This is a genomic window from Microbacterium sp. SORGH_AS_0862, assembly GCF_030818795.1.
Taxonomy (GTDB): domain Bacteria; phylum Actinomycetota; class Actinomycetes; order Actinomycetales; family Microbacteriaceae; genus Microbacterium.
Genome location: NZ_JAUTAY010000001.1, coordinates 3113832 through 3169684, shown reverse-complemented (window position 1 = coordinate 3169684; position 55853 = coordinate 3113832). Strand labels below are relative to the sequence as shown.

Sequence of the window (55853 nt, the reverse complement as noted above, 5' to 3'; positions counted from 1 at the left end):
CGGTACGGCACCCACGATCCTCCGACGGAGGGTCAGCGCAGCTGTTGGCAGTGCGGGCAGTAGTGGCTCGACCGGTTCGCGAAGGCGACGCGCACGATCGCGTGGGCGCAGCGGGCGCAGGACTCACCGGTACGCCCGTACGCGTTGAGCGAGTGCGCGAAGTACCCGGCCTGTCCGTTCACGTTGACGTACTGTGCGTCGAAGCTCGTGCCGCCCTCCGCGAGAGCCTTCTGCAGCACCGCGCGCACTTCCGCGAGCAGCCGATTCACCGCCCGCGTGCTCAATGTCGCCGCAACGGTCTCGGGATGGATGCGGGCGGCCCACAGCGCCTCGTCGGCATAGATGTTGCCGATGCCGCTCACGACGCCCTGATCGAGCAGGACCCGCTTGACTCCCGAGCGCTTCCGCGCGACGAGCCTGCGGAAGTCCGCGTCGTCGAACGCCGGATCGAGCGGGTCGCGCGCGATGTGCGCCACCTGCGTCGGAACGCTCGCACGATCGGTCCCATAGCCTCCCGCCGCGCCGTCACGGGTCGGCACGAGGCGGTCGACGGCGAGGGAGCCGAACGTCCGTTGATCGGCGAAGACCACGGCGAGCTCGCCGTGCTGCGGATGCCGGATGTCGAACCGCACGCGCTCGTGGCGCTCACGGGGCGCCCCCGGCTCGCGCAACAGCATCTGACCGCTCATGCCGAGGTGAGCGACGACGGCCTGCTCCCCCGCATCCGCCAACGGGATCCAGAGGAACTTGCCCCGGCGCGCAGGCGCGCCGAGCGTCCGGCCCGTGAGCTCGGCTTCGAAGTGCGATCCATCGCCGGGATGACGGGTGAGCGCGCGCTCGTCGAGCACCTCGACGCCGTTCACGAACGCGCCGTCGACGGCGGGCGCGAGACCTGCGCGCACGACTTCGACCTCGGGGAGCTCGGGCACCTCAGTCGCGCCCGCTGAGGGTGCGCCACGCCGTCAGGGCAGCCGCCATCTCGGCCTGCTTCTTGCTCGTCCCCGAGCCCGTGGTGCTCAGATCACCTACGGTCACGGTGCCTTCGAAGACACGCGCGTGGTCGGGTCCGGTCGAGTCCACGCGGTAGACGGGCGCGGGCAGTCCCATGCGTGCCGCAAGCTCCTGCAGCGCGGTCTTCGGATCGACCGCCGCGTCGTAGCGTTCCGGGTCTGCGAGCAGCGGCTCGATGAGGCGCAGCACGAGGGCCGTCGCCGCCTCCGCACCCGCGGACAGGTAGGTCGCGCCGATGATCGCCTCGGTCGTATCTGCGAGGATCGAGTCCTTGTCGTCGCCCCGGGTCAGCTGCTCACCGCGGCCGAGGCGGATGTACGCGCCCAGGCCGATCGAGCGGGCGACCTCTGCGAGGGCGACGGTGGACACGACGCTCGCCCGCCGCTTGGCCAACGAACCCTCGTCGAGTTCGGGATGCGAGCGGTAGAGCTTGACCGTCACGGCCTGACCGAGCACCGAGTCGCCGAGGAACTCGAGACGCTCGTTGTGCGGGATCTGACCGTGCTCGTACGCGTACGAGCGATGTGTCAGCGCCAGCGCAAGAAGCTCGGGGTCGATATCGACCCCGAGCTTCTCGGAAAGTGCGGAGAGATCCGCAGCTGCGTCCGTCACGGAACGCGGCTCAGATGTCAGCGACCTTGCGGCCCTTGTACTCGAGGAACAGCTCGGTACCCTGCGAGTCGGTGACGACCTTCGCCTGGTGCGGGCGGCTGTAGACGACCTTGCCGTTCTCGATGGTCTTGACGAGGGCGGGAGCCTCGGCCTTCCACTGCGCGCGGCGCGAACGGGTGTTGGAGCGCGAAACCTTGCGCTTCGGGGGGTTACCTGCCATGGTCTTCTCTTTCTACGAGGTCTGTGTGCTTTGTCCTGCGTCGCCGGGCTCCGTGGCCGGTTCCGCTACCAGGTCCGCAAGCGCTGCCCAGCGAGGATCGAGGGCTTCGCGCGGTGCCTGCGCGGGGTGGTCTGCCAGACGCTCACCGGTCTCGGGGTCGAGACCTGGGCAATCGGGCCGGCACACCGGCTGGAACGGAAGCGACAGGACGACGCCATCCCTGACCAGATTTTCAAGATCCACGTGGTCGTCTTGAACTTCGAAGTCGGACGCTTCCGATCCAGGATACGCGAAAAGCTCCTGGAACTCGACTTCGACAGGCGCGGCGATGTCGATGAGGCATCGTCCGCACACGCCCGTGTACTCCGCCTCGACGTCGCCGGTGACGAGGATGCCCTCGTGAACGGACTCCAGGCGAGCCTCGATGTGCACCTCTTCGCCCTGTGCGACAGAGACGAGCCCCTCACCCCACTTTTCGGGCGCGGGCACGTCGAAGGACACCTCGCGCATCTCGCCGGGGCGATTGACGATGTCGCGCACACCGATGCTGAAGGGGCCGGGTCGACGATTTCTCACCCGGAGAGTCTAGCCCGACGACACGAGGCGAGGCCGGTTCAGATGCCGCGGCCGCCTGTGTCGAGGAAGCGCGAAACGACCGGAGGAACGTACGGCGACACGTCGCCGCCGAGAGAGGCGACCTGCCGCACGAGCGAGCTCGACACGAGCGCGTGCGAGGGGTCGGGCAGCAGGAACACGGTCTCGACCCCCGCGAGATGGCGGTTCACGATCGCCATCGGCGTCTCATAGGCGACGTCCACCTGCGAGCGGATGCCCTTCACAAGCACGCCGGCACCGACCTCGGTCGCGTAGTCCACCAGCAGGCCCACGCTCCACGACGCCACCGTGATGTGCTCGGCCGGGAAGCCGTCCTCGCGGATCGACTGCTCCAGCAGGGAGACACGCTGCGCGATGGGGAGCATCGCCTCCTTGCCGGGGTTGTGCACGACGAGCACGTGGACCTCGTCATACAGGCCCGCGGCCCGACGGATGACGTCGAGATGACCGAGGGTGGGCGGGTCGAAGGAGCCGGGGACGACGGCGATCCGGTTGCTCACCCTCTCACCCTAGCGGGGTGACTTCGGCGGAGGCGGAACGCACCACGAAGCCGTCAGTTCTTTCCCAGCGCCGCGCGTTCGTCCGCATCCAGCCGGCGCTCGATCGCACCCGCGAGTCCGGGATGCCGCAACAGCGCCGGGTCGTCGGCCAGGATCGCCTCGCCATCGCTGCGCGCACGCGCGATGAGATCGGCGTCCGTCACGACCCGCAGCATCCGCAGCGAGGAGCGCGCGCCGGACTGCGCTGCTCCGAGGACGTTGCCTTCACCACGCAGCTGGAGATCCACCTCGGCGAGCTCGAAGCCGTCGAGCGTCGCCGCCACCGCTTCGACACGCGTGCGAGCGGACGTGCGGGGCGGCGCGTCGGTGACGAGCAGGCAGAGCCCCGGCACCGAACCGCGCCCGACGCGTCCGCGGAGCTGGTGCAGCTGAGACACGCCGAAGCGGTCGGCGTCGAGGATGATCATCGTCGACGCATTGGGCACGTCGACACCGACCTCGACGACGGTGGTCGCCACGAGCACGTCGATGTCTCCCGCAGCGAAGGCGCGCATGACCGCATCCTTCTCGTCCGAGGGGAGCTTGCCATGCAGCAGCGCGATCCGCTTCTCGGCGAACCGGGGATGCTCGGCGAGGAGCCCGACGACCTGAACGACGCCCCACCGCGGACGTGAGGCGCCGACGTCGTCGGGGAGGTCGTCGATCGTGGTCGACGGCTCCTGGCCGGCCTCGGCGATCGCGGTCTCGGGCTCGACGTCGATCGCGGGACAGACCACGAAGACCTGGTAGCCCTTCTCGACCTCCTCCGCGGCCCTCATCCAGACCCGCTCGAACCACGCGGGCTTCTCCCCCACGGGCGCGACGAACGACTCGATGCCGGCGCGCCCGGCAGGCATCGTGCGTATCGTGGAGACGTCGAGGTCGCCGAAGACCGTCATCGCCACGGTGCGCGGAATCGGCGTGGCCGTCAGCACGAGCGCGTGCGGACTCGTGCCCTTGGCACGCAGCGTCTCGCGCTGCTCGACACCGAAGCGGTGCTGCTCGTCCACGACGACGAGCGCGAGGTCGGCGAACGTCGTCTTGTCGCTGAGCAGCGCGTGAGTGCCGACGACGATGAGCGCCTGTCCGGCGGCGACCCGCAGTGCCGCCTTGCGTCGTTCGGCGGCACCCATCTGACCGGTGAGCAGCGTCGGCATGAGCTCGGGAGCGAGGGCCGGACCGAGCATCTTCGTCAGTGAGCGCAGATGCTGAGCGGCGAGCACCTCCGTCGGCGCGATCAGCGCGGACTGCCCGCCGCTCTGGGCCACCTGGAGCATGGCGCGCAGCGCCACGAGCGTCTTGCCCGAGCCGACCTCGCCCTGCACGAGGCGGTTCATGGGCCAGGGGCCGACAAGATCGGCGGCGATCGCGTCGCCGACCGACACCTGGTCGGGCGTGCGGTCGAACGGCAGCGCGGCGTCGAAGCGCTCCAGGAGAGAGCCCGCCGGGCGAGGCTCCGCCGACAGCGCACGGACGAGCTGGCGCTGCTGCAGCAGAGCGGTCTGCAGGACGAGCGCCTCCTGCCAGCGCAGAGTGTGCACCGCCTGGTCGACGGCATCGTCGAAGTCCGGCCGATGCACGCGCTCCAGCGCCTCGCGGAAGCTCAACAGCCCCTCGCGGGCGCGGATGTCGTCCGGGATCGGATCGTCGAGAGGGGCGAGCAGATCGAGCGTGTGGGAGATCAGCTCACCGATCTTCCAGCTGGACAGCGACGCGGTCGCGGGGTAGATAGGGATGGGCTGCGAGGCGTACGCCTGCGCGTTCATCAGCGCCACGCTCTCGTCCTCGAAGAGCTGGTAGTCCGGATGCGCGAGCTGCATCTGACGGCGGTACTCGCCGACTTTGCCCGAGAAGGTGCCGCGCCGGCCGACCTTGAGCTGCTCCTGCCGCCACGACTGATTGAAGAAGGTGAGCACGAGGTCGCCGCGGCCGTCCGTGATGACGACCTCGAGGATCGAGCCGCGCCGGTTTTTCATCCTCCGATCGGTCACGCTCTTGACCTGCGCGACGATCGTGACCTGCTCGTCGACCGTCAACGAGTCGATGGGAGTGAGTTCACCGTGCTTGGCATAGCGACGTGGGTAGTGCGTGAGCAGATCGCCCACCGTCCGCATCCCGAACGCCCGCTGGAGCGTCGTCGCGGCCTTGCCCCCGATCACGCCGTCGAGACGGGAATCGAGGGTGACGGACATGAGCCGATTCTACGGCGGGCCTCCCCCCACGCCCGTCGGTAGGGTGAGGGGGTGACGCGCATCATCGCCGGAGCGGCCGGCGGACTCCGACTCGACGTGCCTGCCAGCGGCACCCGGCCGACCAGCGACCGCGTCCGCGAGTCGCTCTTCGCCGCGCTCGAGTCCCAGGACCTCCTCGCCGGCGCCCGCGTCCTGGACCTGTACGCGGGCTCGGGCGCGCTCGGCCTCGAGGCGCTCAGCCGCGGCGCCGTGCACGTCGACCTCGTCGAGCACAATCCGAAGGCCGCCGCCGTGGTGCGGCGCAACGCCGAGGTGATCGCCCGCGCCGCCGGCGCGACGGCCCGGGCCCACCGCAGCACGGTGAACGCCTTCCTTCGTCAGGGGGGCGCCGAGTACGACCTCGTGTTCCTCGACCCGCCCTACGACATCGCCGACGAGGATCTGGCGGAAGCGCTCGCGCTGCTGCGCCCTCTGCTCTCCGCCGACGCTCTGGTGGTCGTCGAGCGGGCCAAGCGTTCCACCGAGCCCGACTGGGATCTCGCGGACCTGGAGCAGGTGCGCGAGCGCCGTCACGGCGACACCGCGCTGTGGTGGGCTCAGCCGCGCCCGGCATCCCAGTCGGCGTAGGGATCCCATCCACCGCGATCGGCGGGACTCGCGCCGTCCACCGTGACCGGATGCTCGCCGCGCGCACGCACGGTGCCGATCCGACGGAAGCCGTCGGGAAGATCCAGGTACGCGGGGAAGGCCGCCAAGAGCGCGTGATCCTCTCCGCCGCTGAGCGCGATCTCCGCATCCGGACCGAGCGCTGCGGTGTCGAGCGCAATCGTGACGCCCGAGGCGTCTGCCAGGCGCGTCGCGTCCAGCACGAGACCGTCGGACACGTCCATCATGGCGCGCGCGCCCGCCGCCGCCGCCCGTGACCCGAGGGCGATCGGCGGATGCGGGCGCAACTGCGCCGCGATGTCCTCGCGCTCCGCATCCGTGAGCGCCTGCGGATCGACCGGCACGGGGCGCGCGTCGGCGTCGCGGAAGCGGGTGAACAGGAGTCGCAATCCGCGCGCCGCGCCGCCCAGATCCCCCGCGACCGCGACGGTGTCGCCCTCCCGCGCGCCGGATCGAAGCACCGCGGGACCGTCGAGCTCCCCCAACGCGGTGACGGCGACGGTGAGCGTGTCGGAGACCGTCAGGTCACCGCCCTCCACGGCGCACCCGGGGGCGAGCTCGTCGCACGCCGCCCGCAGGCCGTCCGCCACGGCCTCGACGAAACCGATCGTCGTGTCCTCCGGCATCGCGAGCGCGACGAGCAATGCGGTGGGACGCGCACCCATGGCGGCCACATCCGCGAGGTTCACGGCGGCGGCCTTCCAGCCGAGGTCGAAACCTCCGGTCCACGCGAGCCGGAAGTCCGGGCCGTGTACCAGGGTGTCCACGGTCGCGACGATCTGCCCTGCAGGCGCCAGCACCGCCGCGTCGTCGCCGGGTCCGACGACGGCGGAGCCCGTCCCGACACGTGCCAGGATGCGGCGCAGGATCTCCCGCTCGCTGAGCTCTGCCACAGTCGTCTCGGTGCGCTCGTCCACCCCGCCACGCTACCTTCCGCGTCGCTCACCCGAGACGGATGCGGCCGCGCCCGGGGTTAGCCTGGGAGGGTGATCCGCCCCCGACTCGGCCGCCTGGCAGCCGTCGCCCTCGTGCTGCTCGCCCTCACCGGCTGCAGCAGCACGGTCGCGCTCGAACCCGCGCCGGCCGCGAACGACCCGCGCTGCGCGGATGTGACGGCCTACCTGCCCCAGAATGTGGCGGGCCAGGACCGTCGGTGGACGGACGCGCAGGCGACAGGGGCGTGGGGCGACCCGGCCGCCGTGATCCTGACCTGCGGCGTGACACCGCCGGGACCCTCGACCCTCGTCTGTCAGACGGTGTCGGGCGTGGACTGGCTCGTCGACGACAGCGACGCGCCCAGGTATCGCCTCACGAGCTTCGGGCGCACGCCCGCCGTGGAAATCTACCTCGACAACGACGTGGTCTCCAGCGTCGACGTGCTCGACAGTCTCTCCTCGCTGGTCGCGAAGCTGCCCAAGGACGGGGAGTGCACCGCACGCCCCGGCACCTCGTAGGCGTCAGCGCCGCGCAAGCGCCGTCTCGATGAGTTCCGAGAGCAGCTCCGAGTAGCTGAGGCCGGACGCGATCCAGCACTTCGGGAACATCGAGATCGGCGTGAAGCCGGGCATCGTGTTCAACTCGTTGACGATCGGACCGTCGGCGGTCAGGAAGAAGTCGACGCGTGCGAGCCCGCGGCCGTCGACGGCCGCGAAGGCGCGCAACGCCATGGCGCGAACCGCTTCGATCTCGGTATCGGTCATGTCCGCGGGGCACACCACATCCACCCCGTCGCCGCCGAGGTACTTGCCCTCGAAGTCGTAGAACTCGCGGGAGCTCAAGACGATCTCGCCCGGAAGAGAGGCGCGCACGACGCCGTCGCGGCCCTCGAGGACACCCACCTCGACCTCGCGTCCGACGATGCCCTGCTCGACGAGCACCTTGTCGTCTTCTCCGAAGGCGATCCGCAGGGCCGCGTCGAGCTCGTCGACGGAATGCACCTTCGAAACACCCACGCTGGAGCCCGCGCGAGCCGGCTTGACGAACCAGGGAAGCTCGAGGTGCGCGAGGCGCGGACGTACCGCATCCGTGTCATCGTTCCAATCGGCACGGCGCACCGTCACCCCGGGTGAGACCGGGATGCCGTCCGCTTGCAGCGCGACCTTCATGAAGTGCTTGTCCATGCACAGGGCGGAGTCGATCACTCCGCCGCCGGCGTAGGCCAGCTCGAGCGTGTCGAAGAAGCCCTGGATGGTGCCGTCCTCACCGTGCGAGCCGTGCAGGATCGGCAGCACCGCGTCCACCGCACCCAACTCGCGCACGGCGCCGTCCGCGTCGCGGACACGCAGCTGCCTGTCGCCCACGGCCTCGGGCCAGATGATGCGCGTGCCGTTGTCGACCACGGCGGGCAGGCGACCGGCGATGAGCGCGAACTTGTCAGGATCGTCGTCTTCGAGCACGAACGCGCCCTCGCGGGTGAGGCCGACCGGGATCACCCGGTAGCGCTCGCGGTCAAGCGAGCCCAGAACCCCGCCCGCCGTGGCGGAACTGATCGAATGCTCGCTGGAGCGACCGCCAAAGAGCACCACCACTACCGGCTTGTCCATGCTGGGTCCTCTCCCCCTGCGGGGTGTCGTCGTCGGTGGTCAGGTGGGGGGCGATCTCACGCGGGTTCATCGTGCCGTCCAGCACGCGCTTGACCTGCTCGACGATCGGCATCTGCACGCCGCTCGCCTTGGCCAGCTGGAGGATCGGAGCGACGGATGCGAGTCCCTCCGCGGTCTGCTGCATCTGCGCCACGACGTCCTGGAACTTGTACCCCTGCCCCAGAAGCCTGCCGGCGGTGTTGTTCCGGCTGAGGGGCGATTGGCACGTGGCGATCAGGTCGCCGAGCCCGGCAAGCCCCTGCAACGTCTCGGGCTGGGCGCCCTGGGCGACGGCGAAATCCGTCATCTCGACCAGACCGCGGGTGATGATCGACGCCTTCGTGTTCTCGCCGTAGCCGACCCCGTCGACGATCCCGATCGCGACCGCGATCAGGTTCTTCAGCACGCCGCCGAACTCTGTGCCGATCACGTCCGTGTTGACGAACGACCGGAAGTAGCGGTTACGCGCCGCGCGGGCCACGATCTCCGCGGTCTCGGGGCTGATCGAGGAGATGACCGCGGCGGTGGGCTGCTCCTGGGCGATCTCGAGCGCGAGGTTCGGGCCGGACGCCACCGCGATGCGCGCCGGATCGCACCCGAGTGCCTGCTCGATGACCTGGCTCATCCGGAGCCCGGTGCGCTTCTCGACGCCCTTCATGAGGGAGACGACGGGCACGGAGCTTCCCTCGAGCAGGGGCCGGACCCCCGCGAGGTTCTCTCGGAGCGCCTGACTCGGCATCGACAGGTAGACCTGATCGGCGCCCTCGAGCGCCTCCGCGAGGTGCGAGGTCGCGGTCATCGTGCGCGGCAGATTGATTCCGGGAAGGTACTTGGTGTTGCGCTTGCCGGTGTGGATCTCGTTCGCGAGCTCGGGGCGGCGCGCCCACATGACCACATTCGCACCACCGTCCGCAAGGATCTTGCCGAAGGTGGTGCCCCAACTGCCCGCGCCGAGGACGGCGACGCGCGTCACGGGGGTCGAGGTGCGCCTACTCAAGACGGCCCGTCTCGCTCTGTCCGTGAGCTCCGGGCTCCCAGCGCGCCGCCGGAGCGGGTTCGCCGCGGAGCTCAGACAGCAGCCCGGCGATCTCGTCCATGACGCGCGTCGTGAGCTCCGCCTGTGCCGCGGGGTGGGCGGCACGGTCGCGGTACTCCTCCAGGGCGATCGACGGACCGACCAGCACACGCACCCGCTTGCGCAGCGGCCACAACCGGAACTTGCCGTAGCGCGGCATGATCTGCTGCGCACCCCACTGGGCCATCGGGATGAGGGGGATGTCGCCGGCCAGCGCCAAGCGCGCCGCCCCGGTCTTTCCGCGCATGGGCCACAGATCGGGATCGCGCGTGAGGGTGCCTTCGGGATAGACGATGACGCCGGCGCGACGCTCCGCCAGGTGACGCGCCGTATCGAGCGACTGCTTCGCAGCGGCGGCGCTGGAGGCGCGAGCCACCGGGATCATTCCGGTCGCGCGCAGCGCCCAGCCGAGCACGGGAACCCGGAACAGGCTCTCCTTCGCCATGAACCGCGGGGCGCGACCCATCCGCCAGACGGCGACGGCCACGAGAAGCGGGTCGATCTCGCTGTGGTGGTTGGGGGCCAGCACGAACGGGCCCTCTTCGGGCAGGTTCTCCTCGCCCTCGATCTCGATCTTGGCGATCAGGCCGACGAACGGCACGACGATCCCACCGAGCAGCCAGAAGACGCTCGGCCGTGTCTTCTCCGTCGACGCGCGCCGCCGACGGTGCGTCTCCGGCGCCATCAGCCGATGACGTCGAAGTCGGCGCCGAGCGCGGTCAGCTTCGCGAGGAAGTCCGCGTAACCGCGGCGGATGATCCCGATGTTGCGCACCGTCGAGGTGCCTTCCGCGGCCAGCGCCGCGATGACGTGGCTGTATCCGCCGCGCAGGTCCGGAACCGTGATGTCGGCGCCGTGCAGCGGGGTCGGTCCGGTGATGACCGCGGCCTGCTCGAGCGAGCGGCGCGGCACGCGACGCGGTCCCTCCTGCAGACCGTGCGGGTACACCGTGATGTCGGCGCCCATCTTGACCAGGGCCTGGGTGAAGCCGAAGCGATTCTCATACACCGTCTCGTGCACGACCGAGCGTCCGGTCGCCTGCGTCAGGGCGACGATGAGCGGCTGCTGCCAGTCCGTCATGAAGCCGGGGTGCACGTCGGTCTCGACCGTGACGGGCTGCAGCGCGTCGCCGCGGGCGAACAGGATGCCGTCCTCCCGCACCTCGAAGTGCGCACCGATCTTGCGGAGCACGTTGAGGAAGGTCAGCATCTCCTGCTGCCGCGCGCCGGCGACGAAGATCTCGCCGTCCGTCGCGATGGCCGCGCTGGCCCAGCTGGCGGCCTCGTTGCGATCGAAGATGGCACGGTGGTCGTAGCCGTTGAGCTTCGGGACGCCCTCGATGAGGATGACCCGGTTGGGCTCGTAGGAGATGATCGCGCCCATCTTCTGCAGCAGCGCGATCAGATCCATGATCTCGGGCTCGATCGCGGCGTTGCGCAGTTCCGTGACGCCCTGCGCACGCACGGCGGTCAGCAGCACCTGCTCCGTGGCCCCGACGCTCGGGTAGGGCAGGTGGATGTTGGCGCCGTGCAGACCCCGCGGGGCGGACAGGCGGATGCCGCTCGGGAGCTTTTCCACGATCGCGCCGAACTTGCGGAGCGCATCGAGGTGGAAGTCGATCGGACGGTCGCCGATGCGGCATCCGCCGAGGTCGGGGATGAACGCCTGCCCGAGCCGGTGCAGCAGAGGCCCGCAGAAGAGGATCGGGATGCGGGACGCACCCGCGTGCGCGTCGATCTCCTCCATGTGGGCGCTCTCGACGTCGCGCGGGTCGAGCACGAGCGAGTCGGGCTCGTCGCCCTCGGCCACGCGCACGCCGTGCACCTCGAGCAACGAACGCACCACGGCGACGTCGCTGATCATGGGCACATCGCGCAGCAGGCTCGGGCTCTCACCCAGCAGGGCAGCGACCATCGCCTTGGTCACGAGGTTCTTCGCACCCTTGACCTCAACGGTGCCCCGAAGAGGTCGTCCGCCGCGGATCTCGAGGATCTCCGCCTCCTCCGCGAGAGGGCTGGAGGACTCGGTGGTCTGCCCGAGAAGTGTCATATGCGGTGCCTCACTGTGCGGGAAGGGGCGGGAGTGTCCGCGGCTTCCAGGATTCGCGTCGCGCTTCGTAGGCGGCGATCTTGTCTTCGTTGCGGAGCGTGAGCCCGATGTCGTCGAGACCCTCCAGCAACCGCCATCTAGTGTAATCGTCGATCTCGAACGGGACTCGGAGTTCGCCCGCGACGACCTCGCGTGCCGTCAGATCAACCGTCATCTCCATGCCGGGCTGCGCGTCGATCGCCGCCCAGAGAGCTTCGATGTCGGCCTCGGTCACGACACCCGTCACGAGTCCCTGCTTGCCCGCGTTGCCGCGGAAGATGTCGGCGAACTTGGGGCTCAGCACGACCTTGAATCCGTAGTCGCGCAGGGCCCAGACCGCGTGCTCACGGCTCGAGCCGGTGCCGAAGTCGGGCCCGGCGACGAGGATCGAGCTCTGAGCGAAGATCGGCTGGTTCAGCACGAAGTCGGGATCCTGGCGCCAGTTGGCGAACAGCGCATCCTCGAAGCCCGTCTTGGTCACCCGCTTCAGGTAGACCGCGGGGATGATCTGGTCCGTGTCGACGGCGGAACGCTTGAGGGCGGCGGCGACACCGGTGTGAACGCTGAACTTCTCCATGTCAGACCCCCGCCCCGACGATCGCCGGCTCTTCGACGGGATCGAGATCCCCCGGACTGGACAGCGTTCCGCGCACCGCGGTCGCCGCAGCGACGAGCGGCGACACCAGGTGCGTACGCCCGCCCTTGCCCTGCCGACCCTCGAAGTTGCGGTTCGACGTGGATGCGCACCGCTCGCCCGGAGCGAGCTGATCGGGGTTCATGCCCAGGCACATCGAGCATCCGGCGAAACGCCACTCCGCCCCGAACTCCTCGAAGATGCGGTGCAGTCCCTCGGCTTCCGCTTCCAGCCGGACGCGGGCGGAGCCGGGCACGACCATGACCCGCACGCCTTCGGCCTTCTTGCGGCCCTTGACGATAGACGCGAATGCGCGCAGGTCCTCGATGCGACTGTTGGTGCACGAGCCCATGAAGACCGCATCCACGGGGACGTCCTTCAGCTTCGTGCCGGGGACGAGATCCATGTACTGCAGCGCGCGTTCGGCGGCCACGCGCTCGTTCGGGTCCGCGATCTCGGACGGCGTCGGTACGACGTCGTTCAGCGACACCCCTTGACCGGGGTTCGTGCCCCAGGTCACGAAGGGCTCGAGCTCGTCCGCGTCGAGGAAGACCTCCGCGTCGTAGACGGCGCCCTCGTCGCTCGGGAGCGTGCGCCAGTAAGCGACCGCATCCTCCCAGTCCTGCCCCTTCGGGGCGTGCGGACGGCCCTTCAGATACGCGAACGTGGTCTCGTCCGGGGCGACCATGCCGGCGCGCGCGCCCGCCTCGATCGACATGTTGCACATCGTCATACGCCCCTCCATCGAGAGGGCGCGGATGGCGCTGCCGCGGAACTCGAGCACGTAGCCCTGCCCGCCATTGGTTCCGATCTTCGCGATGACGGCGAGGATGATGTCCTTCGCGGTGACGCCCGGGCGCAGCGTTCCCTCGACCGTGATGGCCATGGTCTTGAACGGCTTCAGCGGCAGGGTCTGTGTAGCCATGACGTGCTCGACCTCGCTCGTGCCGATGCCGAAGGCCATCGCCCCGAAGGCGCCGTGGGTGGAGGTGTGCGAGTCGCCGCACACGACCGTGATGCCCGGCATGGTCAGCCCCAGCTGTGGACCGACGACGTGCACGATGCCCTGCTCGGCGTCGCCCAGCGAGTGGATGCGCACACCGAACTCGGCGGCGTTGCGGCGCAGCGTCTCGATCTGCAGGCGGCTGGTCGGGTCTGCGATCGGCTTGTCGATCGCGAGCGTCGGGGTGTTGTGATCCTCGGTCGCGATCGTCAGGTCGAGGCGCCGCAGACCCCGCCCTTCGGCGCGGAGACCGTCGAAGGCCTGCGGACTCGTGACCTCGTGCACGAGGTGCAGGTCGATGTAGATGAGGTCGGGCTGGCCGTCCTCGCCCTTGACCACCAGGTGGTTGTCCCAGACCTTCTCGGCCAGGGTGCGCGGCGCGGACGCCGCGGAGTGATCGGGATTGCTCATGCTGTCGTTCTCCTGAGATGACGGTGGATCAAGCCCGCAACGAACTCCGCGACGAGGGAGGCCTGGGTCTAGGACTCGTCGCGGCTGCGAAGGAGAAGGCGAGCGATCCGCACCCGCACAGGCTACCACCGAGCTCCGGGGCCGCGGCCCACCCGCACGGGCGCCCAGGTGACGTTGTGTGTCGGCGCACTCGCCCGCGAGCGGTCTGCGCTCTTAGGCTGCTGCGACCCGAGACGGCAGGACCCTCATGACCGAACCCACCCACGGATTCGCCACGCGACAGGTGCACAGCGGCACCGATTGGACGGATGCGGCATCGCGCACCGTCCCGGTCTACATGACCGCCGGCTTCCGCTTCGACGACTTCGACCACGCGGCCGCGCACTTCGCGACGGGCGACGGCTACGGCTACACGCGCACCGGCAACCCGACCGTCGACGCCCTCGAGCGCCGCCTCGCCGAACTGGAGGGCGGCGCCGGCGCGGTGTTCGTCGGCAGCGGCCAGGCGGCCGTCTCCGTCGCGCTGCTGTCGCTGCTCTCGGCCGGTGATCACCTGGTCAGTTCCACCCACATCTACGAGGGAACGCGCGGGCTGGTGAACGACCTGCTCTCCCGGTTCGGGGTGACGGTCACCTATGTCGACGACATCGCGGACCCGCGCGCGTGGCAGGACGCGATCCGGCCCGAGACCCGTGCCCTGTTCGCGGAGTCCATCGGCAATGCGCGCAACGATCTGCTGGACGTGCCCGCCATCGCCGCCGTGGCGGACGGCCTCGGCATCCCGCTCGTCGTCGACAACACGTTCGCGACCCCCTACCTCGTGCGACCGATCGAGCTGGGCGCGGCGGTCGTCGTCCATTCGGCGAGCAAGTTCCTCGCCGGCCACGGTGCGGCCCTCGGCGGCGTGATCGTCGACGACGGCCGCTTCGACGCCGCCCGCTCGGGGGCGCTCTTCCCCCAGCTGGTGAACGCGCGCCACGACGGCGCGCCGAGCGTGTGGGAACGCCACGGCGCCCGCGCGCGTCTGGCCTATGTGCGAGAGTCCGTCGCCCCGCGGCTGGGCCCCACGCCCTCGCCGCTGAACGCCTTCCTCGTCTCGCAGGGCATCGAGACGCTGCATCTTCGGGTGCGAGAGCAGTCGGCGAATGCAGCACGGATCGCGGCGTGGCTCGAGAGCCGCGACGAGGTGGCGTCGGTCGACTACGTGGGACTCGCGAGCCATCCGCATCACGCCCTCGCCGAGCGCCTTCTCCCCCGCGGCGCCGGGTCGGTGTTCACCTTCACGCTGCACGGCGGCGAGACGGCGGCACGCGCCTTCGTCGAGGCGGTACAGGTCGTGACCCACATGACCCATCTCGGCGACGTCCGCTCACTCGTGCTGCATCCGGCCACGACGAGTCACGCGCAGCACACCGACGATGCGCGCGCCGCGCTCGGCGTGTATCCGGGAACGCTGCGGCTGTCGATCGGTATCGAGGACGCCGACGACCTCATCGCCGATCTCGAGCGGGCGCTCAAGGCCGCCGCCCTCGCGGCATCCGCACGCACGATCGAGGTCATCGGGTGAGCCGTCCGCAGCACTTCGGCTGGTTCCTGGCCCGCGGGTTCGGTCCGCACGGCTGGGGACTGCCCAGCCTGGACTGGGACTACGACTGGACGGCTCCGCACCTCTACCAGGAGTCCGCGCGCACCTTGGAGCAGGCAGGGTTCGATCTGCTGATCATCGAGGATGCGCCCTCGCTCGGATCCGCGGAGACGATCGATCTGCGGGTGCGGCACGCCTTCGGCGGCCCCAAACACGATCCCTTCGTGCTGGCCCCGTATCTGTTCGCGGCGACCCGGCACCTGGGAGTCGTCCCCACCGTGAATCCCGCGGCGTACCTGCCCTACACGGCCGCCCGGCAGTTCGCGTCGCTGCAGCACCTGAGCGGCCACCGGCTGGGACTGAACGTGGTGACCGACACCGGCAGTGCCCGTCACTTCGGGACCGACGCGCCGCTCGGGCACGATGCCGCCTACGACCGCGCCGAGGAGTGGCTGGACGGCATCCGCTCGCTGTGGCGGAGCTGGGACGAGGGCGCACTGATCCTCGACCGCGACGACGACCGCTATGCGGACGGGACGCGGATGCGGGCCGTCCGCCATCGCGGCGAGCATTTCGGATTCGACGGCCCACTGAACGCACTGCCGTTCAGCGACGGTGAACCCGCGATCGTGTCACCGGGCGGGTCGGAACGGGGCCTTGCGTTCGCCGGAGCGCACTCCGACGTGCAACTCGCGCTCGCCCCTCTGGACGAGGCGAGCGTGCGCGCCTACCGGGAGCGCATCCATCGGGCCGCGCGCGAGCGCGGCCGCAACCCGTCGGACGTGAAGGTGCTGTTCGCGATCCAGCCCGTGCTCGTCTCTTCCGCCGAGGAGGCGGACCGGCTCGTGGCCGCGTCCCGCACGCCCGACGAATCCGCGCTGCGCGCGATCGCCCGGCGCCAGTCCTCGGATCTGGAGACCGACCTCACCGCGCTCGATCTCGACCGACCGCTGCCCGACGGGCTGTTCGCCGGACACGTGTCGCACGGCAGCATCCGCCGGCTCGTCGGCGACCATGACGCGCGCGAGACGCCGCTGCGGGAGATCCTCGCCGCGCACGCGCGCCTCGGCCGCATCTCGGACGGCACCGGGTGGGTGGGGACGGCGGGCGAGCTCGCGGATCGCATCGAGCAGTTGGGCGACTGGGGCAACGACGGCGTTCTGCTGTGGGGCGATGTGCATCCGGTCACCGTGCACCGCATGCTGGACGAGCTGGTGCCGCTCCTCCGCCGCCGCGGCATCCTGCGCCGCGAGTACGGCGACGCCGGCCTCGGCGCGAATCTGCGCTCGTTCTGATCGGGCGGCTCAGCCCTCGTCGACGGATGCGGCCTCGCGGCGCGCGGCCACGAGACTCGCGATGGTTGCGGTCGCCATCGCGACCACGATCACGATGAGCGAGACCCACGCGGAGATGTCGGGCGCCCATTCGACGCCGTGACCGCCGTTGATGAAGGGCAGCTCGTTCTCGTGCAGCGCGTGGAGGAAGAGCTTCACGCCGATGAAGGCGAGGATGAACGCGATCCCGTAGTGGAGGTAACGCAGACGGTCGAGCAGTCCACCGAGCAGGAAGTAGAGCTGGCGCAGCCCCATGAGGGCGAAGATGTTCGCGGTGAAGACGATGAAGGCGCTCTGCGTGATGCCGAAGATCGCGGGGATCGAGTCGATCGCGAAGACGAGGTCGGTGAAGCCGATCGCCACGAACACGAGCAGCATCGGGGTGAAGACCTTCTTGCCGCCGACAACCGTGCGCAGCTTCGACCCCTCGTACTGGTCGCTGATCTGGACGAAGCGCCGCAGCATCCGCACGACGGCGTTCTCGCGCTGCTCGCCGTGCTCGTCGTCGCCGGGGAAAGCCTGACGCCAGGCCGTCCAGACCAGGAAGAGCCCGAAGACGTAGAAGATCCACGAGAGGTTGTCGATCAGAACGGCACCGAACGCGATGAAGATGCCTCGCAGCACGAGGGCGATGATGATCCCCACCATCAGCACCTCCTGCTGGTACTTGCGCGGGACGGCGAACTGCCCCATGAGCAGGACGAAGACGAACAGGTTGTCGACCGAGAGGCTGTACTCCGTCAACCACCCGGCCACGAATTGCCCCGCCGCATCCGCACTGCCGGAGACCCACAACAGGATGAGGGCGAAGACGAGCGCGAGCGACACGTAGAACACGACCCACAGCGTCGCCTCACGGGCGGAGGGGAGGTGGGGTCGACGGAGGATGAGGAGAAGGTCGGCGGCCAGGATCAGAACGAGCGCGATCAGCGCGACGATCTGGAACCACACCGGGATCTCGAAGCCCATGAGAGCCTTTCGGAATCGGCGGACGCCACAGTTTATGCGGATCTGAGACGATCGGGCGGCCGAGGACACCTGAGGGTGAGAGAAGACGTCGGCGCGTCCGGCGCTGAGGGATTGGGGCACGATGACCAGCGATGGGGAGCTGATCGCGCGCGCGTCGCACGGAGACCAGGAGGCCTTCCGCGCGCTGTATCGCGGCAACATCGACGCGGTCTACCGCATCGCGGCGATCCTGCTGCCGACGACCGCGGACGCCGAGGACGCGGCACAGGAGACATTCGTGACCGCCTGGCGGAAGCTTCGCGGCTTCCGGCTGGAGGGAGCCTCGGCTCTCCCCTGGTTCGCGACGATCTGTCGTCTGGTGTGCGCGAACCGCCTGCGGGCGCTGCGCCGCGAACGCGACCACGTGGGCGCGACGCTCGACGAGCGCATGCCGTCCCCGATCGACGTGGAACAGGCGGTCATCGACTCCGAGCTGGCCGATCGCGTCGCTCGAGAGGTGGCAAGACTCGACGATCTCGATCGCGAGCTCTTCGTCCTGTGCACCGCGCACGGGTACGCCTACGAGGCCGCGGCCACCGAGCTGGGCCTCACCCACGGCGCCGTCCGTAACCGTCTCTCCCGCATCCGCAGCCGCCTGCGCGGCACCGTCCAGGAGGGGAACGCATCATGACGATCGACGACCGGGACCGGGGGCAGGAACGCTCCTTGCCGGAGGGACCTACCGCAGAGCAGATCGACCGGATCGAGCGCGGCATCGATCGCGATCTCGAATTCGACCGGATGCGCCGACGGGCGCGACGGCGCGGCGGGTGGGCCGTCGCCGCCGCAGGTGTCGCGGTCGTCGCGCTGGCGGCACTCGTCTCCCCCGTCGTCCTCGGTGGACGCGGATCGGAGGTGTCGAGCGCGGTGTCGCTCTCCGACTCGCCACCTCTCGGGGTCCAGACCCAGGAGGGTGCCATCGCGGCGCAGGACATCGCCGGCGCTGATGGCGGCCGGTCCGCAGCGACGGATGCGGGTCGCGAGGTGTCCGCCACGGGGTGGCTGCAGATGACGGTCGACGACCCGAAGGACACCCAACAGCAGATCACCGCGATCGTGACGGGCCTGCAGGGCTATGTCTCGTCATCGAACATGGCGGACTCGCCGGCCGCAACGGATATCGCGTACCCCGTGCCCGCGCAGAGTTCCATCACGGTGCGGGTTCCCGCGGAGCGCCTGCAAGACGTGATCGACCAGGTCAGCGCCTTGGGAACCGTGTCGGCGTCATCCGTGGACCGCATCGACGTCACCGATCAGGCTGTCGACCTGCGCGCACGGATCGCAGCGCAGGAGACCTCCGTGGCGCGCCTCACCGAACTGCTCGCGCAGTCGGGCTCCGTCTCGGACCTCATTGCCGCCGAGTCCGCGCTCGCCGATCGTCAGGCCGCGTTGGAGGCGGACCGACAGCAGCTGAAGATGCTGGAGGATGAGGTCGCGATGTCGACGTTGACCGTCAGCCTCGCTCCGAGGGACGCTGCGCCGCACGCAGATCCTGCCGGCCTCGGCGACGGAATCGCCGCCGGGTGGGCGGGACTTGTCGCGACCGTGAACGGGATCGTCATCGGTTTCGGTTTTCTTCTGCCGTGGCTCGCCGTGCTCGCCGTCGCCGGCGTCGTCGTGTGGGCCGTGCGGCGTGTGGTTCGTCGCCGGCGCACGCGCCGAGCCCAGCCCGTCGCGTCGGTCCCACTGCAACCGACGGACCCGCCTGAGGCAGGCTGAGCAGCTCTATCACGCAGCGCTCTTCACCGCGCGCCCCCGGGGTCATGGTGCCCGATGAGGCATGCTGGTGACTGTGGTGATCGACGGCGTCGAGGTTCCCGAGGACGGCTCGGGGGGAATCGATCATGTGGCGATGCTGCTGACCGCGATCGCCGGGGGCGATCAGAACGCCTTCGCGCAGCTGTACGACATGTTGTCGCCGCGCGCGTTCGGCCTCATCCGTCGCGTCCTCGTCGACCCTTCGCAGAGCGAGGAGGTGCTGCAGGAGGTCTTTCTCGAGATCTGGCAATCCGCTTCGCGCTTCGCTCCGAACAGAGGACAAGGAAGGTCGTGGGTTCTCACCATCGCGCACCGCCGAGCCGTCGACCGCGTGCGGGCGTCGCAGGCCAGCGCTGATCGTGATACACGCGTCGGCCTTCGCGATCTCGACGTCGCATATGACGGCGTCGCCGAGACGGTGGAACTGAAGATCGAGGGCGGGCGCGTCTCCGAGGCGCTCGCCGGGCTACCCGAAGCGCAGCGCGAGACGATCGTCCTCGCCTACTACGGCGGTTACTCTCAGACCGAGATCGCCGCGCTCGTCGGGGCGCCACTGGGAACCGTGAAGACACGCATGCGTGATGGACTGAGCAGATTGCGAACCAGGATGGGGGTGCAGTGATGGACGAAGAAGAAGAGTTCCGCGACCTCGCGGCCGGCCATGCACTGAACGCTCTTGCCGCCGAAGACGAGATGCGCTTCCAGGAGCTGCTCGCAGCCCATCCTGCCTGGGACACGATCGTAGCCACCGAACTCGACACCGCAGCGGCTCTTGCCGAGGGCGTGGGCGACGTGGTACCCCGTCCGCAGGTGCGCGACGCATTGCTGTCGCGGATCGCCGCGCTTCCGCAGGACCCGCCTCGATCGACCGCTCCCGCCGCGCCACGTCCCGCTCCGGCGCCGCGCCGTCCCCGCTCACGGATGTGGTTCGCGCTCGCGGCCTCTCTCGCTTTCATCCTCGCGCTCGGCATCGGCGGCCTCTCGCTCGGGCGACTGCTGACCCCCGAGGACGGCGCTCAGGTCGCCCTGGAGCAGATCCAGGACGCCCCCGACGCGCAGTCGGCGAGCGTCACGCTCGACGATGGCGCGTCCGCAACCGCGCATTGGTCCGCATCCACGGGACGGGCGGTGCTCGTCACGGACGGGATGCCGACGCTCGATGAGGACAAGACGTTCGAGATGTGGTTCATCCGCGACGGCGCCCCGCTTCCGGCCGGCACCTTCTCGGCTGACGACGCCGTCTCGGAGCTCGACGGCGCGTTCCAGCCCGGCGACGTGATCGCCGTCACCGTGGAGGCCGCGGGTGGGTCGCCGAGCGGTCTGCCCACCACGGATGCGATGTTCGCCATCACGACCTGACGCAGGTCGAGTTCGGAGCGTCGTTCCTTCTGGAGCGGCGCCCCATCTCTGTGAGCAGCCTGAAAGTGCTCCCATCCGTTCTCGCCCCCGTCACGAACAAGTGATGGATGCGGCACACGGTCGCGTCCTCCCTAGACCGGAGGTCATCATGAGCTCTTCCCCGAACCGCATCGTCGCGACCGTCTTCGGCGCGATCTATCTCCTCGTCGGCCTCCTCGGCTTCGCCGTCACCGGTGGCGTCGGGTTCCTCGCCACCGAGGGCGGGCTTCTCCTCGGAATCTTCGCCGTGAACCCGCTGCACAACGTCGCCCACCTCCTCATCGGTGGGGCACTGCTCGTCGCGGGTCTCGCGAACGTCCGGGCGGCCAAGACGGTGAACACCGTCGTCGGCGCGGCCTACCTGCTCCTCGGCGTGGCCGGGTTCTTCCTCGTGGGCACCGCCGCCAACATCTTGGCGCTCAACGTCCCCGACCACTTCCTGCACCTCGGCAGCGCCGTCGTGCTGCTGGCCATCGGCGTCGGTGCCGACCGCGGCGCCCGCGTCGCCACGGCATGAGCGTTCAGCACACGAGCGAGGCTCCGGGCCGGCGGGCAGCACTGCTCGCCGGCCCGTGGCCGGCCGCGCTCGCGTGGGGCGCAGCGCTCGTGCTCGCAGCCCTCGGTGCAGGCGCCGTCGTCCTCCCGGACGCCACGTCGGCGAATCGAGTCCTCGGCGTCGGTGCGGCTGCGCTCGGGCTCGGCGGACTCGGATGGGGCATCGCGACACTCCGAGCCGGCCGTCTCCTCGCTCCTCGTTGGATCACGGCGGGGACCCTCCTCGCGGTGCTCGTCGCCACGTCGCTGCTGGCGAGCGAGCCCGCACACACGAGCATCGTGGGGGTCGCGGTGTGCGTCGCGCTCAGCGTGGCGCTCGGAGCCTGTGCGGCAGCAGCCACGCGTCGCAACGTCCCCGCGCAGCATCTGCGGGTCGGCCAGCTGCTCGCCGCCGCCGCGCTCATCGCGGTGCTGGTGACCCCGGCCCTCGGTGCCGTGCAGGACGGGATCCTGCTGCGCGATGACGGGACCGTCCCCGTCGTGCCGCACCACTGAGCCGTCAGCTGTCGTCGACGTCTGACGCGCCCTCCAGTACCTCGGCGAGCATCTCGAGCGCCGCGTGCGTGGTCGCCTCGACGATCCGCTCCGGGTCGTCCCCCTCGAAGGAGAACTCGCGCGCTCCGGCATGCGGCCCCCGCGCCCAGCCGATGAAGACGGTTCCGGGCGCGTGCCCGTCCTGCGGATCGGGCCCGCCCACGCCCGTCGTCGCGACGGCCGCATCCACCTCCAGCGCATCGCGCACCCCCGCAGCCATCGTCCGCGCGCACTCCGCCGAACACGGGTCGATGTCTTCGGGCACCCCGAGCACGAGATTCTTCGTCTCGATCGTGTAGGCGACGACCCCTCCGGCGAACCAGTCGGATGCGCCCGGCGTCGCCCCGAGAGCCGTGCACACCTGCCCGCCGGTCAGCGACTCTGCCGCCGCGACGCGGATGCTCGCGGCCGTCGCCAGCTCACCGATCTTCTCGGTCACGTCCACATCCTGCTCCCCTCGATCGTCTCGGACGTCGGCACCGTACGCCGTGACCGGACGCGACCTGAGGGGATTGCTTCGGTGACCCGCGCGCACTACACGAGAGGGAGATCACCGAAGCGGGAGCCATCCAGGGAACAAGAAAACCCCCGGAATGACCGGGGGTTTTCTGTTGGTGACCCCAGCGGGATTCGAACCCGCGTTACCGCCGTGAGAGGGCGGCGTACTAGGCCGCTATACGATGGGGCCGCTGCCGTGGCAACCGTTCAAGTATGCCATGCGGTTTCGCGTTGCGCCAAATCGAGGCCGGGATCCGTGTCGGGTTGCCTCGACGACCCCCGAAGAGTTGACTCGCGTCATGCGAATCACCAAGCACGAGCATGCCGCCCTCACCCTCGAGAAGCAGGGCCGCAAACTCATCATCGACCCCGGTTCGTTCACGACTCCCCTGCCCGACACCGCGAACGTCGCCGCACTCGTGATCACCCACGAGCATCCCGATCATTGGACGGCGGATCACATCGACCGGCTCCTCGCCGCCAATCCCGAACTGCCCATCTACGCACCCGAGGGCGTGAAGAACGCCGCGCCGGGGTACGACATCACCGTCGTCGCGCCCGGTGACACGGTCGAGGTGGAGCCGTTCCATCTCCGTTTCTTCGGAGGGCGCCACGCCATCATCCACGAGAGCATCCCGGTGATCGACAACGTGGGCGTCCTGGTCGATGACACGTTCTACTACCCGGGCGACTCGTACGCGCTGCCCAAGGGCCACGACGTGGCGGTGCTCGCTGCCCCCGTCGGCGCGCCTTGGTTGAAGATCGGCGACGCCATGGACTTCGTGCTCGCCGTGAAGCCGCGCCAGGTGTTCGCCACGCACGACATGACCCTCTCGGTCGCCGGTAAGGACATGGGGCGAGCCCGCCTGAAGTGGTCCGCAGAGCAGCACGGCGGCGACCTCGTGGTGCTCGAGCCGGGCGACACTCTCGACCTCTGAGCACGAACGACGAAGGCGGATGCGGCACCCGTGGGTGTCCGCATCCGCCTTCGTCGTCGGAAGGGCGCCTTACTCGGCGTCGAGGTCCGTCTCGAGCAGCGTGACGAGCTCGTCGAGGGCCTGCTCGGCCCCCTCGCCCTCCGCCTTCAGGGTCACGACACTGCCGTGCGAGGCACCGAGACCGATGATCGACAGGATGCTTCCCGCGTTCAGGTCGGGGCCGCCCTCGAGGGCGATCGTGACGGGGAGCTTCTTCTCCTGCACCGCCTGCACGAAGAGCTTGGCGGGGCGGGCGTGAAGGCCCGAGCTGCTGGCGATTGTCGCCTGACGTTCTGCCATGAGTGATTCCTCTCGTCTTACCCTTCTATGCTCTCAGGCCGCGACGGGTGCTGCAGCCGCTTGCGCCTGAGCGAGTTCCTTGCGTCCGACCCACTTCTTCAGCGCGACGACCGCCAGCGCGGTCACCAGGGTCCCCGCGACGAGCGCGACCAGGAAGCCCCAGATCGGGTCGATGGCGAAGAACACGAAGATGCCGCCGTGGGGAGCCAGGGACGAGACCCCGAGCGCCATGCTCAGTCCGCCGGTGACGGCGCCCCCGATGAGGTTGGCGGGGATGACACGCAGCGGGTCAGCCGCAGCGAACGGGATGGCACCCTCGCTGATGAAGGCGGCACCCAGCAACCAGGCCGCCTTGCCGTTCTCCTTCTCCACGGGCGTGAACAGGCCGCGAGCGAGGACGGTCGATGCCAGCGCCATCGCCAGCGGCGGGACCATGCCCGCGGCCATGACCGCCGCCATGATGAGGAACGGCACGGCGTGGATGTCGGCGGTCGACGCACTGGCGAGACCGGCCGTGGCGAAGGCGTAGGCGACCTTGTTGACGGGGCCGCCGAGGTCGAAGCACATCATGAGGCCGAGGATGATGCCGACGACGACGATCGCTCCGGTGCCCGCGAGGTCGGTCAGCCCGACGTTCAGCGCGTCCATGAGAGCCGCGATCGGGCGACCCAGGAAGAGGATCATCAGCCCCGAGGCGATGATCGAGCCGACCAGCGGGATGATCACGACCGGCATGAGACCCCGCAGCCAGCGCGGCGGGTTGAGGCGACCGAGCCACCAGGCGATGAAACCGGCGAGCAGACCGCCGATGATGCCACCGATGAAGCCGGCGTTCATGAGCACCGCCACCGCGCCCGCGACGAAACCGGGTGCGATGCCGGGGCGGTCCGCGATCGCGAACGCGATGTAGCCGGCCAGAGCCGATACCAGGAAGCCCATCGACGTCGCACCGATCATGAAGGCGACGGAGCCGAGGTACTGACCGATGGGGCCCAGCGGCGACGTGATGTTCTCCGTCGGCAGGTTCCACAGCGAGTTGTCGATGATCACCTTGCCCGCGTCGGCTGTCACCTGGTAGCCGCCCAGGAGGAAGCCGAGCGCGATCAGCAGACCGCCGCCGGCGACGAACGGGATCATGTAGCTCACACCCGTGAGGAGGATGCGCTGGATCTTGGCGCCCCATCGCTCGTTCCGTGCGGGAGCGTTGCTCGCCGCAGAGGCGCCGCCGGACGCAGCCGGGACGCGTGCACCGCTCGGGTCCTTCGCCGCCGCGAGCGCCTCGGTGATGAGCGCGACGGGCTGTTCGATACCGCGCTTCACACCCGAACGCACGACCGGCTTGCCGGCGAACCGCTGCGGCTCGCGCACATCCACGTCGACGGCGAAGATCACCGCGTCGGCGTCGTCGATCACGCTCTGCGGGAGTGCCTTGTAGCCACTGGAGCCCTGAGGCTCCACGATGAGGTCGACCCCCTGCTCCTTGCCTGCCGCGGTCAGCGCGTCGGCGGCCATGAAGGTGTGCGCGATACCGGTCGCGCAGGCGGTGACGGCGACGATACGCGCGGGGCGGCCGTCGACCTCGAGCGCGGTGGAGACGGATGCGGCGGGCGCCGTCGGTGCCGCCGCGGGCGCTGCAGCCTGCTCCTCTCCGATCGCCTGACGCACGGTGGACACGACGGCGGCCGCATCGGCGGCCTGCCGCAGATCGCTCGTGAACGACTCCTGCATGAGGCTTCGCGCCAGACGGGACAGCACGGCGAGGTGCTCCTCGGCGGCGTCTGCGGGGGCAGCGATGAGGAAGACGAGATCCGCCGGACCGTCGGCGGCGCCGAACGCGACCGCGGGCTTCAGCCTGGCGAAGGCGAGAGAGGCCTGCGAGACGGCGGGGCTCTTCGCGTGCGGGATCGCGATGCCGCCGGGCAGGCCGGTCTCATCTTTCTCCTCGCGCGCCCAGGCGTCGGCGAAGAGAGCCTCGGCATCCGTGGCCCGACCCGCGGCGACCACGCGCGCGGCAAGGGCCCGGATGACGGCGGCCTTGTCGGCGCCGAGATCCTCGTCGAGGACGACGAGCTCCGGTGTGATGGTGTCGGACACGATGACCTCCAGTGGTCGGGTTCGTCAGCGGATGATCCGCTGCACGGGAATCTCGGCGGTCACAAGATCCGCCGGGGTCGGGGGTTGGGTTCCGGGAAGGGATGCGGCGGCTGCGCCGTACCGCATCCCCATGCGCAGACGTTCGTCGGGCTCGGCGCCGGCGACATCGGCGAGCAGGTATCCGGCGAGGGAGCTGTCACCCGCACCCACCGTGCTGACGGCCGTGATGCGCGGAGCTGTTCCCACCCAGACGCCGTCCTCGGTGACCAGCAGGGCACCCGCCGCACCGAGCGTCACCAGCGCTGCGCCGACGCGCGGCCCGACGAGGTCCTGCGCGAGCGCGATGATGCCGTCGATGTCGCGGGTGTCGGCGGGCGCACCGGTCAGCTCGGCGAGTTCATGCTCGTTGGGCTTGATGAGGTCCGGGCGCGCCCCGGCCACGGCCGCCGCGAGTGCGGCGCCCGAGGTGTCGACGGCGATGCGCGGCGTCGCGTCGCCATGGGCGGCACGGACGGCGAGGATCACGCGCACGTAGAAGTCGTCGCCCGCCCCCGGCGGGAGGGATCCCGCGAGCACGAGCCAGTCGGCACCCGCGGTGGCCGCGACGATCGTGTCGATGAGCGCGTCCGCATCCGCCGCGTCGAGCTCGGCGCCGGGCAGGTTGATCTTCGTCGTCGTGCCGTACGGGTCGGCCAGTGTGAGGTTCGCGCGGGCGTGGCCGCGCACGGGCACGGACCGGACGGGGATGCCCGTGTGGGCGAGCGCCGCTGCGTACGGGTCTTGGTCGGCCAGCGGAAGCACGGCGAGCGTCGCCGCTCCCGCGGCGGCGACGACGCGGGAGACGTTCACGCCCTTGCCGCCGGCATCCTCGCGGACGCCGCGCGCGCTCTGCACCTCGCCGACCTCGAGCGGCCCGGCGAGCGAGACCGCGCGGTCGAAAGAGGGATTGGCGGTGACGGTGACGATCATGCCTGCACCACCTCGATGTCGGCGCGCTCCAGCGCTTCCGCCAGCGCGGCGGGCGGAGCCGCATCGGTCACGAGCACGTCGAGAGCCGAGAGCGGTGCGAACGACACGAGGAGCTCGAGGTCGAACTTCTGCGCGTCGCAGAGGACGACGATGCGGCGTGCCGCCGCGACGGCGGCGCGTTTGACCGCAGCCTCCTCCGGGTCGGGGGTGCTGAGGCCGAACGCGGCGGAGAGTCCGTTGGTCCCGAGGAAGGCGATGTCGGGACGCAGGTTCTGGATGGCGGCGACGGTCGTCGCCCCGACCGCAGCTCCAGTCACGCGACGCACGCGACCGCCCACGAGCGTGAGGTCGATGCCGTCCTGTTCCGCCAGCAGAGGTGCGTGGGCGAAGGAGTGGGTGACCACATCCGCTCGACCTCCCCGCGTCGCCAGATGCGACGGCAGTTCCTGCGCGAGCGCGCCGACCGTGGAGCCGGCATCCAGCAGCACGGATCCGCTGAAGCGGTCTCCGAGCAGGTTCAGTGCTGCGCGGGCGATCCGACCCTTCGCGTCGCTGCGTTCTTGGATACGTTCGCTGATCGACGTCTCGCGGGTGCTGGAGCGGCCCTGAGCGACGGCGCCGCCGTGCACACGCTGCAGAACGCCGCGCTGCTCCAGGGCCGCGAGGTCGCGTCGCACGGTCTCTGTCGTGACGTCGAAGCGCTCCGCGAGGTCGACGACGACCAGCCGTCCCTCGGCGTCCAAGATTCGCTCGATCGCCGCTTGGCGCTCCGTTGCGTACATGATCCTCCTCGAAGGATCAACACATTACAACACAAAGCCACACAAAGAAACGGTTGCGCCGGGTAAAAACCACACGCGATGCGGTCACATGAGCTGCGGTCCTGCAGGCGTCAGAGTGACGATCATCCAACTGCGCTGTCCGTCCGATGTGCACCGCATCCGCGCCCAGTGCCCGGAAGAGGTGACGACGGTGTCTCCGCGCAGAACACGTCGCGCATCGACCTGTCCGTACCCCGCACTCGCGACGGCGAACTCGATCGCCTTCGTGTCGGTCGAGTGCAGGTCGACGCGCACGAACGACGCCACAATCGCGACGACGAAGAGCAGAAAGCCTCCGAAGGCAAGAATGAGCGCGGCAGGCACCACCCCCAGTCCCGCGGACGAGATCATCAGCGCCAGGATCGCCGCCACGATCAACGCACCTCCGCCGAAGATCACGCAGGCGACCATGACGATCATCCACTTCCGCATCGCCCGCGCTCTGGGCGCGTCGATGACCACCTCGCTCGATTGCATACCCTCCCCCTCGTTCCGCTTCATCCTGCGCGATCGTCCCCTGTGGGCACCGCCTCTTGACGCGCGGCGGTCGGCACGCGAAACGGTGGCCCGATCCGCCGTGCGGACCGGGCCACCGTTGTGAGGAAGAGTCTCAGGCCTCGCTCATGGCCTGGACGGCCGCCTGCCCCTTCGCCGCGTAGTAGGCGGCGCGGGCCGCATCCTTGCGCGCCTGCTCGGCGTAGCCGTGCTCGAGCACGTCCTGCGGGACCTCGACGCTCTCGACATGGTTCACACCGTGGTACTTCTCGATGTAGGCGTCGAGCTCGGGGCCCGACGTCCACGAGGTGATGAGGCAGTAACGCGGGTCGGTGCCGTTGTGGGTGGCCGCGTGCCAGAGGCGCTGTGTGTCGATGATCAGCTGCGCGCCGGCAGGGAGCGCGATACGCACCTCGCCGCGGGGGTCCGTGCGGTTCTCACGCAGGACGAAGTAGCTGTCCTTGTCGTCCGTCAGGTTGAAGAATCCGCGCACGACCCAGCCGGTCCCGTCCGGGTTCAGGCGGTTGTTGTCGTCCTGGTGCAGGTTGTAGAGGCAGTCGCCGTAGGGCGTGGGCTGCAGTTCGATGACACGGCAGCGGCCGACGTTCGCGCCGGGCTCCTGCGCGCGGCGCACGAGGTTCGGGGCCTTCTCGACCTGCGAGTCGATCCAGACGCCGTCCTTGTCGGTGCGCGGCGGCTTGTGGTTCCAGAATCCGTTGCACTCGATCTCGCCGAAGGCGCTGGCAAGAGGAGCGAACCGGGTGTCGCCCGAGGACTTCCAGTCGTTGTACTCGATGTCGAGCCACTCTTTGGGATCGAGCTCCTGGTTGTAGCTGTCGAGGACGACGTAGCCGGTCTCCTCGAGAGCGGCGGACTTGATGTAACCCATGACGAATCATGCCTTTCGGTGGGGGGTCAGCGCGTTTTTACTGGCCCAGGTAAGGTCAGCCTACTCGGGCTCCCCGGCAATACCCGGGAGGTCCGAGACCCCGGCCTAGAGTGGTCTGGTCGCCCCGCGCGACGCGCTCAGCCCGCAACGAGATCGAGGATCATGGCCACCGCTACCAACGTCGATGCGACCGCCGTCAACACGATCGCCTGGCTCAGCGATCCCGACCTCGCCATCGTCGTGCCCGTGTACCAACGGCAGTACCGCTGGGACATCGGCGGATGCGAGCAACTGCTGGCCGACGTCCGCCAGGTCGCCGATCTCCCGGCCGGGCACACCCACTTCCTGGCCTCCATCCTGTCGTCTCGAGGCGGGGACTCCGACGACGTCGAGCTCGTGCTGATCGACGGCCAGCAGCGCATCACGACCCTCATGCTGCTGGTCGCCGCTCTCGAGCACACCGTGCGCGACACCGACCCCGCGCTGGCAGAGCGCCTGCATAATGTACTCGTGCGCGGCGGCGAGACCCACCGCACGAAGCTGCGCCCCCACCGGGCATGGGCGGATGTCTTCGAGAGCGTGGTGCTCGACCGACGGGAAGTCGACGCCGCGGATCGCACATCGCGCTTCGACGACAACTATGCGTTCTTCCGGAGCCAGATCCGCCCGGAGGAGGCCTCCCGTATCTGGCGGGGGCTCCAGCGCCTCGAGCACGTCGCCATCGCGCTCGGTGCCGATGCCAACGCGCAGCAGATCTTCGAGAGCCTGAACTCGACGGGTGAGCCCCTGCGGGATCACGAGCTGATCCACAACTACATCCTCATGGGTCTCACGCACGCGGAGCAGACCGACATCGAAGAGCGGTTCTGGCTGCCGATCGAGCAGAACACGGGCGACGCCATCGCGGACTTCTGGCGCCATTACCTGGTGATGCGCACGGGACGCGAGCTCACGGGGGGCACGACGCGCGCCGTCTACGACGCGTTCCGCGGCGAGTTCCCGGTGCTCGCGGCCGAGACACTGGAGAGGGATGCGGGCGAGTGGAAGGCGTACTCGGAGATCTACCGCGTGCTCCTCGAACCCGCGCACGCCCCCGACGAAGGCGTTGCCGCGCAGCTTCGCTTCCTCGGCACGTTCGGGCGTGGCACCTTCCCACTCGTCATGGCTGCGTACCGTGACCACGAGCAGGGCTTCATCGACCGCGACGCACTGATCGACACGCTGGAGGATCTGCAGGCGCTGCTGCTGCGTCGACTGGTCGCCGGGCTCACCAATGACCGGCTCGTCGCACGCCTCTGCCGCGCACGAGCCGAGGGGGTCGAGGCGCTGAGCCACGCCTTCGGGCGCATCACGCCCTCCGACGAGCGGATGCGGATCGCCCTCAAGTTCACTCCCCTGCCGCATCCGGCGTACGTGCTGGCACGCCTCGCGGGACTCGACTCCGCGGCGGATCTCGACGTCGAGCACATCGTTCCGCTCGCACCGGGCGACGGATGGAGCGGCGACGGCGTCCGCACCTGGAGCGAGTTCTCGGAGGACGAGCAGAACAGTCACCGCGCACTCGCGACGACACTGGGCAACCTCACCCTGCTCGAGGAGCCGCTCGCGGAGCGGGCGCTCGACCGTTCGTTCCCGGACAAGCGCGGCCTGTACCGCCGCAGCGCCATCGAGCTGACCGCATCCGTCGCCGACCTCGAGGCATGGAACACGGCCGCGATCTCCCGGCGCACCGTCGAGCTCATCGAGCGGTTCCTCACCGTCTGGCGCCGCCGAGCCGATGTGCTCATCGACGACGATGATCTGACCCCCATCCTCGATGCGAAGAAGCGCCGCGGCTTCCCACCGGGCTGGCAGCAGGAGTGGTCGTACGTGGAGTACCGCGGCGAGCACTGGGAGATCTACGACATCGCGTCTTTGTTCAACCGCGTCTTCAAGAGGCTCTGGGCGGACGCCCGCCAGGATCTCCTGTCGTTCAGCGCCCGACGCGGCGGCCCGGTGTACGAGACCCGCGCCTGGAACGGGCAGTGGGACGAGCTCGGCGACGGCGCCTTCCTCTACATGGGCTGGGACTCGCGTTACATGCTCGCTGCCGTACAGGGCGTGCTCGAGGAGGCCGGGATCGCCGCGGAGGTCTTCGTGAAGTACTCCTACATCGGCAACGCGATGCGCGACTGAGCCGCAGAGCTCAGGCGTCTCGCTGCGGGTCGCGCGCCCGCATCCAGGCACGGTTGTCGGGTCGCTTGGGAGCCGCGACGGGCCGCACCGCGATGACAGCGGCGATCGCGGCGACCAGAGCAAGGCCGCACGCGGGGAGTTGCAGGGCGACCTCGGGCCAATCGGCGGGGATGTCGGCGGTAGCCCACACACCCACGATGATGGCGCCCAGAGCAGTCGCCGGAGTGAGCCACCAGAAGGCATCGCGGGCGAGTCCGGGTGTCATCTGGCGGGTTCCCCGTACGCGCCAGACGAGTACCGCGGCCAGGCCCAGGATCACCGCGACGGAGGCCGTCGAGAGCACGATGATCGTGGGAAGCGCCCACGCGAACTGCTTGGCGTCACGCGCGGCGGGATCGGGACCCGCCCACGTTCCGGCGGGGAACTCCATGAGCACCCCCAGATCCGAGTAGAGGCTGTCCGTCGGGTAGCCGTACTCACCGCGGGTGACCTCGAAGGAGTGCACGCGCCCGGCCGGCCACGCATCGTCCGACTCCGTGATCGTTCCTGCTTTCTCCCCCGAGCTGGGTGACGGTTCGAGTTCGCTCTCGAGCGCGCCGAAAGCGTACGACGAGTCCCTCCAGTCGCGCGCATTCTCGGATGTCTCAGGGTCCTCGCGTAACCAGCCGGCCGAGATGGCCTGCCGCGCCACGTCGTCGTCGACGCGCACCGAGACCGTGACCGGATCGGGCTCGGACGGGTACGTCCATCCGCTCTCCCACCCGTCGACCAGCGCCGCCCACCGGATGCGGTCGACCGACTCCCCTTCTCGGCCTGACGCCCGCGAGGCCTCCCCCGCGACGGCCGGTGAGGTGTACGTGTAGCGCACCTCGACCTGGGCCCGGCCGCTGCGCACATCGGTCATCGCTGTCGTGATGGTGCCGGCGTCGTCACGGATCGACAGGTGGAAAGGAACCGCTTCGTCGTCGACGCGTACCTCGTCGACCTCCAGACCGAGAGCCTGCCCCTCGACCGAGGTGAGGACCGGGGTCGCGAACTGCGGCACGCGGCCGAATTCGTCGTCGAAGTCGACGACGGTGGTCTGCACCACGTCGAGACGCGGCTTGTCGCCGTCAGCGCTGAGGCGCGCCTCGACGGACACGCTGGTGACCCGCGTGTAAAGCGTGCCCGGGTCGTCGAAGTCCCAGCGGTCGTACGTCGTGAGTCGAAGGTAGGGATTGGGCAGCACGGCGACGAGCACGACCGCACCCGCGACGACCACGAGAGCCGCGGCGCGCACGAGCAGACGGGGCCACGACAGGAAGTCCGTCGTGCGCCATGAGCGCAGCTCTGCGTCGCCGCCGAGCTCGCGCTCGACGAGCGCCGAGACACGGCGCCCCGCCTCCCGAGGGTCGGCGACGACGACGGCGTAAGGCAGCAACGCGTCGTCGATCGTGGTGCGCTCCAGCATCGACGTGCGTCGGGCGTAGACGTCGATCCCCGCAAGATGCTGACGCGCGAGAGCGCCCTTTCGGGTCAGCGGGCGGGCGGAGACGGCGAGCCACAGCACGACGGCAGACACCGCGAGCGACACGAGGACGAACACACCGGGCCACCAGATCACGGCGAGCGTCTCCTGGTACGAGAGCTGACGGATGATGGCGAGCTGCACGACCGTCAGCGCGAGCGGCGCTGCAATGAACCAGTCGCGGACGAAGCCGCTCGGAATGCGTCGGAACCCCTCCGCGATCTGTCGCGATCTGGCTCGGTCGAGCAGGTACCCCGCGCGCGCCCGGAACCGGTCGCCCACCCGACCGGTCCGCCGCGCCGCGCGTCCCGCGGCGATCAGAGCCGTGCGTCGGGCGGAGCGCCGCGTGCCGCTCACCGCATCCACGGCGAGCGCGAGCTCCCGGGTGCGCGGCCGACGCACGATCTGGACGGCCTGTGCGACGGAAACACCCTTGGGCGGGTCGTCCTGCGCGACATACCAGGGGCGACCGCGGGCATCGCTCCACGCCACAGCGCGGGCGGCGATGGCGAACGGCAGCGTGAGCAGCAGGATCGCCAGCGGCAGGAGGGGACCGAAGGTCTGCACCAGGAACAGCCCGGTGGGCGGCGGCATGGCGAAGGTGCCCTCGGGGAAGAGCATCAGGAACCACGCGGCCGCGTGCGGGGGGACGTTCTGGTCCACGGTGAATCCGTACACCTTCTGGCCCGGCGGCGAGTTCTCCTCGGGCTCCAGCCAGTCCGTGCCGCTCACGAGCGTCCACGCGACACCGCCGGAGGGTTGACGAACGAGCAGCGCGTCGAGCTCGTCAGGCACCGTGACACTGACGTCGAGCGCCGCGAATCCCTGCGGCCAGTCCGGCCCGAACACGCTCCACTCCAGCAGATCGACGGGGTCGTCCGTGACGTCATCGGTCGAGGTGTAGGCGAGGTCCTGGATGCGGTAGCGCAGCACGAACTCGTGATCGCCGCTCAGCCGTTCGCCGGTGTCGAGCACGAACGTGAGCCGGTCCCCTCGCTCCCGCAGGCGGGGCTCGACCGTGACGCCGTCGATCGACGCCGTGACGTCACGCGGCCCGAGGTCGTGTCCCTGGTACTGCGTCGACAGCACGCGCCGGATGCCCGACTCATCCACGTCATCGGGGAAGAAGGCCGTGATCGTCTCGACGACCTCCGCCTGCAGCCGGCCCTCATCGTCGCGCGTCAACGTGTAGTCGACGTCGAAGTCCCGCGCGATCCAGGTGTCGGTGGCGTTCTTGGCGGAGTCTGTGATCTCCTCCAGCCCGACCGGCGGGTTGATGACCGGCCCCACCAGAAGGAAAGCGGCGACCGCCGTGACCGCGAGCCAGAAGCCACCGATCGCCATGCGAAGCGGCCGACCGCCGTGAGAGCGGAGCCACCCCTCCCACCGCACCAGCCACCGCGACAGCAGCGCCCATAGCGGGGTCGGCCGGGGACGGTCATCGGGGAATCGCTCTTCGCCGTCCGCGCGCGGGGCGAGCTCCCCCGGGTCCCCCTCGCCGCTCATCCGACCCAGCGTAGGGGGTCGCGGAGGGCGCGCTACGCCTCTTGTGGACCGCGGGCCAGACGCATGCCGATGTCGTCTCCGCCCGCATCCGGCAGGGCGCCGCGACGCGTGGATGCTCGGGCACTGAACGCATCACTCGCGAAGCTGCCGCCGCGGATCACCCGACGATCATCCTCTCCCGAGGGGTCGAGCAGATCCCAGCACCACTCCCACACGTTGCCGAGCGTGTCGAAGAGGCCGTTGAGGTTCGGCATCTTGCCGCCCACCGGCTGAGCACGAGCCACTCCGTCCGCCGCTGTCCACGCGACCTCCGCCAGCGGGCCGTAGTGCGCACCTGTGGATCCGGCGCGGCAGGCGTACTCCCACTCCGCCTCGGTCGCCAGGCGGTACCCGTCGGCGTCCCGGTGCCAGGTGACCTCCGCTCCGTCGAAGCCATAGGCGGGATCGAGTCCCTCCCACTCGGATGCGGCGTTGCACAGACGAACCGCCCGCAACCAGCTGAGGTGGGTGGCCGGCACATGGAGACGGCGCACCTCAATGCCGAGAAGCTCCGCCAGCACCTCCTCCGTCACGGGGTACACGCCGATCTCGAAGGCCTCGACCTCGACGGTCCGCCGGGATCGCCCGCGCGGGTCGCCGAGGACGACCGTCCCGCCATCGAGCGCCCGCATCTCGATATCGACCATCCCGCCAGCCTATGTCGCCCTCACCACGCGCACTTCTCGCGAAACTGCATCTCCCTCACGAGGTCACGGGTAATGACAGTGATCTCGTGCCGTATGTGCAGTCTCGCGGGGTCAGCGATCAGCGCGACTCGAGAAGGAAGGCGTTGAGCGCGGCGGCGAACTCGTCCGGGCGCTGAATGTTGAGCTCATGGCCCCCACCCTCGACGAACACGAGCCGCGCCTGCGGGATACCCGTCGCGAGCGCGCGCGCCGCAGGACGATTCGGTGTGTCCCGAGTCTTCTCCGCACGAAATCGGTCGAGCAGTCCATCGCCGATACCGAGGAACCGGAGTTCCGCCTCAAGAAGTCGCTCAGCGCGCTCGATCTCACAGTGTTCGGCGTGGGAGTCGTGATCGGCGCCGGAATCTTCACGCTCACGGGGCGCGCCGCGCACGAGGTCGCCGGTCCGTCCATCGTCATCAGCTTCGTGATCGCGGCGATCGCGTGCGGCCTCGCGGCCATGTGCTATGCCGAGTTCGCCTCGACGGTGCCGGTATCAGGTTCGGCCTACACGTTCTCCTACGCGTCGCTCGGCGAGTTCTTCGCCTGGATCATCGGGTGGGACCTCATCCTCGAGATGTTCCTCGGCGCGAGCGTCGTCGCGCAGGGATGGAGCGCCTACCTCGGTGCCTTCCTCGAGCAGCTCGGCATCGTGCTGCCGGAGCAACTGTCGTACGGCGGCGCGGTAGACGTCCCCGCGATCCTGCTCGTCCTCGTGCTCGGCGCACTCATGACGATCGGCATCAAGGAGTCGTTGCGCGTCAATCTCGTCCTCGTCGCGGTCAAGCTCTTCATCGTGCTGTTCGTCATCGTCGCCGGACTCATGTTCGTGAACCCCGCGAACTACGCACCGTTCGTCCCACCGTCCGAGGCGACCGCATCCACCTCCGGACTCACGCAGCCGCTGCTGCAGTTCCTGTCCGGCATCGAGCCGGCCACGTTCGGCGTCGGCGGCATCCTCGCCGGTGCGGCCCTCGTGTTCTTCGCCTACATCGGGTTCGACGTCGTCGCGACGACGGCCGAAGAGACGCGGCGTCCGCAGCGTGACATGCCGATCGGCATCATCGCCTCGCTCATCATCTGCACCATCCTGTATTGCGCCGTGGCGCTCGTGGTCACCGGCATGGTCTCCTACCGCGATCTCGACCCCGCGGCGGCCCTTGCCAACGCGTTCGCCTACCACGGCCAGTCATGGATGGCGACGGTCATCTCGGCCGGCGCGGTCGCCGGCCTGACCACCGTCGTGCTGACGCTGCTGATCGGTGCGACGCGCATCATCTTCGCGATGTCGCGCGACGGTCTGCTCCCTCAGAAGCTGGCGCGCGTGCACCCGCGCTGGCGCACCCCGTGGGTGATCTCGATCGTGGTGACGATCGTCGTCGCCGTCGTCGCGGGTGTCACCCCGGTTGGCGTCCTCGAGCAGATGGTCAACATCGGCACGCTGTCGGCCTTCGTGCTGGTCTCGGTGGGTGTCGTGGTTCTTCGTCGCACACGTCCCGATCTGAAACGCGGGTTCCGTGTGCCCTGGAGTCCCGTGCTCCCCATCCTTTCGGCGCTGATCTGCACCTACCTCATGCTGAACCTCTCGGTCGAGACCTGGCTGCGCTTCCTCATCTGGCTCGCCCTCGGCGTCGCGATCTATTCCGCCTACTCCCGGCGGCACGCGCGCGTCGGCACCGGCGACTTCCTGAACCCCGCCACACCGCGGATCGTCGCACCGCCCAAGGAATGAACTCGCCCGCCCGTCACAGCGACGGGTAGTCGGGGAAGACGCATGATGTCGCGTCGGTAGGGCTGGGCGCGTCCGCATCCGAGACATGCACGTCAGAACCGCTCGAGTCCAGTGCTTCTCCCCCGAAAAGCGACCCCGGATGCGGTGATGTCCGCGTCCGAGGCCTGCACCGCTGGCGCGTCCACATCGACGTTCTCGAGTCGCAGGCGCAGCGGATGCGCGACGTCGGCCCCCTTCAGCACCGAGGTCGCTCCGTGCGGAGAGTGCGTCGCGCGCAGACCCTGCACGACGATGTCCTGGAACCGCGGCACGTTCGGACCGTTCGAGCCGCCGTAGAACGGATCGAAGTCGATCGGTGCCTTGACCGCGTCGACGCAGATGTCTCGGTAGGTCACCCGCTGCACGATGCCGCCGACCTTGGGCGAGCTCTTGATCCGGATGCCGGTCGATGACGCGCTGACGGTGCCGAGCGCGTCGGTGCCGCTGACAGTGTCGTCTGCGACGAGCACATCGCTCACGCCGGCCGTCGTCTCGCTGCCGATCGAGATCCCGTGGGTCCCGAAGAGGTGGTTCCCGAGGATCGAGATGTGCGCCGACGGCTGCGAGCCGGCCTTGATGGCGATGCCCTCATCGCCGTCCATGATCCACGAGTCCGCGATCGTGACGTCCGTCGCGCCGGCCGGGTCGATGCCGTCCGTGTTCCGTGCGGTGGCGGGCGTCTGGATGCGCACGCCCCACACGGTGAGTCCGTCGGCGTTCTGGAAAGAGACGTGGATGCCGGGGGCGTCGATGAGATCGATATCGTGCACGGTGACGTCATCGGCCTTCGTCGCCTGCACGAGACGTGGCACGTTCTGGACCCCGTGGCCCTTCGCCGACTGAGCGAGGTCCCACCAGCTCTGCTGCGTGCCGAGCATCGTCGCCCCTCCGCGTCCGTCGATACGGCCCTGGCGGCCTGCCCCATCGGGTGCGGAGGCCAGCCCGGTGTGCGCGCCGGAGAGCGTGAGCAACGGAGCGCACCCCCCGCCGCTCCGGCCGACGGTGCCGCAGGCCTCCCGACCCGCGATCTGGTAATCGGCGGGGTTGCGCGAGGCGTAGAGCGTCACCGTCGGATCGAGGAGGAGCACCTCACCCTGGCGCACGGTCAACGGACCGCTCAGGAAGTCGGTCAGTGTGTCGGATGCGGCCAGCCGGACCGCCACGACCGAGTCGTCGGTCCTGGCGCAATCGTCGAGCGCCTGCTGGATACGTGAGGTGTCGGGCGGTGCAGCCTCGTCGGCGTCGTCGCCGGCACCGCCGGTCAGGGAGCGTTGAGCTGACACCGTCGCACAGGTTCGGACGGGCGCGACGGGTTCGGAGACCTGGCGCCGGTCCCCCGAGGCGAGCTGTCCGGCCGATGAGATCCCGGCCGGACCGGCACACCCGCTGAGCGCCAGAAGAGCGAGCAGTGTGCCCATGGCGACGAATCGGTTCCGCACGGGCGGATCGTTCCAGGATCGCGTATGCGTTGGCCGTGCGTCGGCGATGCGTCCGCCGACTTACGAGTCGTCGTCGATCTCAGCGTGATGATCCAGATTGGTGACCCCCTGCTTCCAGTACCCGTCGACGTCCACGCGTTCCTTCGCCAGGCCCAACTCTCGCCGCAGGTAACGGCGTATGGGTGTCAGCACCGTCGCTTCGCCCGCGACGAAGACGAACGCGGGTTCCGAGTCGGGCAGGGGCACGGATCTGATGGCGGCTTCGAGCGGCGACCAGGCTCCGCCGACGGCGCGCGCCCCGTGACGGTGCACCCAGCGGATGTCCGCGTCGACCCCGTCCCGGACGTCCAGCGGCTGTTCGTCAGCGGCACCGTCCACCTCCACCACTGCGGTGACCCGAGAGCCGATCGGCGCCTCCTCGAGGACACGCATGATCGCCGGCAGCGCGGTTTCATCTCCCGCCGCCAGATAGTGCGGGTAATCCGTGGGAAAGAGGATGTTCCCGCGCGGCCCGAGCTGGCCGATCTCGTCCCCGGGTCGCGCACGCGCGGCCCACGAGCCTGCGATGCCGTGCGGGTGCACGACGAAATCGATCGTGAGCTCTCCCGCCTCCCGCTCGTATCCGCGCACCGTGTAGTCACGGAAGATCGGCGTGCCGAGCTCCGGCGGTACGTGCCATCCGCGGTCCGTGACCACCGGAACGGCGAGCCGACCGCTCGCCGGATCGGGGAAGAACAGCTTGACGTGGTCGGTCGGCGCGAAGGCGCGGAAGGGAAAGCCGTCGTGCAGATCCTCCGCCCGGAAGGTGATCCGGCGATAACGGGGAGCGAGATGGCGCGCGCTCACCACACGGAGCAGACGCCGACCGAGTGTGGGCACCACCTCGATCCGTGTACCCCGCAGGTCACGTTCCGCATCCTCTTCGCCTGACGCTCTGCTCATTCTGTTCCTTCTGTGCGCGAGGAGCGCACCTCGTGTGGACGAAAGTGCGCGGTGGGCGTGACGGCCACGAGCCCGAGTTCGCGAAGCCGTGGCATGACGGATGCGCACAGCAGTTCGACGGAACGCCACGAACCCACCGGGAAGGCGATGAAGCCGTCGATGACGCCCGCACGGGCTCGCGCGGCGATCGCGGCGACGGCATCCGAGGCGGTTCCCACCACGGACCAATGCGGCCCGACCGCGCGTCGCCGGCCATCCGACGGGTACGTGGCGCGCTCGATCGCGGCGGCTTCCTCGCGCGTGTCGGCGAGCAGAAGGCTGAGGCCGGGGAGCAGGCGCGGACGCTCTGTCCGACCCGCTGCGACCGCCGCGTCCTGGATCGCGGCGCGCTGCGTCGCGGCGTCCACGGCTTCGATCGCCGCGGCGAAGAACGCATCGGCCCGCCGCCCCGCCAATGACACCGTCGCTTCTCCCCCGCCTGCCACCATGAGCGGCAGGGCTTGCTCGGACGGCACCGGCAGCGGCAACGGTCCTGCCACGCGGAAGTGCGCACCGACGTGATCGCTGGGTCGCACTCGCTCGATGTCCACCAGCAACGACGCGTCACGATCCGCGACGAAGGCGTCCGCGGGGAATCCGCGCCGCAGCGACTCGACGACGTCGATGAACTCCTCGGCACGTCGCCATCGCTCCGATGAGCTCGGTGGCCTCGACGCTGAGAACTGCGTATCGCCGCTTCGCGAGGTGACGACGTTCCAACCGATCCGCCCCGGTGCGAGGTGCTCGAGGGAGACCAGCTGGCGCGCGACCGCATACGGCTCGGCGAACGTCGCCGAGACCGTTGCGATCAATCCGATCGTTCGCGTCGCTATCGCCAGCTGCGCCATCTGCACGATCGGGTCCAGCCCCAAGTGGGCGGGGTCGCGCCCGACGCTGTCCACGGGGAGGGTCAGAGCGTCCGGTCGGAACGCGACGTCGAAACCCGCCGCCTCCGCCATCACCACGGCATCGACGATCGGAGCGCCCGAGAAGAGCTCTTCCACTCGTGAGTCGGGCCGGCGCCACGCCTCACCGCGCATCCAGGTCGGCGCCGCCGAGAATCCCGTGAACAGGCTCATGCGACACTCTCCCGTTCCGTCGAGTCCAGCGGAGCGATCGGCACCACCATCGGTGTCCCCGTGACGGGATGGGGCTGCACGAGCGCGCGGAGCCCGAAAGCCTCCGCGAGCACCTGTTCGGTCATCACATCCGCGGGAGAGCCGCTGCTGAGGATCCGCCCCTCACGCATCACGATCAGGTGGTCGGCGTAGCGGCATGCCTGATCGAGATCGTGCAGCACCAGGACGACGGTCCGCGCTTCGTCGCGGTTGAGCCGACGGCAGAGTTCCAGCACCTCCATCTGGTGCGCGATATCGAGGTACGTGGTCGGTTCATCCAGCAGCATGACCGGTGTCTGCTGCGCCAAGAGCATCGCGATCCATACCCGCTGGCGCTGTCCCCCCGACAGTTCATCGACCGCGCGCTCACGCAACCCGCTCACACCCGTGGCACGCATGGCGGCGTTCACCGCCGCCGCGTCCTCCGGCGACCACTGCTGGAGCAGACGCTGATGCGGAAAGCGTCCGCGTGCGACGAGCTCGGCGACGGTGACGCCATCGGGCGCGGATGCGGTCTGGGGCAAGAAGCCCACCCTCCGCGCGAGCACCTTCGGCGGCATGCGACGAACGTCCTCGCCGCCGAGCAGGACCCGCCCCGATGCCGGAACGAGCAGGCGTGCGAGACCGCGCAGCAGCGTCGATTTGCCGCAGGCATTCGCTCCGACGATCACCGTCACGCGGCCCTCCGGAATGAGGACGTCGAGCGCTTCGATGATCGTGTGTTCGTGGTAGCCGAGCGTGAGTTCTCGCGCTTCCAGCGAGTTCTGCGTCAACGCCATCCCCTCCCTTGAGCGGCCCCGCGACGGGGCAGCAACAGCCAAAGCAGATACACGCCGCCCACGACGCCCGTCATCCGTCCGACCGGCACGGCGAAGCCCACCGGCATCAGTTGAGTGACGAGGTCTGCGCAAAGCAGCAGCACCGCCCCCATCGCTGCGGCCGCAACGATCGGAGGCGCATCGGCGCGCAGCAGCCGCCGCGCCAGTTGCGGTGCGGACAACGCGATGAACGCGATCGGACCGACCGCCGCCGTCGCCGCAGCGGCGAGGGCGACAGCGCAGACGATGAGCGCGAAGCGTGTCCGCTCGACGTGCACGCCGAGCTGAGCGGCGATGTCATCGCCCAGCTCCATGAGACCGGCTCGGCGTGCGAGCACGACGACGATCGGGAGCAGGATCGCCACCGCACCGAGCACGGGCAGCGCATGGCTCCATTGACGAGCATCGAGCGAGCCGGACAGCCACAGGTTGGCCTGGCTGGATGCGTCGATCGTGCCGCGCACGAGGAGCAGACCGTTCACAGCCGACGCGATCGCACCGATCCCGATGCCGACGAGGATGAGCTGACGCCCCGTCACGCCGCCCCCTCGCCGCGCCAGGACGAGCACCAGTCCGGCCGTCACCGCGCCTCCGATGACTGTCCCGATCGCGACCTGGCTCGGCTGTGCGCCGAACAGAACGATCTGAACGAGCGCTCCCGTCGCCGCGCCGGTGGTGAATCCGATGACATCGGGCGACCCGAGCGCGTTGCGCGCGAGCGACTGGAAGAGGGCGCCGGAGACGCCCAGCGCGGCGCCCGCTGCGATGGCGCTGACCACACGCGGCAGCCGGACGCCCTGCACGGCGCGTACGGCCACCGGGTCCTCGCCGATGCCGAAGACGGCGGGCAGAACCGCATCCCACGGAACGGGGAAGCGCCCCACCGTCATGGCGAATGCCGCGGCGAACAGTGCGATGACCACAAGCGAAGACGTGACGAGGACGGTGCGCGGACGCACGAGGAGTGCCCACCGCCCAAACCTGACGACGTGGCGCCCTCCCGGCGCCCGGAGCGCGGTGACCTCTCTCATAGCGGAGCCAGTCGACGGCGCCGCACGAGCGCGACGAAGAAGGGCCCGCCGAGGATCGCGACCATGATGCCGACCCCTACCTCACCGGGGGGAGCCACGACCCTGCCCAGGATGTCTGCGAAGAGAACAAGCGCCGCACCGAGCAGCATGGCGAGCGCCAGCACTCGTCGGTGCTCCGACCCCACCAGCCGACGAGCGACGTAAGGGGCGGTGAGACCGACGAAGGCGATCGGCCCCGCCGCCGCCGTCGCACCGCCCGCGAGCAGGACGATCGCGAGCCCCGAGCAGGTCCAGACGAGGGACGGACGAGCCCCTAGAGAACGCGCCGTCTCCGTGCCGAGGGAGACGGCGTCCAACATCCGCGACAGCAGAAGCGCCACCAGCAGCCCCGCACAGATCAGGATCATCGCGGGCCACAGGACGTCCGCGTCCCGCCCGGCCAACGAACCCACCGCCCAGGCACGGAACCGGTCGAACACCAGATCGTCGCCGTTGACGATCACGATCTGGGCGAGGGCACCGAGAACGACGGACAGAGCGGCTCCGGCGAGGACGAGCCGGACGGGATCAGAACCTCGGCGCACACCGCCCAGCAGCATAACCAGAGCGCCGGCGAGCGCGGCGCCCACCAGCGCAGCGGCGAAGTACGCGAAGGGGGCGACGATCCCCACGACCGCGATGGACACGGCTACGGCGACGGCCGCGCCGGCATTCACTCCGAGCAGACCGGGCTCGGCGATCGGATTGCGGGTCAGGGATTGCATCACGACGCCGGCCGCGCCCAGCGCGGCACCCACCAGCACCGCGAGCGCTGCCCTGGGCAGCCGCCGGCTCAGCAGGAGGAGATGGGCATCGTTCGTGGGGTCGAAGGCGAGCGCCGCTCCAACGAGGTCGCCCGGTGCGAGCATGCGCACGCCCACGATCGAGCTGAGCGCGATCAGGACGAGGACGCCGAGGAGGACGGCGACCGTGACGGCGCCCGCGCGTCGGGGTGTCGCGCGCCCGGGCGCGCGCGCGGAGTGGATGTCAGTGGTCATGGTGGGTGTCGCGGTAGGTCGAAACCGGTCGGCCTCGCCCGGGAGCGAGGCCGACCGAACGGCTTCAGGAGAACAGTTCCTTCACGTGCTCGACGATCTCTCGCGAGCTGTAAGGGTCCATGCGGAAGGAGTTGAGCCCCAGGCCGAACACGCGGCCGGCGGCAAACCGACGGAAGATTCGCGAGCACGGGGTCCTCAGCGAATGCCTGCGCTCCGTTGTCGTCCGTCGAGAGGATGAAGGTCGTGCTGCTCGTCAGCTGAAGGAGGTTCTCGTAGGTCGCCCACACGAAATCCGCGCGCTCCTGCGCCTGCGTGTGCCAGGACGGATCCGGGTCCTCGATCGTGAAGCCGAGGGACTCCAGCAGGTCTGCGTGGGAGCCGCCCTTCCTCGCGACCGGGTTGTCCTGGCCCGGGCCGTTGAACGAGATCACGTTCGCCGTCCCCTCGGGAACCGTGATGGATGCGGCTGTGTCGTCGACGAGATCGTCGAAGTCGGAGATCGCGGCTTCCGCCTCCTCCTCCAGACCGGTCGCCTCGCCCAGCTCGACGGCGAGATCCTGCCAGGTCTGCGCCCCGTAGTCGACGACGATGGTCGGGGCGATCGACTGCAGGTCACTCACCTGATCGGTGAGCGCATCACGCCCGCTTGTCGCGACGACGATCAGGTCGGGAGCGGCGGACATCACCGCCTCGAGGTCGAACTCGCCCACGCTCCAGAGGTTCTCGACGTCGCGCTCCTCGGCGATGTCGGCCCATTGGTCGAACCAGACGCCGCCCACCTGCGAACCGCTCGCCACCACAGGAGCTTCGATAGCCAGCAGTGTTCCTGTCACCGAGACCGCGGTCGAGAGCACTCGCTGCGGCTGCTCGGGGATCTCGGTCGTGGAACCGTCGGCGTTGTCGAACACCCGGGGCCAGGACTGGCTCGCCTGCGACGCCCTGTCGGCATCTGCCGGGGGTGCTGTCGGTTCCGCGGCGCACGCGGTCAGAGCGATCAGGGCGGTGGCCGCCAGAGCGATGGGCAATGTCGCCAGGCGACGTGCGGACGCGAGTGAAGACATGGGTTCCTTCCTGATGACCGGATGGCCGGCGGGAGATCGGGACGGCGCCGCGCGAGGCACCGGAGGCCGGAGAGCTCGGGCGCTCCTCGCATCAGGTTAGGGTTGCCTTACTCGACGTGATGAACCCAGATCGGCAGATTCTTGTCCTCCCTCCTCCCCCTCGATCTCGACGCCCTTCCGTCCGGTCCGACGCGAACCGTGCTCGACGCAGGTGTACCCGTCGTGGTGTGGGCCGTAACCGGAAGCGCGCACATTGCGACCGCCGCGTCTCACTTCAGGCTCCTCGCCGGTGAAGCGCTGTGGCTCCCCGGCGACGAGCGCGCAACGGTCCGCGGGACGGAGGGTGGCTGCATCTTGCCCATACGCGCGCACAACGCGGATCCGACAGCCGGGCCGGCACATCCCTTCACTGTTCCTCTCACCTCCGCAGGGCGACGACTGCTCCTCTCGCTCTTCACACGGAGCCTGGGTCTCCTCCATGGCGACGACGTCCCGGCATCCACGCTGCTGCAGGCTCTCGACCGGCCGATCATCGATCTCGCACCGCCGCGCATGCCGCGATCGAGCGAGCTGCGCCGAGTCGCCGAAGCCCTCCTCGCGGATCCCGCAGCCACGCTCACGCGGGTCGCCGGCGACCATGGTCTCAGCGAAAGCGCCGTGACCCGAGGATTCCGGTCGGAGACGGGATGGACGCCCACGCGATGGCGTGCACGACGCACGCTCGCCGCAGCCGCTGAGCAGGTCCGCCGCACTGGTCGAGTCTCGGCGGGACTGGCAGCGACCGCCTACACAACTCCCCAGGCCTTCGCTCGCGCCTTCCGGCGCGAATGGGGGTTTCCCCCGAGCCGACTACTCGATCCCGCCCCGACGCCCCGCGCAAACGTCCCTGTCGGCACGGACGCGCTCGGCCCCCAGCGGAACGGGTATCACGTGGTCTGCTGGGTTGCCGCAGGCGGAGCCGAGCTCACGATCGACGAGGAGACCGTGGTACTGACCGCCGGCGACATCGTGTGTCTGCCCGCGGGCCGTTCGGTGAAGTACTGCACGCAGGAAGGGTCCGCGGTCATCCCACTCGGATGGCTGCCGGGCGGTCTCCCCATGGCAGGCGGCATCATCGCGCGCGTGGACGAGTCCGCCACGGCGCCGCTTCTCCGCCTGGCGGCGTGGGCGTACACCGAGGTCACTCCGTACGATGGCGGCGACGCTCGGCGCGCGCTCGAGGCAGCGCTCGGACTGCAGGAGGCGCCTGCCACGCACAGTGATGTGACCCGCGCCACTTACGCGCTGCTCGACGAGCTCTCCCACGAGCCCTCGAACGACGCATCGACCGAGCAGCTCGCAGCTCGCATGGGTATCGAGCCGGCGGATCTGCGCGGCGCGATCGACGCGCTGACAGGGACGAACCTGCCGTCCTGGCGCTCACGCATGCGAATGGCCTGGGCGCGGCAACTGCTCCGTGAGGGCGCACACGCGACACAGGTCGCCCGACGCCTCGGCTACGCCGACTCCGCCTCCTTCAGCCGCGCGTTCACGCGCGCGCACGGCTGCCCTCCCGGGACGTATCGGAAGCGGGGATTGAGCAGCCGCGGAGAATGACGGAACGGATGCGGGTGGGAGCGCTCCGCGGCGTCACCTGGCCGATGCGGCCGGCGACGGGCCCCGCAGCCGCGCAGCCCTCACACCGTCACCGCTGCTCCCGCAGCATCCGCTCGCTGTGCGATGAGGAATGCCGCGTTCGCCACCACGGACGCCACGAGCATGGTGAGCGCGAGGGGCAGTGCGCTCTCTTCTCCGCCGATGCCGACGAGCGGTGAGACGAGGCCGGCGAGAGTGAACTGGAGGAAGCCGAGCCCTGCGGAGCCGGAGCCGGCGCGCCCGTGCGCGGCCTCCAGAGCGAGGGCCGTGGCGTTGCCCATCACGAAGCCGAGCGAGCACACGGCGGCGAGGATCGGTGCGGCGAGCCAGATCGCGGGAACGCCCACGACCACGAGGATCAGCAGCACGAGAATCGCAGCGAGGTTCCAAAGCAGGCCGATCCGCAGCAGCCGCGGGAGAGGGATGCGATGGGTGAGGCGACTACCGATGACGCTGGATACGGTGAGAGCGAGTGCATTGACCGCGAAGGCGAGGCCGTACTGTACCTCGTCGAATCCCATCATCGTCTGATAGACGAAGGGCGAGGCCGAGATGTACGCCATCATCGTCGCGAATGCGAAGGCGTAGGCGCAGGCATAGCCGATGTAGCGGCGCGACAGCAGGCGTCCGGCCGGCGCGGAAGAATCCGTTCGCATCGCATGACGGACGCCACGGGGGTGAGTCTCCCGCACGAACAGGAGAACGAGCGGAAGGGCGACGACCCCGAGGGCCGCCACGATCCCGAGCAATCCACGCCACCCGAGCGGGGCGGCCAGAACGCTTCCCGCGAACGGCGCGACGATCGGCGCGATACCGCCCACGAGCATCATGAGTGCCATCGCTCGAGCGGCCTCCGTTCCCTTTGCGAGGTCGGCGATGATCGCGCGGCCGATGACCATCCCGGCGGAGCCAGCGAGCCCCTGCACGAAACGAGCAATGACGAGAAGGGCGATCGTCGGAGCCAACGTCGCCGCGACGCTCGCGGCGACGTAGATGAGAAGCCCTGCGAGAAGGGGCGCGTAACGCCCCACGCGGTCGGAGAGGGGCCCGAAGACGAGCTGCCCCACGCCGGCGCCGATCAGAAAGGCCGTGAGGGAGAGCTGCACGCCCGCGGCCGTGGTCCCCAAGTCGATGGTCATCGCGGGGAACGCAGAGAGATAGAGGTCGGTGCCGAACGGCGCGACGGCGGCCAGGAGCGCGAGCGTGAGCAGCAGGGGCGTGCGCACCGCGGATCGCATGCCCGCTGTCCGCACCGATCCCGTACCCGTTTGTTCTGCCACAGCCACCATGTGAGCCCCTTCATCAGTTAGCTATCTAACAATAGGTATGTAATGATAGCAGCATCACAAGGAGGTTCGAACGATGACCCCACAGGCCGATCTCGATTCGCAGGCTGCCGGCTCCGCCGCGGTCGACGTGCGCAGAGAGAACGCGCTCGCAGACCTCGCCGACGTCGTCCTGAGCGTCGCGCGCAAGATCCACGCGCAGACGTCCGAGGCGTCGGATGCCATCCCCCTGACGCCGCTCGAGGCATTGGCCATGCAGCACATCGACCGCCGCCCGGGCCTCACCTCATCTGAGTTCGCCGCCGAACTGTCACTGAAGAGCAGCAATGCCAGCGCCGCGCTACGAGAGCTGGAGCGAAAAGGGCTCATCCGCAGAGATCCCGATCCCGCGGACCGGCGCACCGTACGCGTGACCGCCACCGCCAGAGCGAGCGAGAACCTGCTCCGGGTCCGTCACACGTGGGCGAGCCTGCTATCCGACATTCCCGCGGACGCCGACCGCCTCGCGACAACGACGGAGCTCCTCCGGTCAGCGGAGCGCCAGCTCTCCGAGCGGCGATACAGCCGCTCGTCGACCCATTGATCGACGCCGCACCGCCGGAGCCGTCTCCGCGACGACGAGGGGCCCGCGAAGGCGAACAGCACTCATCTAGGGTGACCGACGGGTTGTCAGCTGACGTCGTCGCCGATCCGCTCGGGCGTCAACGCGAACGACGACGGATGCTGCGGGTCGAGCACCAGCACGTCGAACGCCCCGCCGAGGAGTCGCAGGATCTCGCGCCCGGAGCGCGGGACCACGGTGATCTCCTTGCCCGCGTAGATCGCGTCGACCCGTTCCGAATCGGTGAATGCCAACAGGACGCGCTCGCCCCGGCCGTTCACGATGCTGGCAGGCCTGGCGCCGTCGCCCGTCGGGTCGAGAACCACGAACAGCTCGGCGTCCGCGATCTCTCGGACGACCGCGGCGTAGGTCGCGTCGTCTTGCGCTGCGGTGCAGGCATCGGCCACGGCCTGCACGCGAGGAGCGATCACGATCGCATCCGGTGAATCACGTCTCTGCGGAATCCACTGCTGGAAGAGGCGCTGGTTCGCCAGCGACGTCCACGGTCCCGGTGAGTCCAGCACGATCCCGGCGACACCGGCCTGCGCGAAGGAGGCGAGCCAGTCGAGCGCCTGCAGCAGCGGGACGGCGAGCAGCGTTGTGTCTGTTCCCGCCGCTTCCGCCGCGCGCTCCGCGGTGCTGTAGACCCCAATGAGCGTGCCGACGCCGTCGAACTGAAATCCGCAGGCGTCGGGTCTTCGGGCGTCCCACGGTTGACGATGAACCACTCGGGTAGCTTCGCCGCCGCCTCCCACACCGCCATCTCGACCTCGGTGTTGCCTGCCGACACACGAAAAGCCTCCTTGCGAAGGTCCAGTTCCCGGACGAGTGCCTCACGCGTGTTGTTGCGCACCCTGCCATTCTGACCGTCGGCTCGCATCGCCTCACGCGTCTTGCCACAGGACTCCGTGCTCCGGTAAGTGCCCGGGGCGAGATAGCTTCGACTCGTGCGCATCGTCGTGTCCGGCACTCACGCCAGTGGCAAGAGCACCCTCATCTCGGACTTCACCGCGCGGCATCCGCACTTCACTGTGCTGACAGACCCGTTCGAGTCGATGGACGAGTCGGACGACGCCCCGCGGGCGGGCATGTTCGCCGCGCAGCTTCGGATCTCGGCAGAGCGACTCACTGCGGACAGCCTTGCCCGTGATGTCATCGCCGAGCGCGGCCCGCTGGACTTCCTTGCGTACCTGCTCGCACTCGCGGACCTCACCGCGCATCCCGTGGACGAGGACGTCCTGAGGCTGGCCACCGACCGTACCGCCGAGGCGCTGAGCGCTGTGAATCTCCTGGTCGTCCTGCCCCTCACATCAACGGAGGCGATCCAGGTGCCCATCGACGAGCATCTCGCTCTGCGGGAGGCGACGAACGACGTCCTGCTCGAACTGGTCGATGACCCCGACATCGTCGGCCAGACACGGGTGGTGGAGGTGACCGGGTCCCCGGCGCAGCGTCTTCAGACGCTGGACGCGGTGCTGGCGTCCGAAGGCTGAACCGGCGCACGCCCCGTGACCGCGGCGGCGATGAGGTCGCGGTCGGCACCGCTCGCCAACAGCGCAGCCAGCAGGATGCGGACCTGCCCCGGGCGCAGGGTCGGCGAATGCAGGGCGCCCGCCTCGGCGAGGTCGGCGCCGCCTCCGCCTCCGCCGTATGAGGCGACGACAAGACCCCGCGGAACACGGCTCGAGACGACGACGGGGATGCCGCCCGCCACCGCGTCGCGGACCGCGGCGACGACCGTCGGGGTGGTGTTGCCCGACCCGAGCGCCTCGAGGACGAGCCCATCGGCTCCGGCCGCGACACTCGCGCGGACGTGCAGGTCATCGGCGCCCGGAGGCAGCGCGACGATGTCGACCCGGAACCGAGACACGTCGCCGGGCAGGCGCGGCACGACCGCGGCGTCTTGTCGCGCGTGACCGAAGGCATCGGCGCGGTCGGTGGTGAACTTCGACAGACCCCACGTCGAGAGGATGCGGCCTCCGAACGCCACCCAGACGCCGGCGTCCGCCGCGCGGGTCGCAGCCAGGGCGTCGCGGATGTTGTCGGGCCCGTCCGAGTCCGGGTGGTCGGCCGTGAACTGTGCACCGGTGAAGACCACGGGAACCCGTGGCCGTCCGACCTGAATCGCGGCCAGCAATGAGGTCTCCTCGAGCGAGTCCGTCCCGTGCAGGACGAGCACTCCGCGCACGCCCTCGTCGTCGACGGCGCGGGCGACCTGGTCGACGATGTACTGCATGTCGGCGAGCGTGAAGGTGGCCGAGTCGGCCGCCAACGCGTCGACGATACGGACGTCGTCCCCATCGACGAGACCGTCGAGCAGAGCGCTCCCGACGAGGACGGGAGCGCTCGATCCGTCCGGCGACCGGCGGCTCGCGATGGTGCCGCCGGTCGCGATGACGACGAGGTGACCTTCGCTCACGCGCCGCCCTCGTCCGTGCGCTGCAGTGCGGCGATCGTGCCGGTCTGCTCGGCGGCCAGCATCCGGATGCGGTCGCGCAGCAGGAACCAGCCCCCGATGAGGGCAGGCACGATCACGACGAGCGACCCGACCGTGAAGGTGCCGATCGGGAAGTCGAGCGCCATGAGGACGATGACCGCAGCGAGGAACACGAGGGTGACCCAGCCGGTGTAGGGAGCTCCCGGCATCCGGAAGGACGGGCGTTCCATGACGCCGGTGCGCGACAGGCGCTGGAGCTTGATCTGGCAGAGGATGATGACCGCCCAGGCGCTGATGATGCCGAGGGCGGAGACGTTCAGGGCGATCTCGAACGCCTGCGACGGGACGAGCGCGTTGAGCACGACGCCGAGAGCGGTGACGACCGCGGTGACCGCGATGCCCATGTAGGGAACGCCGGCCCGGTTCATCCGCTTGAGAGGGGCCGGCGCGGAGCCCGTGACGGCCATCGAGTGCAGGATGCGGCCGGTGGAGTACAGGCCGGCGTTCAGGGACGAGACCACTGCTGTCAGCACGACGAGGTTCATGATGACGTCGGCTCCCTGCACGCCGATCGACCCGAAGAAGGTGACGAAGGGGCTCTCACCGGCCTTGTAGCTGGAGAACGGAAGGAGGAGCGCGAACAGCAGGACGGAGCCGACGTAGAAGACGGCGAGGCGGAACACGACGGCACGGATCGCCTTCGGCATGATCTTGCGCGCGTTCTCGGTCTCGCCCGCGGCGGTGCCGACGAGCTCGATCGACGCGTAGGCGAACACGACGCCCTGCACCACGATGAGGGCGGGGAGGATACCGTTCGGGAAGACTCCCCCGTTGTCGACGATCAGGTGGAAGCCGGGGGTGCTCCCCGCGACGGGAGTGCCGGTGACGACGAAGAAGATGCCGACGACGAGGAAGGTGACGAGGGCGGCGACCTTGATGATCGCGAACCAGAACTCGAGCTCGCCGAAGACCTTCACCGAGAGCAGGTTCATCGTGAGCACGAGCACGAGCGCGACGAGCGCGAACACCCACTGCGGGATGCCGACGAGCGCGGGGACGTACTGCTTGAAGAAGTTCATGTACAGCGCGACGGCGGTGACGTCGGCGACCGAGGTCATCGCCCAGTTGAGCCAGTACATCCAGCCGGCGGCGAACGCCATCTTCTCGCCGTAGAACTCACGGGCGTACGACACGAAGGAGCCCGTGGAGGGGCGGTGCACGATCAGTTCACCGAGTGCGCGCATCACGAGGAAGGCGAACACCGCGCAGACCGCGTAGACGAGCACGAGCGCCGGTCCCGCCGTCGCGAGTCGGCCGCCGGCGCCCATGAACAGGCCCGTTCCGATTGCACCGCCGATGGCGATCATCTGGATCTGGCGTGGACGCAGACCCTTGTGGAAGCCCGCGCCTTCGGCCTGGGCGATCGAGGCCGTGCGCAGCAGCGCGGCCTCCGTCCGCGACGTGCTCGACTCCGTTGTCATGGGTTCTCGCTTTCTGGTCTCGTCGGCTCCGTCGCCGCGAGGAGGAGGATGTGCTATCTGCCTGACAGGTCGGGGACCACTGAACACCCGGACGGGCATCATCGTCAAGTCCAGGCCGTGAAGATGTCAAATCTGTCTGATAGGTTGGCGCCGTTCGTCCACCTCAAGGAAGAGAGCGACATGACGACGACCCGCATCGAGTACGACCTCCTCGGACCCGCCGAGATCCCCCACGACGCCTACTGGGGTGTCCACACGGCCCGCGCCCGGGACAACTTCCCGGTGACCGGTGTGCCGATCGGCACGTATCCGTTCCTCCTGCGCGGGCTCGCGTTCGTGAAGGAGGCTGCAGCCCTCGCCAACCGCGACCTCGGCCTGCTCGATCCGGTGCGCGCCGACGCCATCGCGGCTGCCTGCCGCGAGATCCGACGCGGCGCGCTCGCGGACCAGTTCGTCGTCGACGTCATCCAGGGCGGAGCGGGCACGTCGACCAACATGAACGCGAACGAGGTCATCGCCAACCGGGCCTTGCAGATCCTCGGTCACGCCAAGGGCGAGTACTCGCACCTGCACCCGAACGACCATGTCAACCTGAGCCAGTCGACCAACGACGCCTACCCGACGGCGATCGACGTCGCGCTCGTCGAGGGCGTCGACGGACTGGATGCGGCGATGGGCGTCCTGCACGACGCCTTCGCCGCGAAGGCCGCAGATTTCGCCGGTTTCGTGAAGATCGGGCGGACGCAGTTGCAGGATGCGGTGCCGATGACCCTCGGGCAGGAGTTCGGCGCGTTCGCGGTCATGCTCGACGAGGATCGGCAGCGACTTCGCGAGTCGGCGCGACTGCTGCTCGAGGTGAACCTCGGCGCGACGGCGATCGGCACCGGCTTGAACGCACCTGCCGGCTACGGCCCGCTGGCCGTGCGGCACCTCGCTGAGCTGACGGGTCGGCCTTTCACGCCCGCGACGGATCTCGTCGAGGCCACGCAGGATCCAGGCGCGTTCGTCCACCTGTCGGGCATGCTCAAGCGCATCGCCGTGAAGCTCTCGAAGACGTGCAACGACCTGCGCCTGCTGTCGTCGGGGCCCCGCGCGGGGCTCGGCGAGATCACCCTGCCCGCCCTGCAGGCGGGGTCGAGCATCATGCCGGGCAAGGTGAACCCCCGTCATCCCCGAGATGGTCACGCAGGTCGCGTACACCGTCATCGCCGACGATCTCGCTGTCACCCTGGCCGCCGAGGCCGGACAGCTGCAGTTGAATGCGTTCGAGCCGGTCATCGTGCGCGCGCTGTCGCAGAGCATCGCGCACCTGACCGCGGCGTGCCGGCTGCTCGCCGAGCGGTGCGTGAGCGGCATCCAGGCTCGTCCGGAGGTGATGGCCGCCCGCGTGACCGACTCGATCGGACTGGCGACCGCGCTCAACCCGCTGATCGGCTACCGCGCCGCGACAGAGGTCGCCGGGGAGGCCCTGCTGTCGGGACGTTCGGTGCCCGAAGTCGTGCTCGAACGTGGACTGCTGGATGCGGACGTCCTGGCTGCGGCGCTCAGTCCCGAGAAGCTGGTTCCGACAGCGGGCTGACGACGCGTTCGACCGCGCCGAGGTGCGCGCGCATCGCCTCGCGCGCCTCGATGGCCGATCCGATGCCGATCGCCTCGGCGATCGCCCTGTGCTCGCGGGAGGAAGGCTCACGACGATCCGCGATGAGGTTCACGACGCCGGACTGGTGGCTGAGGGCATCACGGATGTCGCCGACGGCGCGGGCGAACACCGCGTTGCCGGACGCCTCGGCCACGAGCAGGTGGAAGCGCGAGTCGAGCTCGACCCACTCCTCCGGGTCGGTCGTGGCGTCCATGCGATCGCACAGCGCCACGAGCTCTGCGCGCTGTTCGTCGGTGCGTCGCTCGGCGGCGAGGCCCGCGGCCGGCACCTCGATGTGCGGTCGAGCCTCGCTGAGGTCGCGCGGCGAGAAGTCGCCGTACCCGAGGGAGAGGGCCGGGCGGTCCGACACCACGTAGGTGCCGCTGCCCGTTCGAGTGCGGGTGAGGCCGAGCGTCTGGAGCGAGCGGATGGCCTCGCGCACACTGGGACGGCTCACGCCGTAGCGCTCGGCGAGGGCCGCTTCCGAGGGGAGCCTCTCTCCCACGGCGAGTCGGCCGGTGACGATCTCTTCGCGGAGACCGTCGAAGACTCCGTCCGCCGCGCGGGCGCCAACAGCGGGCGAGCTCATCGCGCTCCCCCGGTCCGCCTCGTCACGCCAGCCACCCCGCCAGCCTAACGGGCACCGCTGCGGGAAACGGCGAGGCTCACGGAGCGGGAGCGATGGCACCACCCCCACAAAGCAAGAGCCCCGGCGGTCCGCTCTGATGCGGATTTCCGGGGCTATGTGTCTTGCTGGGGTACCTGGACTCGAACCAAGAACAACTGAACCAGAATCAGCCGTGTTGCCAATTACACCATACCCCACCGGCTTCTACCGAAGTAGCGCCAAGAGAAGAGCTTAGCCCACGCCCGCGGCAATCCCAAACCGAGGCGGGCTCACGGCGACGCCATCGACGGCTCATCTGCTATCCCTCACTGTCGCTCCTACGGTCCTGCCATGACCGCTGTTTCCGCTCCCCCTGCCCGTTCGTGGCGGTCCCGTGCCGCGTGGCCCGTGGGGCTCGTGCTGATCGTCATCACCGCCGCCGTCTTGACCGGATGGCAGGTGTCCGCATCGATGAGCGACTACTACGGCGCCGTGGCGATGTCGATGAGCAAGAGCTGGTCGAATCTCTTTTTCGGCGCCTTCGACCCCGCCGGCACGGTGTCGCTCGACAAGATCCCGGGCTCCTTCTGGATCCCCGCCCTGGCCGTGCGCCTGTTCGGCTTCTCGCCGGCGGCCGTCATCCTGCCCAACGCCATCGCGGCCACCGCGGCGGCCGTCATCACCGCGTTCACCGCACGTCGGTTGGTCGGGACGACGGGTGGTCTGCTCGCGGGTGCGGTCGTCGCCACCACACCGATCCTCGTCGCGGTCGCGCGGTCCAATCAGCCGCAGACGTTCTTCGTCCTCGCGCTCGCGATGGTGGCGTGGGCCGCGGTGCGGGCGATCCAGCAGCGCAGTCTCGGCTGGTACCTGCTCGCCGGAGCGCTCGTCGGCGTGGCTTTCCAGACCTACATGCTCGAGGCGTGGGCGGTCTGGCCGGCGCTCGCGGCGGCCTACTTGTGCACGCGCCAGCCGTGGTGGCGACGCATCTGGCACACGCTCCTCGCGGGCGCCGTGAGCCTCGTGGTCTCGCTCGCCTGGGTCGCCGTCGTCTGGCTCGTTCCCGCATCCGATCGCCCATACGTCGGTGGAACGAACGGCAACGATCCGTGGGAGATGGTGTTCGGCTATAACGGGCTCGGGCGCTTCAGCGCCACTGCCGACTCGGCCGCCTACCGCTCGTTCACGCCGTCTTTCTCTGGCGATCCCGGCCCCTTCCGCCTGTTCAACACCGAACTCGCCGGACAAATCGCGTGGCTGCTTCCCGCGACTCTCGCTGCCATCGTTGTTCTGTTCATCCTGCGGTGGCGCCCCGCGATCGTCGTGTTCCTCGGCGGGTGGTTCGCGACCGAGGTGGCGATGTTCTCGCTCGTCGCGGGGATGCACCAGTTCTACACCTCCGCGCTCGCGATCCCCGTCGCCCTCCTCGTGGCCACGGCGTTCGCCGTCGCGCGCTCGCGACGCCTGCTGTGGCCGCAGATCCTGCTCATCGCCGTCGCGGCGCTCACGGCCGTTCTGATCGCAGCGATGTACCCCGAACCGAGCCCGGTCATCGCCTGGGTACAGGCCGCGATCGCCGCGGCGGCGATTCTGCTCCTCGTTCTCGAACGCCGGGCACACGCGCTGCGCTGGGTGACCGCCACCGTCGCGGTGATCGCCCTCCTGCTGACGCCGGCGGCCTGGTCGGCACTGACGATCAGCACACCGAGCTCGATCAATCCCACGGCCGCGGGCGTTTCCCAAATGCCCGGTGGCGGAGGTGGCTTCGCTGGACCACGCCCAGGAGGTACCGCATTCGGCGGATCAGCGAGCGGCACGAGACCGCAACCCCCCGCCGGCGGCGCGCAGACCGGCGCCCGCGGCGGGATGCGTCCCACGGGCGTGCCTGGCGAAAACGCCTCGAACGCGGCACTGCTGCTCTACCTCACGGAGCGTCAGGACGACGCGAAGTACCTCGTCGCCACGTTCGGCGCGCAGTCGGCGGCGCAGCTCATCCTCGGCTCGCACGGCGGTTCCGTGCTGCCCATCGGCGGATTCGACGGCAGCGACGATGTGCCGACCCTTGCCACGTTCCAGCAGATGGTCGCCGACGGCGAGGTCAGGTACGTGCTCGGCTCCGGCGCATCGGGCGCTGG

52 protein-coding genes, 2 tRNA genes and 2 pseudogenes (1 of these 56 only partly in view) are annotated in these 55853 nt (G+C 69.4%); 19 read left to right on the top strand and 37 right to left on the bottom strand.

Going from position 1 to position 55853, the window contains the following annotated elements; genetic code table 11:
- Positions 1-32: 32 nt before the first annotated feature.
- The 6 genes from mutM to QE377_RS15550 all read right to left on the bottom strand — a co-directional run bounded on the left by mutM (position 33) and on the right by QE377_RS15550 (position 5189).
- Complete coding sequence (gene mutM / locus QE377_RS15575; RefSeq protein ID WP_307325040.1) at positions 33-929, bottom strand: bifunctional DNA-formamidopyrimidine glycosylase/DNA-(apurinic or apyrimidinic site) lyase; 897 nt, start codon at positions 927-929, stop codon at positions 33-35.
- 1 nt (position 930) lies between these two features.
- Positions 931-1623: a ribonuclease III gene (gene rnc / locus QE377_RS15570; protein ID WP_307325038.1), complete on the bottom strand. Its 693-nt coding sequence runs from the start codon at positions 1621-1623 to the stop codon at positions 931-933.
- A 10-nt stretch (positions 1624-1633) separates the two neighbouring features.
- The gene (gene rpmF / locus QE377_RS15565) at positions 1634-1843 is read right to left on the bottom strand and encodes a 50S ribosomal protein L32 (RefSeq protein ID WP_045248451.1); all 210 of its coding nucleotides are present in this window, start codon (positions 1841-1843) and stop codon (positions 1634-1636) included.
- Positions 1844-1855: 12 nt separating this feature from the next.
- Entirely contained in the window at positions 1856-2353 is a 498-nt protein-coding gene (locus tag QE377_RS15560) for a DUF177 domain-containing protein (protein ID WP_243228192.1), read from the bottom strand.
- A 104-nt stretch (positions 2354-2457) separates the two neighbouring features.
- On the bottom strand, positions 2458-2958 hold the full coding sequence (coaD, locus tag QE377_RS15555; RefSeq protein ID WP_307325027.1) for a pantetheine-phosphate adenylyltransferase: 501 nt from the start codon (positions 2956-2958) through the stop codon (positions 2458-2460).
- Positions 2959-3011: 53 nt separating this feature from the next.
- Positions 3012-5189, bottom strand: a complete 2178-nt coding sequence (locus QE377_RS15550; RefSeq protein ID WP_307325025.1) for an ATP-dependent DNA helicase RecG — start codon at positions 5187-5189, stop codon at positions 3012-3014.
- A gap of 51 nt (positions 5190-5240) precedes the next feature.
- Here QE377_RS15550 and rsmD point away from each other — a divergent pair, with 51 nt between their 5' ends.
- The gene (gene rsmD, locus QE377_RS15545) at positions 5241-5816 is read left to right on the top strand and encodes a 16S rRNA (guanine(966)-N(2))-methyltransferase RsmD (RefSeq protein WP_307325023.1); all 576 of its coding nucleotides are present in this window, start codon (positions 5241-5243) and stop codon (positions 5814-5816) included.
- Here rsmD and thiL read toward each other — a convergent pair.
- A complete protein-coding gene (gene thiL, locus QE377_RS15540) occupies positions 5786-6772 on the bottom strand; it encodes a thiamine-phosphate kinase (RefSeq protein WP_307325021.1) in 987 nt (328 codons plus the stop codon). The two genes, rsmD and thiL, sit on opposite strands and share 31 nt — an antisense overlap.
- Positions 6773-6841: 69 nt before the next feature.
- On the opposite strand from thiL, the gene QE377_RS15535 reads away from it, so the two are divergent.
- Positions 6842-7309, top strand: a complete 468-nt coding sequence (locus QE377_RS15535; RefSeq protein ID WP_307325019.1) for a DUF3515 family protein — start codon at positions 6842-6844, stop codon at positions 7307-7309.
- A gap of 3 nt (positions 7310-7312) precedes the next feature.
- Here QE377_RS15535 and QE377_RS15530 read toward each other — a convergent pair whose 3' ends face one another.
- Genes QE377_RS15530 through leuC form a run of 6 tightly spaced genes read right to left on the bottom strand, consistent with a single transcriptional unit; the run spans position 7313 to position 13648 of the window.
- Entirely contained in the window at positions 7313-8398 is a 1086-nt protein-coding gene (locus QE377_RS15530) for a D-alanine--D-alanine ligase family protein (protein WP_307325017.1), read from the bottom strand.
- Entirely contained in the window at positions 8304-9434 is a 1131-nt protein-coding gene (locus QE377_RS15525; RefSeq protein WP_307325014.1) for an NAD(P)H-dependent glycerol-3-phosphate dehydrogenase, read from the bottom strand. The genes QE377_RS15530 and QE377_RS15525 overlap by 95 nt, the downstream gene beginning before the upstream one ends.
- A complete protein-coding gene (locus tag QE377_RS15520; RefSeq protein ID WP_307325012.1) occupies positions 9427-10197 on the bottom strand; it encodes a 1-acyl-sn-glycerol-3-phosphate acyltransferase in 771 nt (256 codons plus the stop codon). The genes QE377_RS15525 and QE377_RS15520 overlap by 8 nt, the downstream gene beginning before the upstream one ends.
- Positions 10197-11561: a UDP-N-acetylglucosamine 1-carboxyvinyltransferase gene (gene murA, locus QE377_RS15515; RefSeq protein ID WP_307325008.1), complete on the bottom strand. Its 1365-nt coding sequence runs from the start codon at positions 11559-11561 to the stop codon at positions 10197-10199. The genes QE377_RS15520 and murA overlap by 1 nt, the downstream gene beginning before the upstream one ends.
- 10 nt (positions 11562-11571) lie before the next feature.
- Positions 11572-12177 carry a 3-isopropylmalate dehydratase small subunit gene (leuD, locus tag QE377_RS15510; RefSeq protein ID WP_137417174.1) on the bottom strand — a complete coding sequence of 202 codons (606 nt, stop codon included), beginning with the start codon at positions 12175-12177 and terminating at the stop codon, positions 11572-11574.
- A 1-nt stretch (position 12178) separates the two neighbouring features.
- Positions 12179-13648 carry a 3-isopropylmalate dehydratase large subunit gene (gene leuC / locus QE377_RS15505; protein ID WP_307325003.1) on the bottom strand — a complete coding sequence of 490 codons (1470 nt, stop codon included), beginning with the start codon at positions 13646-13648 and terminating at the stop codon, positions 12179-12181.
- Positions 13649-13895: 247 nt separating this feature from the next.
- Between leuC and QE377_RS15500 the strand changes: the two genes are divergently transcribed.
- The gene (locus QE377_RS15500) at positions 13896-15215 is read left to right on the top strand and encodes an O-acetylhomoserine aminocarboxypropyltransferase/cysteine synthase family protein (RefSeq protein WP_307325000.1); all 1320 of its coding nucleotides are present in this window, start codon (positions 13896-13898) and stop codon (positions 15213-15215) included.
- Positions 15212-16528, top strand: a complete 1317-nt coding sequence (locus tag QE377_RS15495; protein ID WP_307324997.1) for an LLM class flavin-dependent oxidoreductase — start codon at positions 15212-15214, stop codon at positions 16526-16528. Before QE377_RS15500 ends, QE377_RS15495 begins: the two co-directional genes overlap by 4 nt.
- Before the next feature lie 9 nt (positions 16529-16537).
- On the opposite strand, the gene QE377_RS15490 is transcribed toward QE377_RS15495, so the two are convergent.
- Positions 16538-17536, bottom strand: a complete 999-nt coding sequence (locus QE377_RS15490) for a TerC/Alx family metal homeostasis membrane protein (protein WP_307324994.1) — start codon at positions 17534-17536, stop codon at positions 16538-16540.
- Between the two features lie 121 nt (positions 17537-17657).
- On the opposite strand from QE377_RS15490, the gene QE377_RS15485 reads away from it, so the two are divergent.
- From QE377_RS15485 to QE377_RS15460, 6 genes are all read left to right on the top strand, one after another.
- Positions 17658-18206 carry an RNA polymerase sigma factor gene (locus QE377_RS15485; RefSeq protein WP_307324991.1) on the top strand — a complete coding sequence of 183 codons (549 nt, stop codon included), beginning with the start codon at positions 17658-17660 and terminating at the stop codon, positions 18204-18206.
- Positions 18203-19294: a DUF4349 domain-containing protein gene (locus tag QE377_RS15480; protein ID WP_307324988.1), complete on the top strand. Its 1092-nt coding sequence runs from the start codon at positions 18203-18205 to the stop codon at positions 19292-19294. The genes QE377_RS15485 and QE377_RS15480 overlap by 4 nt, the downstream gene beginning before the upstream one ends.
- A gap of 61 nt (positions 19295-19355) precedes the next feature.
- Positions 19356-19955, top strand: a complete 600-nt coding sequence (gene sigK, locus QE377_RS15475; RefSeq protein ID WP_307324986.1) for an ECF RNA polymerase sigma factor SigK — start codon at positions 19356-19358, stop codon at positions 19953-19955.
- Entirely contained in the window at positions 19955-20692 is a 738-nt protein-coding gene (locus QE377_RS15470) for an anti-sigma factor (protein WP_307324983.1), read from the top strand. The genes sigK and QE377_RS15470 overlap by 1 nt, the downstream gene beginning before the upstream one ends.
- Before the next feature lie 148 nt (positions 20693-20840).
- Positions 20841-21248, top strand: coding sequence for a DUF4383 domain-containing protein (locus QE377_RS15465; protein ID WP_307324980.1), 408 nt, complete (start codon positions 20841-20843; stop codon positions 21246-21248).
- Positions 21245-21781 carry a hypothetical protein gene (locus tag QE377_RS15460; RefSeq protein ID WP_307324977.1) on the top strand — a complete coding sequence of 179 codons (537 nt, stop codon included), beginning with the start codon at positions 21245-21247 and terminating at the stop codon, positions 21779-21781. The genes QE377_RS15465 and QE377_RS15460 overlap by 4 nt, the downstream gene beginning before the upstream one ends.
- A gap of 4 nt (positions 21782-21785) precedes the next feature.
- On the opposite strand, the gene QE377_RS15455 is transcribed toward QE377_RS15460, so the two are convergent.
- Both QE377_RS15455 and QE377_RS15450 read right to left on the bottom strand, forming a co-directional pair.
- Positions 21786-22259: a CinA family protein gene (locus tag QE377_RS15455; protein WP_307324974.1), complete on the bottom strand. Its 474-nt coding sequence runs from the start codon at positions 22257-22259 to the stop codon at positions 21786-21788.
- Positions 22260-22432: 173 nt separating this feature from the next.
- Positions 22433-22508 (bottom strand) — tRNA-Glu (locus tag QE377_RS15450).
- A 109-nt stretch (positions 22509-22617) separates the two neighbouring features.
- Between QE377_RS15450 and QE377_RS15445 the strand changes: the two genes are divergently transcribed.
- Entirely contained in the window at positions 22618-23256 is a 639-nt protein-coding gene (locus tag QE377_RS15445; protein ID WP_307324971.1) for an MBL fold metallo-hydrolase, read from the top strand.
- 69 nt (positions 23257-23325) lie between these two features.
- Here the strand turns inward: QE377_RS15445 and QE377_RS15440 are convergent, their stop codons facing one another.
- From QE377_RS15440 to QE377_RS15415, 6 genes are all read right to left on the bottom strand, one after another.
- On the bottom strand, positions 23326-23595 hold the full coding sequence (locus tag QE377_RS15440; RefSeq protein ID WP_274285521.1) for an HPr family phosphocarrier protein: 270 nt from the start codon (positions 23593-23595) through the stop codon (positions 23326-23328).
- A gap of 33 nt (positions 23596-23628) precedes the next feature.
- On the bottom strand, positions 23629-25689 hold the full coding sequence (locus QE377_RS15435) for a fructose-specific PTS transporter subunit EIIC (RefSeq protein WP_307324967.1): 2061 nt from the start codon (positions 25687-25689) through the stop codon (positions 23629-23631).
- 24 nt (positions 25690-25713) lie between these two features.
- On the bottom strand, positions 25714-26658 hold the full coding sequence (locus QE377_RS15430; protein ID WP_307324964.1) for a hexose kinase: 945 nt from the start codon (positions 26656-26658) through the stop codon (positions 25714-25716).
- Positions 26655-27440 carry a DeoR/GlpR family DNA-binding transcription regulator gene (locus QE377_RS15425; RefSeq protein ID WP_307324961.1) on the bottom strand — a complete coding sequence of 262 codons (786 nt, stop codon included), beginning with the start codon at positions 27438-27440 and terminating at the stop codon, positions 26655-26657. Before QE377_RS15425 ends, QE377_RS15430 begins: the two co-directional genes overlap by 4 nt.
- 84 nt (positions 27441-27524) lie before the next feature.
- Complete coding sequence (locus QE377_RS15420; RefSeq protein WP_307324958.1) at positions 27525-27956, bottom strand: hypothetical protein; 432 nt, start codon at positions 27954-27956, stop codon at positions 27525-27527.
- A 133-nt stretch (positions 27957-28089) separates the two neighbouring features.
- Positions 28090-28863, bottom strand: a complete 774-nt coding sequence (locus QE377_RS15415) for a hypothetical protein (RefSeq protein WP_307324956.1) — start codon at positions 28861-28863, stop codon at positions 28090-28092.
- A 162-nt stretch (positions 28864-29025) separates the two neighbouring features.
- On the opposite strand from QE377_RS15415, the gene QE377_RS15410 reads away from it, so the two are divergent.
- Positions 29026-31038 (top strand): DUF262 domain-containing protein, encoded by a 2013-nt coding sequence (locus tag QE377_RS15410; RefSeq protein WP_307324953.1) that lies wholly within the window; start codon positions 29026-29028, stop codon positions 31036-31038.
- Between the two features lie 10 nt (positions 31039-31048).
- On the opposite strand, the gene QE377_RS15405 is transcribed toward QE377_RS15410, so the two are convergent.
- Together QE377_RS15405 and QE377_RS15400 are read right to left on the bottom strand one after the other, a co-directional pair.
- Positions 31049-34051, bottom strand: coding sequence for a DUF2207 domain-containing protein (locus QE377_RS15405; protein ID WP_307324950.1), 3003 nt, complete (start codon positions 34049-34051; stop codon positions 31049-31051).
- A 32-nt stretch (positions 34052-34083) separates the two neighbouring features.
- A complete protein-coding gene (locus tag QE377_RS15400) occupies positions 34084-34737 on the bottom strand; it encodes an SUMF1/EgtB/PvdO family nonheme iron enzyme (RefSeq protein WP_307324946.1) in 654 nt (217 codons plus the stop codon).
- Positions 34738-34924: 187 nt separating this feature from the next.
- On the opposite strand from QE377_RS15400, the gene QE377_RS15395 reads away from it, so the two are divergent.
- Positions 34925-36508 carry an amino acid permease gene (locus QE377_RS15395; RefSeq protein ID WP_307324944.1) on the top strand — a complete coding sequence of 528 codons (1584 nt, stop codon included), beginning with the start codon at positions 34925-34927 and terminating at the stop codon, positions 36506-36508.
- 92 nt (positions 36509-36600) lie between these two features.
- Here QE377_RS15395 and QE377_RS15390 read toward each other — a convergent pair whose 3' ends face one another.
- The 7 genes from QE377_RS15390 to fepB all read right to left on the bottom strand — a co-directional run bounded on the left by QE377_RS15390 (position 36601) and on the right by fepB (position 44032).
- Positions 36601-37986 carry a glycoside hydrolase family 28 protein gene (locus QE377_RS15390; RefSeq protein ID WP_307324941.1) on the bottom strand — a complete coding sequence of 462 codons (1386 nt, stop codon included), beginning with the start codon at positions 37984-37986 and terminating at the stop codon, positions 36601-36603.
- Positions 37987-38046: 60 nt separating this feature from the next.
- Entirely contained in the window at positions 38047-38928 is an 882-nt protein-coding gene (locus QE377_RS15385) for a siderophore-interacting protein (RefSeq protein ID WP_307324939.1), read from the bottom strand.
- A complete protein-coding gene (locus tag QE377_RS15380; RefSeq protein ID WP_307324937.1) occupies positions 38925-40046 on the bottom strand; it encodes an LLM class flavin-dependent oxidoreductase in 1122 nt (373 codons plus the stop codon). The genes QE377_RS15385 and QE377_RS15380 overlap by 4 nt, the downstream gene beginning before the upstream one ends.
- Positions 40043-40864 (bottom strand): ABC transporter ATP-binding protein, encoded by an 822-nt coding sequence (locus QE377_RS15375; protein ID WP_307324934.1) that lies wholly within the window; start codon positions 40862-40864, stop codon positions 40043-40045. Before QE377_RS15375 ends, QE377_RS15380 begins: the two co-directional genes overlap by 4 nt.
- Complete coding sequence (locus QE377_RS15370; RefSeq protein ID WP_307324931.1) at positions 40855-41862, bottom strand: iron chelate uptake ABC transporter family permease subunit; 1008 nt, start codon at positions 41860-41862, stop codon at positions 40855-40857. Before QE377_RS15370 ends, QE377_RS15375 begins: the two co-directional genes overlap by 10 nt.
- A 68-nt stretch (positions 41863-41930) precedes the next feature.
- A complete protein-coding gene (locus QE377_RS15365) occupies positions 41931-42971 on the bottom strand; it encodes an iron ABC transporter permease (RefSeq protein WP_307324928.1) in 1041 nt (346 codons plus the stop codon).
- Entirely contained in the window at positions 42968-44032 is a 1065-nt protein-coding gene (fepB, locus tag QE377_RS15360; RefSeq protein WP_307324926.1) for a Fe2+-enterobactin ABC transporter substrate-binding protein, read from the bottom strand. The genes QE377_RS15365 and fepB overlap by 4 nt, the downstream gene beginning before the upstream one ends.
- A 552-nt stretch (positions 44033-44584) precedes the next feature.
- Here fepB and QE377_RS17400 point away from each other — a divergent pair.
- Together QE377_RS17400 and QE377_RS15355 are read left to right on the top strand one after the other, a co-directional pair.
- Positions 44585-44872 (top strand): annotated as a pseudogene (locus QE377_RS17400) (helix-turn-helix domain-containing protein); the annotation flags it as partial.
- A gap of 90 nt (positions 44873-44962) precedes the next feature.
- The gene (locus tag QE377_RS15355; protein ID WP_307324924.1) at positions 44963-45628 is read left to right on the top strand and encodes an AraC family transcriptional regulator; all 666 of its coding nucleotides are present in this window, start codon (positions 44963-44965) and stop codon (positions 45626-45628) included.
- An 80-nt stretch (positions 45629-45708) separates the two neighbouring features.
- Here the strand turns inward: QE377_RS15355 and QE377_RS15350 are convergent, their stop codons facing one another.
- Entirely contained in the window at positions 45709-46905 is a 1197-nt protein-coding gene (locus QE377_RS15350; RefSeq protein WP_307324921.1) for a multidrug effflux MFS transporter, read from the bottom strand.
- A gap of 124 nt (positions 46906-47029) precedes the next feature.
- Between QE377_RS15350 and QE377_RS15345 the strand changes: the two genes are divergently transcribed.
- Positions 47030-47536: a MarR family winged helix-turn-helix transcriptional regulator gene (locus tag QE377_RS15345; protein ID WP_307324918.1), complete on the top strand. Its 507-nt coding sequence runs from the start codon at positions 47030-47032 to the stop codon at positions 47534-47536.
- Between the two features lie 86 nt (positions 47537-47622).
- Here the strand turns inward: QE377_RS15345 and QE377_RS15340 are convergent, their stop codons facing one another.
- Entirely contained in the window at positions 47623-48282 is a 660-nt protein-coding gene (locus tag QE377_RS15340; protein ID WP_307324916.1) for an SseB family protein, read from the bottom strand.
- A 219-nt stretch (positions 48283-48501) separates the two neighbouring features.
- Between QE377_RS15340 and QE377_RS15335 the strand changes: the two genes are divergently transcribed.
- Complete coding sequence (locus QE377_RS15335; protein WP_307324913.1) at positions 48502-49047, top strand: AAA family ATPase; 546 nt, start codon at positions 48502-48504, stop codon at positions 49045-49047.
- Here QE377_RS15335 and QE377_RS15330 read toward each other — a convergent pair.
- Together QE377_RS15330 and QE377_RS15325 are read right to left on the bottom strand one after the other, a co-directional pair.
- Positions 49011-49973: an asparaginase domain-containing protein gene (locus QE377_RS15330; protein ID WP_307324909.1), complete on the bottom strand. Its 963-nt coding sequence runs from the start codon at positions 49971-49973 to the stop codon at positions 49011-49013. The genes QE377_RS15335 and QE377_RS15330 overlap by 37 nt on opposite strands.
- Positions 49970-51472, bottom strand: coding sequence for an amino acid permease (locus tag QE377_RS15325; protein WP_307324907.1), 1503 nt, complete (start codon positions 51470-51472; stop codon positions 49970-49972). Before QE377_RS15325 ends, QE377_RS15330 begins: the two co-directional genes overlap by 4 nt.
- 180 nt (positions 51473-51652) lie before the next feature.
- Here QE377_RS15325 and QE377_RS15320 point away from each other — a divergent pair.
- Positions 51653-53051: pseudogene (locus tag QE377_RS15320) on the top strand (aspartate ammonia-lyase).
- Here the strand turns inward: QE377_RS15320 and QE377_RS15315 are convergent.
- Together QE377_RS15315 and QE377_RS15310 are read right to left on the bottom strand one after the other, a co-directional pair.
- Positions 53017-53700, bottom strand: coding sequence for a FadR/GntR family transcriptional regulator (locus QE377_RS15315; protein ID WP_307324903.1), 684 nt, complete (start codon positions 53698-53700; stop codon positions 53017-53019). The pseudogene QE377_RS15320 and the gene QE377_RS15315 overlap by 35 nt on opposite strands.
- Before the next feature lie 164 nt (positions 53701-53864).
- Positions 53865-53936, bottom strand: a tRNA-Gln gene (locus tag QE377_RS15310).
- A 133-nt stretch (positions 53937-54069) separates the two neighbouring features.
- Here QE377_RS15310 and QE377_RS15305 point away from each other — a divergent pair.
- Positions 54070-55853 carry the 5' portion of a glycosyltransferase family 39 protein gene (locus QE377_RS15305; RefSeq protein ID WP_307324900.1) on the top strand. It continues 124 nt past the right edge of the window, so the window shows 1784 of its 1908 coding nt (coding positions 1-1784); the start codon lies at positions 54070-54072; its stop codon lies beyond the right edge, outside the window.

What these genes read in the sequence shown, in the direction of transcription:
- QE377_RS15490 (WP_307324994.1), bottom strand. Translation starts at nt 17,536, where the DNA reads ATGGGCTTCGAGATCCCGGTGTGGTTCCAGATCGTCGCGCTGATCGCG.
- QE377_RS15415 (WP_307324956.1), bottom strand. Translation starts at nt 28,863, where the DNA reads ATGGGTTACATCAAGTCCGCCGCTCTCGAGGAGACCGGCTACGTCGTC.
- QE377_RS15440 (WP_274285521.1), bottom strand. Translation starts at nt 23,595, where the DNA reads ATGGCAGAACGTCAGGCGACAATCGCCAGCAGCTCGGGCCTTCACGCC.
- QE377_RS15380 (WP_307324937.1), bottom strand. Translation starts at nt 40,046, where the DNA reads ATGAGCCTGTTCACGGGATTCTCGGCGGCGCCGACCTGGATGCGCGGT.
- QE377_RS15345 (WP_307324918.1), top strand. Translation starts at nt 47,030, where the DNA reads ATGACCCCACAGGCCGATCTCGATTCGCAGGCTGCCGGCTCCGCCGCG.
- QE377_RS15350 (WP_307324921.1), bottom strand. Translation starts at nt 46,905, where the DNA reads ATGCGATCCGCGGTGCGCACGCCCCTGCTGCTCACGCTCGCGCTCCTG.
- QE377_RS15325 (WP_307324907.1), bottom strand. Translation starts at nt 51,472, where the DNA reads ATGACAACGGAGTCGAGCACGTCGCGGACGGAGGCCGCGCTGCTGCGC.
- QE377_RS15395 (WP_307324944.1), top strand. Translation starts at nt 34,925, where the DNA reads ATGGCCCCCACCCTCGACGAACACGAGCCGCGCCTGCGGGATACCCGT.
- QE377_RS15550 (WP_307325025.1), bottom strand. Translation starts at nt 5,189, where the DNA reads ATGTCCGTCACCCTCGATTCCCGTCTCGACGGCGTGATCGGGGGCAAG.
- QE377_RS15315 (WP_307324903.1), bottom strand. Translation starts at nt 53,700, where the DNA reads ATGAGCTCGCCCGCTGTTGGCGCCCGCGCGGCGGACGGAGTCTTCGAC.
- QE377_RS15445 (WP_307324971.1), top strand. Translation starts at nt 22,618, where the DNA reads ATGCGAATCACCAAGCACGAGCATGCCGCCCTCACCCTCGAGAAGCAG.
- QE377_RS15460 (WP_307324977.1), top strand. Translation starts at nt 21,245, where the DNA reads ATGAGCGTTCAGCACACGAGCGAGGCTCCGGGCCGGCGGGCAGCACTG.
- QE377_RS15520 (WP_307325012.1), bottom strand. Translation starts at nt 10,197, where the DNA reads ATGGCGCCGGAGACGCACCGTCGGCGGCGCGCGTCGACGGAGAAGACA.
- QE377_RS15480 (WP_307324988.1), top strand. Translation starts at nt 18,203, where the DNA reads ATGACGATCGACGACCGGGACCGGGGGCAGGAACGCTCCTTGCCGGAG.
- QE377_RS15400 (WP_307324946.1), bottom strand. Translation starts at nt 34,737, where the DNA reads ATGGTCGATATCGAGATGCGGGCGCTCGATGGCGGGACGGTCGTCCTC.
- leuC (WP_307325003.1), bottom strand. Translation starts at nt 13,648, where the DNA reads ATGAGCAATCCCGATCACTCCGCGGCGTCCGCGCCGCGCACCCTGGCC.
- leuD (WP_137417174.1), bottom strand. Translation starts at nt 12,177, where the DNA reads ATGGAGAAGTTCAGCGTTCACACCGGTGTCGCCGCCGCCCTCAAGCGT.
- fepB (WP_307324926.1), bottom strand. Translation starts at nt 44,032, where the DNA reads ATGTCTTCACTCGCGTCCGCACGTCGCCTGGCGACATTGCCCATCGCT.
- QE377_RS15530 (WP_307325017.1), bottom strand. Translation starts at nt 8,398, where the DNA reads ATGGACAAGCCGGTAGTGGTGGTGCTCTTTGGCGGTCGCTCCAGCGAG.
- QE377_RS15500 (WP_307325000.1), top strand. Translation starts at nt 13,896, where the DNA reads ATGACCGAACCCACCCACGGATTCGCCACGCGACAGGTGCACAGCGGC.
- QE377_RS15420 (WP_307324958.1), bottom strand. Translation starts at nt 27,956, where the DNA reads ATGCAATCGAGCGAGGTGGTCATCGACGCGCCCAGAGCGCGGGCGATG.
- QE377_RS15470 (WP_307324983.1), top strand. Translation starts at nt 19,955, where the DNA reads ATGGACGAAGAAGAAGAGTTCCGCGACCTCGCGGCCGGCCATGCACTG.
- QE377_RS15425 (WP_307324961.1), bottom strand. Translation starts at nt 27,440, where the DNA reads ATGTACGCAACGGAGCGCCAAGCGGCGATCGAGCGAATCTTGGACGCC.
- QE377_RS15485 (WP_307324991.1), top strand. Translation starts at nt 17,658, where the DNA reads ATGACCAGCGATGGGGAGCTGATCGCGCGCGCGTCGCACGGAGACCAG.
- QE377_RS15560 (WP_243228192.1), bottom strand. Translation starts at nt 2,353, where the DNA reads ATGCGCGAGGTGTCCTTCGACGTGCCCGCGCCCGAAAAGTGGGGTGAG.
- QE377_RS15365 (WP_307324928.1), bottom strand. Translation starts at nt 42,971, where the DNA reads ATGACCACTGACATCCACTCCGCGCGCGCGCCCGGGCGCGCGACACCC.
- QE377_RS15385 (WP_307324939.1), bottom strand. Translation starts at nt 38,928, where the DNA reads ATGAGCAGAGCGTCAGGCGAAGAGGATGCGGAACGTGACCTGCGGGGT.
- sigK (WP_307324986.1), top strand. Translation starts at nt 19,356, where the DNA reads ATGCTGGTGACTGTGGTGATCGACGGCGTCGAGGTTCCCGAGGACGGC.
- QE377_RS15465 (WP_307324980.1), top strand. Translation starts at nt 20,841, where the DNA reads ATGAGCTCTTCCCCGAACCGCATCGTCGCGACCGTCTTCGGCGCGATC.
- rpmF (WP_045248451.1), bottom strand. Translation starts at nt 1,843, where the DNA reads ATGGCAGGTAACCCCCCGAAGCGCAAGGTTTCGCGCTCCAACACCCGT.
- QE377_RS15405 (WP_307324950.1), bottom strand. Translation starts at nt 34,051, where the DNA reads ATGAGCGGCGAGGGGGACCCGGGGGAGCTCGCCCCGCGCGCGGACGGC.
- QE377_RS15430 (WP_307324964.1), bottom strand. Translation starts at nt 26,658, where the DNA reads ATGATCGTCACCGTCACCGCCAATCCCTCTTTCGACCGCGCGGTCTCG.
- QE377_RS15410 (WP_307324953.1), top strand. Translation starts at nt 29,026, where the DNA reads ATGGCCACCGCTACCAACGTCGATGCGACCGCCGTCAACACGATCGCC.
- QE377_RS15375 (WP_307324934.1), bottom strand. Translation starts at nt 40,864, where the DNA reads ATGGCGTTGACGCAGAACTCGCTGGAAGCGCGAGAACTCACGCTCGGC.
- murA (WP_307325008.1), bottom strand. Translation starts at nt 11,561, where the DNA reads ATGACACTTCTCGGGCAGACCACCGAGTCCTCCAGCCCTCTCGCGGAG.